The sequence below is a fragment of the Azospirillum argentinense genome (assembly GCF_000632475.1).
Taxonomy (GTDB): domain Bacteria; phylum Pseudomonadota; class Alphaproteobacteria; order Azospirillales; family Azospirillaceae; genus Azospirillum; species Azospirillum baldaniorum.
In genome coordinates, this window is sequence record NZ_CP007798.1 from 57,672 (window position 1) to 115,342 (window position 57,671).

General features: G+C 66.1%; 41 protein-coding genes, 1 tRNA gene and 4 pseudogenes (2 of these 46 cut by a window edge). 26 read left to right on the forward strand and 20 right to left on the reverse strand.

From position 1 onward, the window contains the following. Nucleotides 1–631 (forward strand): annotated as a pseudogene (locus ABAZ39_RS32395) (IS256 family transposase) (its annotated part extends 128 nt beyond the left edge of the window); the annotation flags it as partial. A gap of 308 nt (nucleotides 632–939) precedes the next feature. Next, nucleotides 940–1,968, forward strand: a pseudogene (locus tag ABAZ39_RS32400) (IS110 family RNA-guided transposase). 261 nt (nucleotides 1,969–2,229) lie between these two features. Here ABAZ39_RS32400 and ABAZ39_RS32405 read toward each other — a convergent pair. Together ABAZ39_RS32405 and ABAZ39_RS37315 are read right to left on the reverse strand one after the other, a co-directional pair. After that, a complete protein-coding gene (locus ABAZ39_RS32405) occupies nucleotides 2,230–2,940 on the reverse strand; it encodes a nucleotidyltransferase family protein (protein WP_247881823.1) in 711 nt (236 codons plus the stop codon). Between the two features lie 69 nt (nucleotides 2,941–3,009). Then, nucleotides 3,010–3,511: pseudogene (locus ABAZ39_RS37315) on the reverse strand (integrase core domain-containing protein); the annotation flags it as partial. 244 nt (nucleotides 3,512–3,755) lie between these two features. On the opposite strand from ABAZ39_RS37315, the gene ABAZ39_RS32410 reads away from it, so the two are divergent. The 5 genes and pseudogenes from ABAZ39_RS32410 to ABAZ39_RS32435 all read left to right on the forward strand — a co-directional run. Then, a complete protein-coding gene (locus tag ABAZ39_RS32410; protein WP_040138487.1) occupies nucleotides 3,756–4,925 on the forward strand; it encodes a DegT/DnrJ/EryC1/StrS family aminotransferase in 1,170 nt (389 codons plus the stop codon). A 61-nt stretch (nucleotides 4,926–4,986) separates the two neighbouring features. Continuing rightward, nucleotides 4,987–5,742 carry a crotonobetainyl-CoA--carnitine CoA-transferase gene (locus ABAZ39_RS32415; RefSeq protein ID WP_040138488.1) on the forward strand — a complete coding sequence of 252 codons (756 nt, stop codon included), beginning with the start codon at nucleotides 4,987–4,989 and terminating at the stop codon, nucleotides 5,740–5,742. Beyond that, entirely contained in the window at nucleotides 5,739–7,514 is a 1,776-nt protein-coding gene (locus tag ABAZ39_RS32425; protein ID WP_144243683.1) for a glycosyltransferase, read from the forward strand. Before ABAZ39_RS32415 ends, ABAZ39_RS32425 begins: the two co-directional genes overlap by 4 nt. Nucleotides 7,515–7,782: 268 nt before the next feature. Next, nucleotides 7,783–8,976 carry a tetratricopeptide repeat protein gene (locus ABAZ39_RS32430; protein WP_160174886.1) on the forward strand — a complete coding sequence of 398 codons (1,194 nt, stop codon included), beginning with the start codon at nucleotides 7,783–7,785 and terminating at the stop codon, nucleotides 8,974–8,976. 138 nt (nucleotides 8,977–9,114) lie between these two features. Beyond that, nucleotides 9,115–9,792 (forward strand): annotated as a pseudogene (locus tag ABAZ39_RS32435) (IS630 family transposase); the annotation flags it as partial. A 26-nt stretch (nucleotides 9,793–9,818) separates the two neighbouring features. Here ABAZ39_RS32435 and ABAZ39_RS35350 read toward each other — a convergent pair. The 5 genes from ABAZ39_RS35350 to ABAZ39_RS32455 form a co-directional block, all read right to left on the reverse strand. After that, nucleotides 9,819–10,151 carry a DMT family transporter gene (locus ABAZ39_RS35350; protein WP_081863508.1) on the reverse strand — a complete coding sequence of 111 codons (333 nt, stop codon included), beginning with the start codon at nucleotides 10,149–10,151 and terminating at the stop codon, nucleotides 9,819–9,821. A gap of 28 nt (nucleotides 10,152–10,179) precedes the next feature. Further along, nucleotides 10,180–12,411: a putative glycosyltransferase family protein gene (locus ABAZ39_RS32440; RefSeq protein WP_144243684.1), complete on the reverse strand. Its 2,232-nt coding sequence runs from the start codon at nucleotides 12,409–12,411 to the stop codon at nucleotides 10,180–10,182. 35 nt (nucleotides 12,412–12,446) lie between these two features. After that, nucleotides 12,447–13,592 carry a DegT/DnrJ/EryC1/StrS family aminotransferase gene (locus tag ABAZ39_RS32445; RefSeq protein WP_040138493.1) on the reverse strand — a complete coding sequence of 382 codons (1,146 nt, stop codon included), beginning with the start codon at nucleotides 13,590–13,592 and terminating at the stop codon, nucleotides 12,447–12,449. A gap of 118 nt (nucleotides 13,593–13,710) precedes the next feature. Beyond that, nucleotides 13,711–14,655: a WxcM-like domain-containing protein gene (locus ABAZ39_RS32450; RefSeq protein ID WP_040138494.1), complete on the reverse strand. Its 945-nt coding sequence runs from the start codon at nucleotides 14,653–14,655 to the stop codon at nucleotides 13,711–13,713. After that, nucleotides 14,652–15,605, reverse strand: coding sequence for a glycosyltransferase family 2 protein (locus ABAZ39_RS32455; RefSeq protein WP_247881821.1), 954 nt, complete (start codon nucleotides 15,603–15,605; stop codon nucleotides 14,652–14,654). Before ABAZ39_RS32455 ends, ABAZ39_RS32450 begins: the two co-directional genes overlap by 4 nt. Before the next feature lie 303 nt (nucleotides 15,606–15,908). On the opposite strand from ABAZ39_RS32455, the gene ABAZ39_RS32460 reads away from it, so the two are divergent. Beyond that, nucleotides 15,909–17,744: a hypothetical protein gene (locus ABAZ39_RS32460; protein WP_144243685.1), complete on the forward strand. Its 1,836-nt coding sequence runs from the start codon at nucleotides 15,909–15,911 to the stop codon at nucleotides 17,742–17,744. 380 nt (nucleotides 17,745–18,124) lie between these two features. On the opposite strand, the gene ABAZ39_RS32465 is transcribed toward ABAZ39_RS32460, so the two are convergent. Beyond that, entirely contained in the window at nucleotides 18,125–18,661 is a 537-nt protein-coding gene (locus ABAZ39_RS32465; protein ID WP_040138497.1) for a D-glycero-alpha-D-manno-heptose-1,7-bisphosphate 7-phosphatase, read from the reverse strand. 22 nt (nucleotides 18,662–18,683) lie between these two features. Beyond that, nucleotides 18,684–20,129 (reverse strand): bifunctional class I SAM-dependent methyltransferase/glycosyltransferase family 2 protein, encoded by a 1,446-nt coding sequence (locus ABAZ39_RS32470; protein WP_247881822.1) that lies wholly within the window; start codon nucleotides 20,127–20,129, stop codon nucleotides 18,684–18,686. 548 nt (nucleotides 20,130–20,677) lie between these two features. Between ABAZ39_RS32470 and ABAZ39_RS32475 the strand changes: the two genes are divergently transcribed. Together ABAZ39_RS32475 and ABAZ39_RS32480 are read left to right on the forward strand one after the other, a co-directional pair. Further along, nucleotides 20,678–21,490 carry an amino acid kinase family protein gene (locus ABAZ39_RS32475; RefSeq protein ID WP_040138499.1) on the forward strand — a complete coding sequence of 271 codons (813 nt, stop codon included), beginning with the start codon at nucleotides 20,678–20,680 and terminating at the stop codon, nucleotides 21,488–21,490. 13 nt (nucleotides 21,491–21,503) lie between these two features. Beyond that, a complete protein-coding gene (locus ABAZ39_RS32480; RefSeq protein ID WP_040138500.1) occupies nucleotides 21,504–22,337 on the forward strand; it encodes an amino acid kinase family protein in 834 nt (277 codons plus the stop codon). A gap of 82 nt (nucleotides 22,338–22,419) precedes the next feature. Here ABAZ39_RS32480 and ABAZ39_RS32485 read toward each other — a convergent pair whose 3' ends face one another. The 4 genes from ABAZ39_RS32485 to ABAZ39_RS32500 form a co-directional block, all read right to left on the reverse strand. Further along, complete coding sequence (locus tag ABAZ39_RS32485; RefSeq protein ID WP_040138501.1) at nucleotides 22,420–22,710, reverse strand: hypothetical protein; 291 nt, start codon at nucleotides 22,708–22,710, stop codon at nucleotides 22,420–22,422. 290 nt (nucleotides 22,711–23,000) lie between these two features. Continuing rightward, nucleotides 23,001–24,209 (reverse strand): glycosyltransferase family 4 protein, encoded by a 1,209-nt coding sequence (locus ABAZ39_RS32490; protein ID WP_040138502.1) that lies wholly within the window; start codon nucleotides 24,207–24,209, stop codon nucleotides 23,001–23,003. Nucleotides 24,210–24,285: 76 nt separating this feature from the next. Continuing rightward, complete coding sequence (locus ABAZ39_RS32495; RefSeq protein WP_051658840.1) at nucleotides 24,286–24,978, reverse strand: TVP38/TMEM64 family protein; 693 nt, start codon at nucleotides 24,976–24,978, stop codon at nucleotides 24,286–24,288. A 563-nt stretch (nucleotides 24,979–25,541) separates the two neighbouring features. After that, nucleotides 25,542–26,120 (reverse strand): NUDIX hydrolase, encoded by a 579-nt coding sequence (locus tag ABAZ39_RS32500; protein ID WP_040138503.1) that lies wholly within the window; start codon nucleotides 26,118–26,120, stop codon nucleotides 25,542–25,544. A 481-nt stretch (nucleotides 26,121–26,601) separates the two neighbouring features. On the opposite strand from ABAZ39_RS32500, the gene ABAZ39_RS35355 reads away from it, so the two are divergent. The 9 genes from ABAZ39_RS35355 (at nucleotide 26,602) to pgmG (ending at nucleotide 35,855) form a co-directional block, all read left to right on the forward strand. Continuing rightward, the gene (locus tag ABAZ39_RS35355; RefSeq protein ID WP_247881815.1) at nucleotides 26,602–27,168 is read left to right on the forward strand and encodes a tripartite tricarboxylate transporter TctB family protein; all 567 of its coding nucleotides are present in this window, start codon (nucleotides 26,602–26,604) and stop codon (nucleotides 27,166–27,168) included. After that, entirely contained in the window at nucleotides 27,168–28,670 is a 1,503-nt protein-coding gene (locus tag ABAZ39_RS32510; RefSeq protein WP_040138554.1) for a tripartite tricarboxylate transporter permease, read from the forward strand. The genes ABAZ39_RS35355 and ABAZ39_RS32510 overlap by 1 nt, the downstream gene beginning before the upstream one ends. A 79-nt stretch (nucleotides 28,671–28,749) precedes the next feature. Continuing rightward, nucleotides 28,750–29,418, forward strand: coding sequence for a 4-carboxy-4-hydroxy-2-oxoadipate aldolase/oxaloacetate decarboxylase (locus tag ABAZ39_RS32515; protein WP_040138505.1), 669 nt, complete (start codon nucleotides 28,750–28,752; stop codon nucleotides 29,416–29,418). Nucleotides 29,419–29,873: 455 nt separating this feature from the next. Continuing rightward, nucleotides 29,874–29,948 (forward strand) — tRNA-Gly (locus tag ABAZ39_RS32520). 193 nt (nucleotides 29,949–30,141) lie between these two features. Further along, entirely contained in the window at nucleotides 30,142–31,194 is a 1,053-nt protein-coding gene (pseB, locus tag ABAZ39_RS32525) for a UDP-N-acetylglucosamine 4,6-dehydratase (inverting) (protein WP_081863510.1), read from the forward strand. After that, the gene (pseC, locus tag ABAZ39_RS32530) at nucleotides 31,194–32,441 is read left to right on the forward strand and encodes a UDP-4-amino-4,6-dideoxy-N-acetyl-beta-L-altrosamine transaminase (protein ID WP_040138506.1); all 1,248 of its coding nucleotides are present in this window, start codon (nucleotides 31,194–31,196) and stop codon (nucleotides 32,439–32,441) included. Before pseB ends, pseC begins: the two co-directional genes overlap by 1 nt. A 101-nt stretch (nucleotides 32,442–32,542) precedes the next feature. Continuing rightward, nucleotides 32,543–32,839, forward strand: coding sequence for a hypothetical protein (locus ABAZ39_RS32535; RefSeq protein ID WP_040138507.1), 297 nt, complete (start codon nucleotides 32,543–32,545; stop codon nucleotides 32,837–32,839). Nucleotides 32,840–33,093: 254 nt separating this feature from the next. Further along, entirely contained in the window at nucleotides 33,094–34,419 is a 1,326-nt protein-coding gene (locus ABAZ39_RS32540; protein ID WP_040138508.1) for a UDP-glucose dehydrogenase family protein, read from the forward strand. Between the two features lie 32 nt (nucleotides 34,420–34,451). After that, a complete protein-coding gene (gene pgmG, locus ABAZ39_RS32545; RefSeq protein WP_040138509.1) occupies nucleotides 34,452–35,855 on the forward strand; it encodes a phosphoglucomutase/phosphomannomutase PgmG in 1,404 nt (467 codons plus the stop codon). 155 nt (nucleotides 35,856–36,010) lie between these two features. Here the strand turns inward: pgmG and ABAZ39_RS33650 are convergent, their stop codons facing one another. Together ABAZ39_RS33650 and ABAZ39_RS32555 are read right to left on the reverse strand one after the other, a co-directional pair. After that, nucleotides 36,011–36,910 (reverse strand): ParB/RepB/Spo0J family partition protein, encoded by a 900-nt coding sequence (locus tag ABAZ39_RS33650; RefSeq protein WP_051658841.1) that lies wholly within the window; start codon nucleotides 36,908–36,910, stop codon nucleotides 36,011–36,013. Continuing rightward, nucleotides 36,900–37,907 (reverse strand): AAA family ATPase, encoded by a 1,008-nt coding sequence (locus ABAZ39_RS32555; protein WP_040138557.1) that lies wholly within the window; start codon nucleotides 37,905–37,907, stop codon nucleotides 36,900–36,902. The genes ABAZ39_RS33650 and ABAZ39_RS32555 overlap by 11 nt, the downstream gene beginning before the upstream one ends. A 218-nt stretch (nucleotides 37,908–38,125) precedes the next feature. On the opposite strand from ABAZ39_RS32555, the gene ABAZ39_RS33655 reads away from it, so the two are divergent. Together ABAZ39_RS33655 and ABAZ39_RS32565 are read left to right on the forward strand one after the other, a co-directional pair. Beyond that, complete coding sequence (locus ABAZ39_RS33655; protein WP_051658842.1) at nucleotides 38,126–41,398, forward strand: carbohydrate-binding domain-containing protein; 3,273 nt, start codon at nucleotides 38,126–38,128, stop codon at nucleotides 41,396–41,398. Nucleotides 41,399–41,501: 103 nt separating this feature from the next. Continuing rightward, a complete protein-coding gene (locus tag ABAZ39_RS32565; protein WP_040138510.1) occupies nucleotides 41,502–42,620 on the forward strand; it encodes an NAD(P)/FAD-dependent oxidoreductase in 1,119 nt (372 codons plus the stop codon). A 136-nt stretch (nucleotides 42,621–42,756) separates the two neighbouring features. On the opposite strand, the gene ABAZ39_RS37620 is transcribed toward ABAZ39_RS32565, so the two are convergent. Together ABAZ39_RS37620 and ABAZ39_RS35975 are read right to left on the reverse strand one after the other, a co-directional pair. Next, nucleotides 42,757–45,600, reverse strand: a complete 2,844-nt coding sequence (locus ABAZ39_RS37620) for a DUF4347 domain-containing protein (protein ID WP_040138511.1) — start codon at nucleotides 45,598–45,600, stop codon at nucleotides 42,757–42,759. 301 nt (nucleotides 45,601–45,901) lie between these two features. Beyond that, the gene (locus ABAZ39_RS35975; RefSeq protein ID WP_144243687.1) at nucleotides 45,902–46,120 is read right to left on the reverse strand and encodes a hypothetical protein; all 219 of its coding nucleotides are present in this window, start codon (nucleotides 46,118–46,120) and stop codon (nucleotides 45,902–45,904) included. 390 nt (nucleotides 46,121–46,510) lie between these two features. On the opposite strand from ABAZ39_RS35975, the gene ABAZ39_RS32575 reads away from it, so the two are divergent. The 3 genes from ABAZ39_RS32575 to ABAZ39_RS32585 all read left to right on the forward strand — a co-directional run bounded on the left by ABAZ39_RS32575 (nucleotide 46,511) and on the right by ABAZ39_RS32585 (nucleotide 51,925). Further along, nucleotides 46,511–48,859: a peptidase domain-containing ABC transporter gene (locus ABAZ39_RS32575; protein WP_247881816.1), complete on the forward strand. Its 2,349-nt coding sequence runs from the start codon at nucleotides 46,511–46,513 to the stop codon at nucleotides 48,857–48,859. Beyond that, nucleotides 48,822–50,192: an HlyD family type I secretion periplasmic adaptor subunit gene (locus ABAZ39_RS32580; RefSeq protein WP_040138513.1), complete on the forward strand. Its 1,371-nt coding sequence runs from the start codon at nucleotides 48,822–48,824 to the stop codon at nucleotides 50,190–50,192. Before ABAZ39_RS32575 ends, ABAZ39_RS32580 begins: the two co-directional genes overlap by 38 nt. Before the next feature lie 68 nt (nucleotides 50,193–50,260). Beyond that, nucleotides 50,261–51,925 carry an SEL1-like repeat protein gene (locus tag ABAZ39_RS32585; protein ID WP_051658843.1) on the forward strand — a complete coding sequence of 555 codons (1,665 nt, stop codon included), beginning with the start codon at nucleotides 50,261–50,263 and terminating at the stop codon, nucleotides 51,923–51,925. 560 nt (nucleotides 51,926–52,485) lie between these two features. Here ABAZ39_RS32585 and ABAZ39_RS36395 read toward each other — a convergent pair. Next, complete coding sequence (locus ABAZ39_RS36395) at nucleotides 52,486–52,632, reverse strand: hypothetical protein (protein ID WP_160174887.1); 147 nt, start codon at nucleotides 52,630–52,632, stop codon at nucleotides 52,486–52,488. Between the two features lie 126 nt (nucleotides 52,633–52,758). Here ABAZ39_RS36395 and ABAZ39_RS32595 point away from each other — a divergent pair, with 126 nt between their 5' ends. Then, nucleotides 52,759–53,667 carry a recombinase family protein gene (locus ABAZ39_RS32595; RefSeq protein WP_040138515.1) on the forward strand — a complete coding sequence of 303 codons (909 nt, stop codon included), beginning with the start codon at nucleotides 52,759–52,761 and terminating at the stop codon, nucleotides 53,665–53,667. A 246-nt stretch (nucleotides 53,668–53,913) separates the two neighbouring features. Here the strand turns inward: ABAZ39_RS32595 and ABAZ39_RS35980 are convergent, their stop codons facing one another. Further along, complete coding sequence (locus ABAZ39_RS35980) at nucleotides 53,914–54,084, reverse strand: helix-turn-helix domain-containing protein (protein WP_144243688.1); 171 nt, start codon at nucleotides 54,082–54,084, stop codon at nucleotides 53,914–53,916. 35 nt (nucleotides 54,085–54,119) lie between these two features. Beyond that, nucleotides 54,120–57,113, reverse strand: coding sequence for a Tn3 family transposase (locus tag ABAZ39_RS32605; RefSeq protein WP_040137483.1), 2,994 nt, complete (start codon nucleotides 57,111–57,113; stop codon nucleotides 54,120–54,122). A 131-nt stretch (nucleotides 57,114–57,244) separates the two neighbouring features. Here ABAZ39_RS32605 and ABAZ39_RS32610 point away from each other — a divergent pair, with 131 nt between their 5' ends. After that, nucleotides 57,245–57,671 carry the 5' portion of a recombinase family protein gene (locus ABAZ39_RS32610; RefSeq protein WP_040137482.1) on the forward strand. It continues 164 nt past the right edge of the window, so only the first 427 of its 591 coding nucleotides appear in the window; the start codon lies at nucleotides 57,245–57,247; its stop codon lies beyond the right edge, outside the window.

Here is a 57,671-nt window from a genome sequence, read left to right on the forward strand (position 1 = left end):
CCAGGTCAGCGTGCGCGAGAGCGCGCAGAGCTGGCGTGAACTGCTGATCGACATCCAGGCCCGCGGCCTGGCGATCGCCCCCGAACTCGCCGTCGCCGACGGGGCGCCCGGCTTCTGGAAGGCGCTGGAGGAGGTCTTCCCGACCACCCGGCATCAGCGGTGCTGGCACCATAAGGCGGTCAATGCCCTCAACAAGGTGACCAAATCCATCCAGCCCGCGATCAAGCAGGACCTGCGCGAGATCTGGATGGCTCCGGACCGGGCCGTCGCGGAAACCGCCTTGGCGACGTTCGATAAGAAGTACGCGGCCAAATACGCCAAGGCGGTCGAGTGCCTGACCAAGGATCGCGAGGCACTGCTCGCCTTCTACGACTTCCCCGCCGAGCATTGGGATCACGTGCGGACAACCAATCCCATTGAAAGCGTGTTCGCCACCGTCCGCCACCGGACCATTCGCACCAAGGGGGCGCTCTCCCAGGAGACCGCCAAACTGATGGTCTTCAAGCTGATCACCGCCGCAAAGACTTGGCGCCGCCTGCAAGGGGAAAACCAGTTGCCCAAGGTGATCCAGGGCGTCACATTCCGAGACGGCATTGAGGTCACCGACACCGCGTCACAGAACGCCGCCTGACCAGACCGTCGTCACCCATTTTCCAACATAGCTCCGAAGATCCGCGATCACCTGCGCTAGGCCATCCGCGTCGGCTATCGCTCCGTGACCGGAACCGCGCGCCGACAGGGGCAATCCGCCTGGACGGCCATCCGCGATCTGGTTGGCGGAACCTTCGCCGTCGTCTGACTGCTCACCAGCCACCAACCCGGTGAGATGCCGTAATGGGCCTTCCGCCAAGCGCTAGCTAGGCGGGGCGGCTGCCCCCACTGTGATGGTGTGGAAACGGGGTCCGAGCGGATCGGCCCCAAGCATCAAGGGGGACAGCCATGGAGCACTTTGCCGGAATCGACGTCTCGTTGGAACTGAGCAGCGTGTGCGTGATGGATGCGACGGGCAAGATCATCCGCGGGGCCAAGGTGGCCAGCGAACCCGGAGCCCTGGTACGGTTCTTCGGTGAGCTTGGTTTTCCGGTGGTCCGCATCGGGCTGGAGGCAGGCCCCTTGTCGCAGTGGTTGCACGCCGGGCTGAGCGAAGCGGGTCTGGCAACGGTGCTGCTGGAGACCCGGCACGTGAAGGCAGCGCTGTCGGCGATGGTGGTGAAGACCGACCGCAAGGACGCCCGCGGCATCGCCCAGCTGCTGCGCATGGGCTGGTTCCGGCCGGTGCATTGCAAGTCGCCGCCGGCCCAGGAGGTGCGGGCGCCACTGGTCGGCCGTAAGTTGCTGCTGGGCAAGCTGCTCGATGTCGAGTTGTCCATCCGCGGCATCCTGCGTGGCTTCGGGCTCAAGATCGGGAAGGTCAGCCGAGGAGGCTTTGCCGCGCGTGTGCAGGAGCTGATCGCCGGCTAGGCCATGCTGGAGAGCGTGATCGGTGCCATGCTCACCGCGCGCGCGGGCTTGCTCAGCGAGTTCATGCGCCTGCATCGCAAGATGCTGGCCATCGTGCGCGAGGACGCGGTATGCCGACGGCTGATGACGGTGCCGGGCGTCGGGGCCGTGGTCGCGTTGACCTTCACCTCGGCGATCGACGATCCGACCCGCTTTTCCTCGTCCAAGGCGGTGGGGCCGCATTTTGGCCTGACGCCGAAGAAGTACCAATCCGGCGAGACCGACATCACCGGCGCCATCAGCAAGACCGGCGACGCCCTGGCGCGCGGCGCGCTGTATGAGGCCGCGCAAGTGATGCTCACCCGAACGAAGAGCTTCTCCACGCTCAAGCGCTGGGCGCTGGAGGTGGCCAAGCGCCGCGGCCTGATGCGCGCCAAGGTCGCTCTGGCGCGCAAGCTCGCGGTTGTCCTGCACCGCATGTGGGTGGACGGCACCGACTTCCGCTTCGGCAAGGAGGCCGCCGCGTAAGACCTGAACCGTTTCCGGCCGGGCTGATCAGCGGCCCAGCCGCCCGAGGTCCCGTCGCCGGGACGCGGGATCCGTAAAGCCGGGTGATTGCTGGTGAGCCCGCCTTCTCGGCGGGGATCACGCTCGCTGAGATCGGCTCGCGGGTTCCTTTCTGATCGCATGGGGTGGCGGCCGCGTGCCGACCACGGACGGAAGCATGAAACCGGCGACGTGATCCATTCGGGGGCTTGACGTCCAACGGCCCATTACGGAAGCAATCACCTATGTGATGCTGTGGCCGATGATCACGCTGACCGCAGCCGCAAGGCTTTCCGGAGTGCCGATGTCGATGAAGCGCGCTTGGATGACATGCGCGTTGAGCGTTCCGGAAGGAACCACCTCCAGCACGTCGCGCTCCAGCGAGATGGCGCCGGTCGCAGGGATGCGGTCGAGAAAGGTGGTGGACAGCAAATACATGCCGGCATTGATCGTGCCGCTGCCCGGAGCCTTTTCGACAAAGCGGCGAATCCGGCCATCCGGCCCAATCTCCACGCGGCCGAAGCGGGACGCATCCGGTACCTCCACGCACAGGATTGACGCCTCGGCTTCCGATCGGCGGTGCGCCTCGACGAACGCGCGCAGATCGGCGTCGGTGAAGGTATCGCCATTCATCACCAGCACGGTGTTCGAACGCAGTTCGTCCCGCGCGTGACGTAACGCTCCGGCGGTGCCGAGCGGCTGTGGTTCGGTTCGGCAGATCAGGTTAAGGTCGTTGTGCGACTCTTCCCGTTCCAGCCATGTGGTCACCTGATCGGCGAGGTGGCCAAGGCACAGCACCACGCGCCGCGCGCCGCTTGCCGAAAGCTGGTCCAGCAGATGGCCGAGGAACGCCCGTCCGGCGATGGGGGCCAGAACCTTCGGGGTGTCGCCCAGGACGCCGCGGATGCGTGTGCCCAGCCCGCCCGCGAGAACCACGACGTCGATATCTGACAAGACATCTTGAGACCACACTAGAGAGTCCTTCCGTTGACTGTAACCTAAGACCGGAGCTCCCTCCGGTCTTAGGTATAATCTCTGTGAGTTGTGATGCCCCAAGCGGGCAGTGATGGCAAGCTGGGCCGGGGCATTCTCGGCCCAGCTTGCGCTATGGCGACGATGGCGATTTTCAGCGGGCGTGGCACCGCTGAAACCGGAGTGCGCTCTAACGTGATTCTCCTCCTCCTTCCGGGAGGCCAGGCCGGTTGGGGCGTGAGACAGTGACGCGAATAGCGTCTCGTTCAGGCATTCATCCCGAAGCCGCCATTGGAGCTTTCCACGAAGCCGTTCTACATCGGCTTGCCGGAGGCGATGCAGTGCCACTCGACCTGATGCTCCTGGCTCCAGCGCAAGATCGCCAAGCTGGTCAGTTTCGTCCCGTTATCGCCGCCTCCCGCCGTGGCTTGCCGCCCCGGGCGATCAGGGCACCGAGTTCACGCCCGACGCGGGCACCCGACAGCGAGATGTCGGCCACCAGCGCCAGAATGCGGAAGCGCCGCCCATCGCTGAAGCTGTCGGCGACGAAGTCCCGCGACCAGTGCCTCTACCCATTCCTGGAAGAACTTTCCGGTCTCAGGTCACCGACCTTACGGGATCAAGCGCCTTTCGCAGAGGGCTGTCTTGTTGACCTGTGCGGTGAAATAGGTTTCCTTTCTCCACAGGGTTGAACCTCATTTACACCCCGTTAACAGCTTTGCCGCTACCTGAGACGAGCGTCCACCCATCCGGCAACCGATTTTTGCTGCGCCCCCTTGGTTTTGGAGATTGAACTTATGTTTTATGAACTGGCGGCTCCTTCCTGGGGCACAGAAGAAGCCGACGCCATGACTCGTGTCATCAATTCTGGCCGGCTAACCATGGGGCCGGAAGTCGCAGCTTTCGAGCAGGAGTTTGCCGCGTACTTTGGAATGAAGCATGCGATCATGGTGAATTCCGGTTCTTCGGCCAACTTGGCGGGTATTGCGGCTTTGTTCTACAAACAGGATAGACCGTTGCAGCGGGGGGACGAAGTTATCGTTCCGGCCATTTCCTGGGCCACCACGTATCACCCGCTGCAGCAGTACGGTTTGAAGCTGCGGTTTGTCGATGTCGAGCTCGATACGCTCAACATTGATCCGACAAAGCTGGAAGCCGCGCTGACTCCACGGACCCGCGCCATCGTCGCGGTGTCGATTCTTGGCAATCCAGCGGCGTTGGATGTCCTTCGCGCTTTCGCCGATGTCCATGGCCTGTACTTGTTCGAAGACAACTGTGAGTCCTTGGACGCTGAATTGAACGGCCGCAAGACCGGTACCTTCGGTTGCCTGAACACGTTCAGCTTTTTCTTCTCGCATCACATCTCAACCATGGAAGGCGGGATGATCCTGACCGACGACACGGAACTGGCGCATCTGTGCCGGTCGCTGCGTGCCCACGGCTGGACCCGCGACCTTCCCGCCGGCACGGGGCTGTACGAGCCCCGCTCCAATGATCATTTCGAAGCCTACCGCTTTATCCTGCCGGGCTACAATCTGCGCCCGCTGGAGTTGGAGGCCGCCGTGGGCCGAGTGCAGTTGCGCCGTCTGCCGAAGATGACCACGGCGCGACGCCGCAACCTCGCCCTGTTCCAATCCTTGTTCGATGGCGACGAGCGTTTCATCATTCAACGGGAAAACGGCCTGTCTTCCAGTTTTTCCTTCACCATCATCCTGAACCCGGCCCATCACCCTGATCGTGAACGGGTTTTTGCCGCGCTCAAGGACGCCGACATCGGCTTCCGCATCATCACCGGCGGCTGCTTCCTGCGGCACGACGTGATCAAGTATTATGATTACGATGTGGTCGGCGGGACGGAAAATGCCTTCATCGCCCATGACCTGGGCTTCTTTGTCGGCAACCATCCTTTCGACCTGACGCCGCAAATCACGCGCCTGCGGGAGGTCCTGGACAGCGCGTGCCGCTAAACCGATGGTCCGCTGATCCGGAAAGTTTGACCCCTGCACTCGAGCTGATGAGGATGCCGCCATGGCTGACCCGACTTCCCTTGACATTCTGACCTTTGGTCCGGCCGGCGAAACCGAACGTCGCCGCGACGTCGTTGGGCTGTTGCGGGACTGCCCCATCCCCGAAGGCGAGCTGTTGATGAACCTTGGGCTGTTCTTGACGCCCCAGACCCTGTCGCGGGTTCTGTTCATGGATTTTCTGTACCGTCAAGGGCTGGAGATGCAGGGGGCGGTCATGGAGTTTGGTTGCCGATGGGGGCAGAACTCGTCGCTGTTCTGTGCGCTGCGTGGGGTTTACGAGCCCTTCAACCGGTTGCGCAAGGTCGTGGCCTTCGACACCTTCGCCGGGTTCCCTTCGGTGCGCCCCGAAGACGGCGAGCAGATGAAGACTGGAGCTTACGCGACCACAGAGGGATACGAGGCCTATCTTGACCGGGTTCTCGCGCATCAGGAGCAGGAAAGCCCGCTCAGCCATCTGCGCAAGTATGAGATTGTGAAAGGCGATGTGATCGCCACCGTGCCGGAGTATTTGCAGAAGCATCCTGAAACGGTGATATCGCTGGCCTACTTCGATCTTGATCTTTATGAGCCGACTCTGGCCTGTCTGCAGGCGATCCGGGGCCATATCACCCGAGGGACGGTGCTCGGGTTCGACGAGGCCAACGATCCGGCGACCCCGGGGGAAACGGTGGCCATCCGCGAAGCGCTGGGCCTCGACCGGTACGCCTTGCGACGCTACCGCTACAACGCCCGCACCAGCTATCTGGTGATTGAGTGATTGAAGCCGCCGGTGATATCGCCGGTTTGATCGACCGGCGCCGCTACGGAGCGGCCCTCGCAGCCCTGGATGCCATGCCGGGGAAGGAGGATCTGTCCCGCCGCCGACTACGTCGGCAATGCTTGGCACGAATGGGGCTTTTCACCGAAGCGGCGGCGGCTGGGCATGCGGTCATGGCCGATCCGGCGGCGACGCCGGACGACATCTTCCGGCAGGCGCAGATCCTGGTCGAATGCGGGCGGTGGGGCGAAGCGGCGGAGGCGGCCGCAACCGGTCTCGCGGCATCGCCCGGCGAGGTGCGTTTCGTCGTGCCGTTGGCGCAGGCGGCCTTGGCGGATCCCAGGCTGCAGCCTCTCGTGACGCGGGCTTGCTCTGGTTCCGGTTCCAGTTCGGTGGGGCGAGTTCCGGAACGCGCGCCGGCGGTTGGCCGGTTGTTCGCGCCGCAAAGGCTACCCTTCTACAGCACCCTGGACGCCGCACATCCCGGCAGCGTCGGCATGCTGTCCAGCCTTGGGGCAGGCTGGGACGTGTGGATGCCGACGGCTCTTCCCGCCGATTGGCCGGCGGCGGTGACTCCGCTTTTGCGCTTGGCGGCACCACTGATGGACCGGCTGACCACATTGTCCCCATTGGTCGATCGAGCCGCCGCCGCCCGCTACGTCGGGCAGCGGGTGCTGACACTGCTGGCGGATGATGGCGGGGCGGTGCTGGATTTTCTGCCCAATGCCCCGATGACCCTGGGACAGCGGCATTGGGTGCTTTGGTACGACGTACTGCCGGTTCTGTTTCAGCCGTTCCTGCCCTTTGACGCGATGTGCGTGAACCCGCATCTTTGCCCCTACCATGCCATCATTGGGGCGTTCCTGGCATCGGACCGCTGCGCCGCCATCATCACCCATTACCGACTGAACGATAACCCATTGCTGCGGCTGTTCCCCGATCGCCGCATCGCCGCCAAGCTGGCCTTCGTCAACCCGCTGGAAACCGATGCGCCGTCGGGTGGGCGCGCGGACGGGTCGGCAGCACGCCCCGCGTCTGGCCGGCCTTTCCGTCTGCTGTTCACGTCAAGTTGGAATGCCCGCGATGACGACTTCTTTTATCGCGGTGGAATCGACGTGGTCACCGCCTTCCTGACCTTGGCGCGGGAGTTCGAGGACGTTGAACTGGTTCTGCGTTCGCCCTTACCGGCGACGCTGTCGCCGACGCTGCGCCAAGCGATCACCGGCCATCCCCGGATCATATGGCGGCCGGATCGCCTTCCCGCCGGGGAATTCCAAGACCTCATGGCCGGTTCCGACCTGTTCGTGATGCCGATGGGCGTGCTGTACCGCAATGGCTTGGTCCAGGCGATGAAGGCGGGGGTGGTTCCGGTCGTGTCGAACGCCATGGGCGTCGATGATCTGGTGACGGATGGAGTCACCGGTTGCGTTGTCCCGGGACGTGGCGGATTCTACACCGTTGGCGGGGAGGACGGGATTCTGCGGCAGGATTTCCATCCCCTGCTGCAGGCCACCGACGGTCCGGCCGATCCGGCTTTTCACGCAGCGCTGGTCGAGCGTCTGCGGATGCTGCTGCGCGACCGGTTGGAGGTCCGCCGAATGGGGAATGCGGCGCGGAGCGAGGCGCATCGACGCTGGAGCCACGCCGAGCATACAGAACGCTTTGCCAAGGTGATGACCGGGGCGATGGACAAGGCGGTGCGGGCTGCTGCTAGCTCCCGAGGGGACAAGAGGGCGGACAGCGCCGACGGCTGGCTGCAGATTTCCACGTGAGGCCGTCCTGCGGACGCCAGCGTTCGGTCACAGCGTGGAGAGCGCGGCCAAAGGTTGCGTGAGTCCTGTTCGCCTCGATCGAAGGCGTCTACAATCGCTGAAAGGCGGCCCCGCCCGGCGTCCCATCCTGCCCATGAAAGGAGCGGGCCATGGGCCGTACAGGCGACGTCCGCCGTAAAGCAGACGCTTGGCGGGGCGTGTTTGACAAAGAGCAATGGCTTCAGACTTGGCATTTCGGCGAATTTCTCTCAAAGCACACGGGACACTCATGGCATCCACCATTTCCCAGGATTCTGCCCCGGCCATTGATGTCGACGCCTGGCGAGTACGGATACGCGCTGAAACCTTTGGCTCGTACCATCTCGAAATGGGGATTGCTCTCCGCCGGGAAGGGGCATCCGAGAAGGCTTTGGAGAGCTTTGAGCGCGCGCTGGGGCAATGGCCCACCTCCAGTGCGGCGCATTTTGAGTTGATCACGACGCTCGACGAGATGGGGCGCAGAGTCGAGGCGGAGCAGGCGCGTCGGCGGGCCCTGGCCGTCAACCCGCGGTATGTGCGGGAAGGGCTGCTGGAACGCGCCCGCGCCCACCGGCTGGCGAATTCCGAGGACGCGTTGGCACTTTACCCACAGGTGGCGGAGGCGTGGCCGGAATGCGCCGAAGCCCAAGTCTTTTCAAGCTACTGGTATGAGTTGACCAACCGCCCCGTCCAAGCCGCGGCGGCATGGGACAAGGCAGTGCGGGCCCCCGGCGGTTTCGATGACGAAGCACGCTCGCTGGCGCAGTCCTACTATCACTTGGCCATCATGAGAATGGCGTCGCCGACGGCGGACACCAGCATTCCTTGCTTCGAGAGGGCCGTGGCGTTGGAGCCGGAGCGGTCGGAGTTTCTGATGCAGATGCTCCAGGCGTTGGCGTCCATCGGGCTTGCCGACCGAGCCGTCGCCATGGAACCGGCCGCGAAAGCGTTGTTTCCTGCCGACGCTGGCGTGGAGATGTCATTTGTCGCCAGCCACCTCATTGCGGGCGACTTTCGCAAAGCGATGGACAGGGGCGAACGCTGCGCCCGCATCGCGCCGGACAACGTGGATGGCGCCCTGTTTCATGGCTTGGCTTGCTTGGTGGCCGGCGACATCGAGGCATCCGCAGCTCTGCTGAACACGCCCCGCGTTGCCGCCGTACCTCGTGGCGCGACGTATCTCGGCTTGCTTCTGCACACCCAGGGCCATCTTGCAGAAGCCGAAGCGGCGCATGATCGCACCCGGCGCGACAATCCGCAGGACGTCTTCGCAATGGTCAATCTGGCGCTGCTGTACGAGGACACCGGCCGCCGTCAAGAAGCGGAAGACTTGCATCTCAAGGCAATCGCCGGTGCCCCGCGGCTCTTGCGGGCATTGGCCCAACTGCGCCCGGTCTGGGCGCGGGAACGGCTGCTTCGCCGGTATGACGTGGCCGGCATCTGATGCGCTCGGCCACAGCTGCTCCCTGCTGCCCAGTCAAAACAGCAGAACCTTCCGGCAACACATGTTTCCGCGGTGGGTGAACGGGCTCTCAACCCGCGCGGCAAAGCGTCCCTTGCTGACCTCACCGACCTTCAGCCCAAAGCCAACCGGCTCCAGCCGCATCGGCTGCGCACCTTCAAGCGCTCCAACGATCCGGCGTTCGCGGCCAAGGTGGAGGACATCGTCGGCCTCTATATGGACCCGCCCTGCCACGCGGTGGTTCTGTCCATCGACGAGAAGAGCCAGATCCAGGCGCTCGACCGCACTCAGCCTGGTTTACCGCTGAAGCCCGGCAAGTGCGGGACGATGACGCACGATTATAAGCGCAACGGTACCACCACGCTGTTCGCCGCGCTGAACACCCTGGACGGCACCGTGGTCGGGCGCTGCCTGCCCAAGCACACCCACAAGGAGTTCATCAAGTTCCTCAACGCCGTCGAGTGCGTGGTGCCGGTCGGCAAGGTGATCCACGCCATCGTCGACAACTACGCCACCCACAAGCATCCCAAGGTGTTGGAATGGTTGGCCAATCATCCACGATGGGTCTTCCACTTCACGCCGACCTCGGCATCCTGGATCAACGCCGTCGAAGGCTTCTTCTCCATCATCACCCGACGGAGCATCCGGCGCGGCGTGTTCAAGTCCGTGGCCGATCTCCAAGACGCCATCACACGCTACATCCGAGAGCATAACAGGGTATCTAAGCCCTTCGTCCGGACCAAGCCAGCCGAGGACATCCTCGATAAACTCAACCGTTTGCCTGCACCTTCTGAATGAGTCAGTGCACTAGGGATTTCTGCGCATCAATTCCAAGACAACAATACGACCCCGGTGACAATCACAGTAATGCCTGCCAGTTGCTGCACGCCCAGCGGTTCCTGGAAGACCAGATTGCCGAGCATCGCAACGGCCACATAAGACAGGGAGACACTTGGAAAGGCGATGGACACCGGCAGTCGCCGCAGAGCGATCAAGTAAAGAAGCGCTGAAGCGACATACAGCGATAAACCCATAAGTGTTGGGAGATGGAGTAATTGTCGGGCAAATGTTGCGCTTTCCGTCGCGCCCTTTTTAAGCAGGATCTGTCCTCCAACGCCAAGGAGGATAGATATCCCGAGTGCCACATAATGAAGCATGTGTACCTACGTATTCGTTGGGTTACGGCTAGGCAGCGGCGGTTCGTGCCATCGCCGGGCTAAGAACCGTTCGGGCGGAACGGCGTGCATGAGCATAGAGGCCAACGACCAGAAGCCACGCCACCAGCATTGCCAAAGAAATTCCTGCCCCCGATTGCATGAGAGGGGTTTGGTAGGAGGTGGAAAGCTTGTAGTGCCCAGCCGGCAGAACCCAGCCGCGCAGTGCTCCATCAACCCTCACGGGTTCCAAGCGGGCGCCGGTGCCGTTGATTTTCGCCGTCCATCCGGGAGCGAAGGTCTCGTTCTCCACCACAAGCATTCGTCGAGGCAGATTGATTTCGTGGACGATGCTGTTGCGCGCGAAAGACAGTGTCCGCAGAGTGACATCCACCGCTTCGGCGGTGCTATTCATGTTAAGGCCGTTGATTTCCCGCTGATCGCACGCAATTTGCGCGCAATCGAAGGCTAGAAAACCACTCGGCTGCATCATGAAGTTTTGCAGTGCCGTATTCCGCTCCACAGCGGCTTGGCTTTTGGACTGCGATCCCGTCAAATCTGTGATCATGAATTCACCGGTAAGATACCCGCGCCAGGACAGGTTATGCGGGTGCGGTGCCGGCAAACGGGCTGGGCGCTCCGTCAGGTGTTGCCGGAAAATGCTGGCGCTGTGCAGCTCATTGCCCAAACGGTCCGGAACCCCGTTCCACTGGTAAACATTGATGGGAAGCGGCGTTTTCCAGAAGGACGACATAGAGTCGAGAACGGGCCAAGCGCTGACCACGGCCAGCATCGGCACCATCAGAGAAAAGGCCAGCCGTTGCCGCGCAGGCATCCGCCGCATACGAACCAGCACGGCCAAAACAGCCAGCATCATGGTCAGGGTGGCGACCTGAAGCAGGAGGGCGAAGGCGAAGGCCGCTGCCGCGGCGTCCGGAATGGCAAGCGCAAGGTAGAGAATCCCTCCCACCAGAACCACGGCGGCGGCGGCAGCCAGGATGACCAAGTGCCGCAAGGACAGCGGTTCAGGTGAGCGGCGCAGGTTGTTGACACCGGACAAAGCCAGGAAAAGCACCGCCATGTAAAGAAGCGTCCGGTAATCGCCCGCCGGAAAGCGGGAATAGCTCAGCGGAGGAACGATAGCCATCAGCGTGGATGAGATGGGTTCCAAGGAACTGATACACATCACCGCCGCCACTGCGCCAACCACGAGGAAAGGGCAATGGCGGGTCAGATCGGATCGTCGCACGAACGGCAGGAAAACCGCGACAACCACAGGAATCTGCATTCCGATCATCGAGATGTCAGGTCCAAGCCCGACTGATGTGTAGAAGAGGCTCCCCAGCTGCGTCGGGTTCAGGTACCAGCGGAGGAGGGACTGGGTCATGTCGGCACGCACCAGTTCGCCGCTCAGCCGGAAGCCGGGCAGTAGGTAAATTGCGGCCATGCCGATGCCGATCGCGGTCAAACCGCCAAGCACCGCCGCGTCCAGAAAAGCTCCAATCCGTTGGCGGCGCACAATCGCCACAACGGTCTGAACCAGGACGAATACAAACAGGCAGAGCATACCGGCAATCATGCAGCCGGGGTAGCCGCCAACAATGAAAAGGTAAAGGAGTGGAGGGATAAGAAAATTTCGGTAAATAAGCCGAAAATTATAAGAAAAACCCTTGATGTAGAAAATAATTTCCGGACCTTCTCCCAGTAGAAAAGCCCAGAACAGCCATGGAAGAAGGGAGAATGAACGGATTATATCCGGATGCTCAGCGTTGGTGAAAAATCCACCGTAAAGATGATAACAAACTGCCGCCAAAAATCCCATAAAAGTTGATTTGAAGTGAGCTCGCGCAAGGCAATACATTCCAAGTGCGCCAGCATAGACGTGAATAATCTGGAATATGTTTGCTGCATGAAAATCATATGGAATGCCCGCAATGGGGAAAATCCAGAAAGGAGGATAGTATATTCCTGACTGGAGATTCATCGCCAATGGATAACCAAGGGCCTGATAAGGGACCCAATGTGGCCATTCACCGGCGGCTACCGACGACATCCAATACGCCACCACAGCGTAATAATGCATGACGAAATCATAGGTGAACGAGGTTAACCCCATCCAATGCTTGGGGAAAAGGACCACGTTCAGTCCGAGCAGAACGATGCACGCTGCGAGTCCGTGCCAAGCCGGATGCCCCGGCTTGGCGGTCGAATGGCCCGCATCCGCAGCAAGCTTGGAAGGACGAAGGAGGGAAGCGAACCTCACATTGGAACTCCAGCCGGGCCGATGACGATCGAACTTCACAAACTCGGCACGACGTCGCGCAGTGCCGCGACGACCGAGGCAACCGCCTCGTCGCCGAGTTGGGGATACATTGGCAGGCTGAGGACGAGACCGGCCATGCGCTCCGTCTGCGGGAGCCCGCCCGGCCCGTGGGGCAAGCGGCCCAGATAGGCAGGCTGGAGATGGACGGGGGCCGGATAATGGATGTTGGTCATGATGCCGCGCGCCTGCAGCGCCGTGCGCAGGGCATCGCGGCTTGGCGTCGTGACGACATATTGGTGGAAGACGGGAACGGTGTTCGGGCGCCGGCGCGGGCGTTCCAGCGACAGGCTGTCCAGCCCGCGGTCATAAGCCTCTGCGATGGCTTGGCGGCGGGCGTTGTGCGCGCCCAGCTTCTCCAGCTTCACGCGCAGGATGGCCGCCTGAAGTTCATCGAGGCGGCTGTTGTGCCCGGCGTCGTGGCTGATGTAGCGCTCTTTCCAACCGTATTCCCGCAGGTGGCGGAGCCGCTCCGCCAGGGCCGAGTTGTTTGTGATCAGGACGCCGCCGTCGCCGAGCGCGCCCAGATTCTTGGTGGGATAGAGGCTGAAGGCGGCGAGGGCGCCAAAGGTCCCGACGATCCGTCCATCGAACGTGGCGCCGTGGGCCTGGGAGCAGTCTTCCAGCACCGGCACGCCGAAGTGCGCCGCGATGTCCATGATGCGGTCCAGGGCGACGGGATGGCCATAAAGATGGACCGGGACGATCGCCTTGACGGGCAGCGACAGGCGGTCACCGCCGGCCAAGCGTCCGTTCAGCACCTCCTCCAGTTGGTCCGGTGCCATGCCGTGGCATTCGTCGACGTCGATCAGGACAGGCAAGGCGCCTGTCAGCTCTATGGCGGCGACCGTGGCGACCGCAGTGTGCGAGACGGTCACAACCGCGTCTCCCGGTCCCACGCCGAGGGCGCGCAGGCCGAGCACCAGCGCATCCGTGCCGTTGGCCACGCCGATGCCATGCGCGGCCCCGTTGAAGGCGGCGAACTCCTGCTCGAACGCGGAGACCTCACGTCCCAGGATGTACCATCCGCTTTCCAGAACACGGGTGATCGCCTGATCGATGGCGGCGCGCTGATCCAGGTAGGCGGCCTTGGGATCCGTCTGGGGAATGACCGTGTTCGTCATCGTTGAGCGATAACCCTCTTGTGAGAAGCCCTGCATAGACGGTGCGGAATGCGCCTTCCCAGGGTCCTCAGGTTTGCCAAAAGCGGATGGTGAATGGTACGGTGGGTAACCAGAACTCTCAGAGTCGCGTCGGCGGGGTCTTGGCGATGAGGGCCAGGAACTCGTCGTAGTCCCGGACGTAATCGTCCGGATCGTACGAATCGGACGCAAATACCAGCAGGACGGCGTCGGGCGAATATTTGTACTGCACGCCCCAGATCATCGGCGGCATGTAGACCGCAAGGTTGGGGGAGTCGAGCCGGATCTCCTCGCGCCGGATGCCGTCATCGACCATGACCGAGCAGGACCCGTGCGTGCAGATCAGGAACTGATGGCAGACCTTGTGCGCGTGCTGGCCGCGGACGTTGCGACCGGGCACGTCGAAGACCATGAAGAAGCGTCTGGGAACGAACGGCACCTGGTCGGTGAACTCGCCCACCGTCAGCTTGCCGCGCATGTCGCCCACCAAGGGGAAGGTGTGCACGGTCACGCCGGGCACTGAACACTCGCGCACTCCCACCTGCTGGGTCGTGTCGAAGGTGGCGGGGGTCTCGTGTACCGCGTTGGCGTAATTGACGATCGTCGCAGGGTTGCCGACGATGACCGCGTTGGCCGGGACGTCCCGCGTCACGACTGCCCCCGCCCCGACCATGGCGTTGGCTCCGATCCGTACGCCCGGCAGGATGGTGGCGTTGGCCCCGATCGAGGCGCCGCGCGCGACCACCGTTCGTGCGAAGCGTTCGGGATAGATCTTGCTGCGCGGGAACGGGTCGTTGGTGAAGGTGACGTTGGGGCCCACGAAGACCTCGTCCTCCAGGCGCACGCCGTCCCACAGCTGAACGCCGCACTTGATCGTCACGCGGTCGCCGACGACCACGTCGTTCTCAATGAACACGTGATCGCAGATGTTGCAGTCGCGGCCGATCCGGGCTCCCGGCAGCACATGGGCGAACGCCCAGATCCGGGTTCCGTCGCCGATGGATTCGGACTCGCACAAGCCCTGGGGATGAACGAAGACACTCATTGCGGGGGACCACCTAGGAAGTGCTCGCGTGACATTTCGATGTAGTTGGGTCGGCGCTTGGTGTTCTCGAAGGCTCTCCAGATGTACGAGCCGAGCAGGCCAAGGCCGAAGATGTTCAGGGCGCCAAAGAACATGATGCTCAACATGATTGGCGTGTAGCCAGAGACATCAATCAGACCGAGCGCCCAAAACAGAAGGATGACCCCTCCGATCAGGACTGATGCCACAACGCCGAGAAAACCGAAAACATTCAGCGTGATGATCGGCAAACTGGAGAAGGCGAACATGCTGTCGGTCATGTAGCGGAACTTGCGCCGAAAGGTCCATCCGCTTTTGCCAACCTTGCGGGCGCGGCGATGATAAGGGATTTCCCGGCGCTTGAAGCCGACCCAAAGCAGCAGCCCGACCAGGGTGCTGTTGGACTCCTCCAGCGCGAGCAGGCAATCCCGAACCTTCTGGTTGCATCCAAACATGTCCACGCCGCCTCGCGGCATCTCGTGCTGGATGAACCGGCAATAGACAGCCCAGAACAGGGAGGAGAACAGCGTGCTGAGCCCGGGGTCCTCACGCGAAGCCCGAACGCCCAGCGCCACGTCGACTTCTTCGTCGCGCAAGGTCAGGAACATGTCCCGCACGAGTTCCGGGGGCTCCTGGAGATCGGCGGCCATGACGGCGAACAACGGCCCCGTCGCTGCGGCCAAGCCGGTCCGGATCGCTGCAAAAGAGCCAAAATTGCGAGAAAGGCAGATGACGGTGGACCGAAACGCTGCCTGGGCCAGCCGGCTCGACAGTTCACCGTAGGAGTTGTCCGGGCTGCCGTCGACGACGAACACGGCTTCCAGTTGATAGTCAAGGTTTTGGTTCAGCCGATCAATCTCAATAATGAGTTCTGGAATTGATCCTTCGTTTTTATAGACCGGAATTATTAGAGAATACATGACGCAGCCCAAGGATCTTCCGTTAAATGATCTAGATTATGCGCTTTTAGAGCGCTTGGTGTCTATGAAACCGTAGGTCTTATGGCCTTGTAGCATGTGGAGAGGGGAAAGTACAGGCTCGGGGGACCGGGCTTGGCTTTGCTTCGGGGGCGGAGTTGGCGCGCCCTGTGGGTTTGTTGTGAGCTGGCCGTCCCGATGCATATCGGGGGGGTGTGCGCGAATGCGAATAGGGCAACTTTTCCCCATGACGCCGCGGTGAAGCTGGGATAAGCAGGCTCCATCCCGCTCCAGTCTGATCAAAACGGCTGCAAGACCATGGAACGCCTGTCCCGAATTCCTGTGGGGACCTTCTGGGTCCTGTCCTATGCCTTGGGTATCGTTGCTTATCTTTGGATCATGGCCAACGTTCCGCTCGTGGCGATCCCCGCCGCGGGCCATGACGATGCCCTGTTTGTACATTTGGCGACGAACGTGTTGAAGGGAGGATGGCTTGGCCCTTACAACAACCTCACCCTGGCAAAGGGGGCTTTCTATCCGTTGTGGATCGCCGGAACCTGGATTGTGGGATTGCCGCTCCTGGTGACACAGGGGTTTGCCTATGCGCTCGGGTGCCTGCTGCTCGCCCGCGGGCTGCACCCTTGGCTGCGTTCGGAGGCCATGACATTTCTCGTGTTTCTGGTCCTGCTCCTGAACCCGGCCGTGTACGGGTACGGGCAACTCCGGGTCATGCGCGAGGGTATCTATGTTCCCGAGACACTGCTGATCGCGGCGGGGGTGGCGTGGTGGTTCCGTTGGCGGGATCAGGGGCTCCTGCGCCGGGGAGCCTTGGCGGCCGCCGTCGGCGTGCTGCTGGCAGCCTTCTGGACCACCCGCGAGGAAGGCGTTTGGATACTGCCCTTCCTTGTCGCTTCCGTCGTCCTTGCTGCCGTGTTGGACTGGATCCGAGGGCGGTCCGACGCTGCCACTTTCCGATTGGAAATGCCCTGGCCGGGAGTGCTGCGCGCCTGCGTGCCTCACTTCGCGCGCACAGTTATGCTGGTGGGGGTAACGGCGGGTGTCGCTGTCCTGGGGGTGGGGCTGGTGACGTGGAAGAACCAGCAGCACTACGGCGTATCTGATACGGTGGAATTCAAGCAGCACGCCTTCCTGTCCGGATACGGTGCGCTGTCCCGCATCCGCCATCAAAGGGAGCACCCGCCTTACGTCGTCATCCCGCGCGAGGTCTTGCAGCGTGCCTATGAGGTGAGCCCGGCGGCGGCGGAATTGCGGCCTTACTTCGACAGCTTGGCGCCCGACGGGTTCACCCAGGTCGGGTGCGCGACCTACGGTGTCGTTCCGTGTGATGGCGAGGTCCGGGCGGGCTGGTTCATGTGGGCCCTACGCGACGCGGTCGCCCAGGCCGGACACTACCGATCGGCTTCCGAAACCCAGGCTTTCTACACCCGTCTGGCTGAGGAAATCGGGGCGGCCTGCGACGGCGCTCGCCTGGATTGCCTGCCGCCTCGCGTTACCATGGCGCCGCCGTTCCGGCTGTCGTTCGTCGGTGATACCGTTCGGACTTTCGGGCGCATGCTGGTCTTCATGGCGACGCTCGACGGCGTCACGGTTCCCCGCAATCCGATCTCGTGCGTGGCGGACGATTGCGGGCAACTGCCCTATTACGTCAGCTTCCTGGACATGGTCCACACGACACTCTTTGTGGTTCCTCCGGGAATGGCCGCGGATTTCCAGCGCCGCAGCGGGGAGGCCATCCAATGGCCCTTCCAGGCGCGCAGCGCCTGGGTCGCGGGCAAGCTGGAGGCGGTGACCGCCGGCTACCGTGCTGTCCTCCCCTGGCTTCTTACCGTGGCTGTTCTGGCCTATGCGGGGATGGGCGTCACGGCAATCCTGCGCCGGCGCGTCGAGCCCCTGTTCCTGGTTGCCAGCCTCGCCGCCCTGGTTGTCCTCGTCCGTGCCGCTCTGCTGGCCTACCTGGACGTCGTGGCGATTCCGAGCCTGAACTCACTCTATTTGTCCCCAGCCTACCCGGCCCTGCTCGTTTTCACCATGGCGGCGGTCCTGGGGGGCATCCGGCAGGCTTGGGCCACCCGCTCCGGCAGGGCAGACGCCGCGTCTCCTCGGGCGGCAGCTGAAAGCCTGGTGGGCGACTGAGTGGTGGCAGACTTCGAGGATGGGGCAGTGGCGGTCTTCCACCGCCCCTGACGCCCGAGCGTAACGGTTTCGAGGTCAGACCGCAGGCCAAGCGAACACGACCCACACCGCCGCGAGCCGCCCTGCAACCGCTTCATCATCAGCGGGGCGGCCGGCGGGTGGTCGGTGTCGTCGCCGCTGATCAGCATGCAGACGTCCGCTTCGATGTCGGAAAACGTGCGGCGCATTATGCTACTCCTGCTCCACAACGACTCGTGCTGGACCGCTACGCCAGTGGCCTTCCATGTCCACCATGTGGTCAACCTCGTCGCGTCGGGCGGCGGCCACGCTATCCGGCGCCCTGATCCGCGCGGAGCCTGACCGGCTTCCAGCGGTGCCGATCAGAGCAGGTGTGGCCGAAGGTCGGCCGGGCGTTTCACCATCAGGGTCGCGGCGCCGCCCGCTTCTCCGCTGTCCGACAGCAGCGCCCGCCGCCCGACGCCCGCCGCTCGCGCCGCCTCCATGTCGGTCGGCTGGTCGCCAAGGAACACCGACCGTCCCAGATCGAGATCGAGCCGCCGCGCCGCCTCCAGGATCATGCCGGGATTGGGCTTGCGCCAGAAGCTGTCGCGCGCATAGCCGGGAACCCGCGCGTCGGGGTGGTACGGGCAATGGAACACCCCGGCGATGTCGATCCCATGGCCGCGGAATTCCCCGCACATCCAGCCGGACAGCTCCAGGAACGCGGATTCGGTGAAATAGCCTCGCGCGATGCCGGATTGGTTGGTGATCACGGCGATGCGGAAGCCGCGGTCCGCCGCGAGGCGGGCCAGATCGAAGATCCCGTCCACGAAGGTGAAGCGGTCGCGCGCGCCGACATAGCCGTGGTCGATGTTGACTACCCCGTCGCGGTCGAGCAGCAAGGCCCGGTAAGGCATCCTTCCCCCCTGCCCGGCCCGCTCAGAACGCCTTCAGCTTCTTCCAGGCGAACAGCACCATGCGGAGCAGCAGCCAGCCATGGCTGAAGCGGCTGATCTGGGTTTCGCCGTAGCTGCGGTCGGCGTAGCGGATCGGCACCTCGACGATCTCCAGATTCAGCTTGGACGCGCCGAAGATCAGGTCGAAGTCGCCGAACGGGTCGAAGTCCCCGAAATAGTGGCGGTTGGCGACGATCTGGTCGTAGTCGCGCTTCCACAGCACCTTCGTTCCGCACAGCGTGTCGGTGAAGCGCGTGTTCAGCAGGAAGGAGAAGATGCGGGCGAAGGCGCGGTTGGCGATCCAGTTCAGGAAGCGCATCGCCTGGTCGGCCATCGGGTAGACCAGCCGCGTGCCGTTGATGAACTCGCCCTGGCCGGACGCGATGGCGCGGTAGAACTTCGGCAGCGACTCCGGCGGGACGGTCAGGTCGGCGTCGAGGATCATCAGGATGTCGCCGCGCGCCGCGGCGAATCCGGTGCGCACCGCGTCGCCCTTGCCCTTGCCGGGCTGCTTCATGACCTTGATGTCCCAGTCCGGATAGGCGGCCTGGACGCGCAGGCATTCCTCGTAGGTGTTGTCCTTGCTGTTGCCCTCGACGTAGATGACCTCCAGGTCCGGGCAGAAGCGCGGCAGGCGGCGGACGGCGTTCTCGATGTTGCCGCGCTCGTTCCGGCAGGGGACCAGCACCGTGCAGGAGGGCTGTTTCGCCGGAGCCTGGGCGGCCGGGCGCGCCACCACGTAGTTGCGCAGGCACAGCTTCCGGATGCCGGGCAGCGGGGCGACGCTGCGGTTGATCAGCGTGCCGAGGCCGAACAGCCGCCGTGGCACGAGCTGGCGCCATTCCCGCTTCACCGGCTGCCAGCCGGCCAGAGTCAGCAGCCCGGCGATGTCGGTGCTCGACAGCCAGTTGAGCTGGCCCTGGGGCATCTTCAGCCCGAGCGTCTCGGCAAGGCCCAGCACCGGTTCCCACAGGCGGGAGTGATAGCTGACGATGATGCGCGTCCGCGGCGTGGCGAAGCGGTGCAGGTGCCGCAGCGTCTCCTCGATGTCGTCCAGGAAGCCGACGGTGTCCGACAGCAGGATCACGTCGAAGCGGCCGTCGATCCGCGCCAGATCCCCCGGGTCCTCGGCGTTGCCGGTGTGGAACTCCAGCCCCGGATGGCGTTGCCGCGCCTGTTCGATCATCGCCGGGCTGATGTCGATCCCGGCCCCGCGCGACGGCTGCAGGAAGGCCAGCGTGTCGCCCGTGCCGCAGCCGATCTCCAGAACCGAAGCGTTTTCCGGAATGAGGAAGCGCAGATAGGCGCGGTCGGCCTCGTGGAAGGCGCGGTTGCGCTCGACCCAGCGGTCGCGTTCCGCGGCCAGACGGTCGAACAGCGTCCGCACGCTCTCCTGGCGGGGCGTCAGGGGCTGCTCATCGCCGGCCATGGCTTTCTCAAAAGCATCAACGGTCATCGATACGGTCCGCACCAGCGTTTCTGGAAGCGTTTCGGCTTCCGCAAGACGAGGCAAGCCAAGCCGGCCGCCGATCCGGCGGCGGGCCGGTGCCCGACGTTTGGCCCGGAGGGCAGGAATGGAAGCGGTTAGTACCACAAGACGGTGGGAACGCTAAGTCTTCGTCTGAGTCTCCATGGGTGCGGCCGGGAAAGGTCCCCGCCGCCGCCCCTCCCGCACGGCGGGCACCGCCATGGCGGGCGGCGGCGGGGGGCAAAGGGCCGCGGGATGGCGCGGCGTTGCACCAGACACTTTATAACGCTATGAAACAAAACGATAATTCTGGGTTTTTCCAATTGACACGCGAGCGGAAGGATATAGTCTTTCCCTCAACCATCGACATAAACACCGTCATAAGACTCGTTCTGTGTGGGAGTTGGGCGGCAGGAACACCATCCTGGATCGTGCCGCTTCCCGGTGCCTTTGCCCGGTGCCTTTGCCCGGTGCCTTTGCCTTGACGAACCGAAAGGGAACAGCCCCTCATGACCAGCACGACAGCGGAGCTTGAAGCGCTCCTCATGCAGCGGTCGCTGACCGACGCGCAGCTTCTGGAGGCGGCGGACGCCGCGGCGGACTTCCGCATCCTGCCGAACGCAACGGTGCTCAAGATCGGCGGGCAGAGCGTCATCGACCGCGGCCGCGCCGCCGTCTACCCGCTGGTCGACGAGATCGTCGTCGCCCGCAAGGAGCACAAGCTGCTGATCGGGACCGGCGCCGGCACCCGCGCCCGCCACATCTACTCGATCGCGGCGGGGCTGAACCTGCCGGCCGGCCTGCTCTCGCAGCTCGGCGGCTCGGTCGCCGACCAGAACGCCGCGATGCTCGGCCAGCTCCTCGCCAAGCACGGCATCTCCGCGGTGGATGGCGCCGGCCTGTCGTCGGTACCGTTGTTCCTGGCCGAAGTGAACGCCGTCGTCTTCAGCGGCATGCCGCCCTACAAGCTGTGGATGCGCCCTGCCGCCGAGGGCGTCATTCCGCCCTACCGCACCGACGCCGGCTGCTTCCTGGTGGCCGAGCAGTTCGGCTGCCGGGCGATGATCTACGTGAAGGACGAGAACGGGCTCTACACCGAAAACCCGAAGACCTCCAAAAACGCCACCTTCATCCCGAAGATCTCGGTGGACGAGATGAAGGCGAAGGGGCTGCAGGACTCGATCCTGGAATTCCCGGTGCTCGACCTGCTGAAGAACGCCCGCCATGTGCGCGAGGTGCAGGTCGTCAACGGCCTCGTCCCCGGCAACCTGACCCGCGCGCTCGCCGGCGAGCATGTCGGCACCATCATCACCGCGAGCTGAAGGACCGTCTTCCATGTCCGACACCACCAACAGCATCAAGCATGTGGCCTCGCCGCTCGCGCGCCAGACCCTTCTCGACGGCAGCCTGACCGCCCCGGTCGCCGGCGTCCGCCCGATCCGCCTGCTGCCCTGGCTCCAGGTCGTGAAGATCGGCGGACGATCGATCATGGACCGCGGTCACGAGGCGATCCTGCCCATCGTCGAGGAGATCCGCAGCATCCTGCCGGAGCACCGGCTGCTGATCCTGACCGGCGCCGGCATCCGCGCGCGCCATCTGTACAGCGTCGGGCTGGATCTCGGCCTGCCGGTCGGCTCGCTCGCTCCGCTCGCCGCGACCGAGGCCGGGCAGAACGGCCACATCCTGGCCGCGCTGCTGTCGCCGGACGGCGTGTCCTACGTCGAGCACGGGACCATCGCGAACCAGCTGGCGGTGCATCTGTCGGCCGCCCGCGCGGTGGTGGGCAGCGCCTTCCCGCCCTACCACCACCACGAGTTCCCCGGCTCGCGCATTCCGCAGCACCGGGCCGACACGGGCGCCTTCCTGCTGGCCGACGCGCTGGGCGCCGCCGGGCTGACCATCGTGGAGGACGTGGACGGCATCTGCAGCGCCGACCCGAACGGCCCCGAGGGCGGAACGGCGGAGCTGCTGCGCGAGACCACCGCCGCCGAGCTGGCCAAGCGGGGCGGCACGCTGCCGCTGGACGGCGCGCTGCTGGAGGTGATGGCGAACGCCCGCCACCTGGAGCGCGTGCAGGTTGTCAACGGGCTGGTTCCGGGCCGTCTGACCGCCGCGCTGCGCGGCGAGCATGTCGGCACCATCATTCGCACCGGCGCCCGACCGCTCTGAGCGGGTTCGGTCCGGCAGGAACGGCGAAGGCGTCCGGTGGCGGCACCGGACGCCTTTCGCGTGGGGAAACGCCGTCAGAAACTCAGTTGCTTGCCACCGGCTTGCGGACGGCCTTCTGGGCGTCGGCCTTCGCCACGGCCTTCACGGCGGGCGGCGCCATGTCCTCCGAGGACGCCTGCTGAAGCCGGCCCTGCGGGCTCGCCTTCGACGGGAAGGCCACGGGCAGCAGCATCGCGGCGAAGACGGCGACGGCGATCAGGGTCTTCACGGCTTCCCAGGCGAAACCGCTGCGGCGCGGGGTGTTGGAAACGTCGTCCGCCTCCAGGGCGGTCGCCGAGGCAGCCGGCATCGGCTGGACTGCGGTCATGGACATGGCAGGCACTCGTGTTCGGGTTCGCCGGATTGGTACCCACACCATCGCAAGGGTCATGCCATGCCCTACGCCCCGAACCGGCCATTTCCAGACCTTCGTTTGGAAATTATCTCAAAATCAAAACAGTGCCGGGGAGTCCGTCTCACCACCGTCTCCGCTGCGGGCGGGGCGCTTCGCAGGCGCAAAAAGCCCTTTTCGGCCCGCGCACCCGGCAAAATCCTCCCCCTGGGCGGCGGCTTCTGCCCAGTTGGCGGGAAAATATTGCCGCGCGGAGTGTGGGCTTTCCCGCCTCAGGCCATCGCGCGGATCAGCGCGATCTGGCGTTCCAGGCAATGGGACAGGTCGAAACGCTCCACCGCCGTCTCCCGCGCGGCGCGGGCCAGCGGAGCGAAGGAGTCCGGCTCCTCCAGCACCGCGATGGTCTTGGCGGCGATGTCCTCTGGGGAGAAGAAATCGGCCAGCAGCCCGTTCTCGCCGTGCCGGATGACTTCCCGAACCGGGGCGGTGTCGGAGCCGATCACCACACAGCCGAGCGCCATGGACTCCACCATCGACCAGGACAGGACGAAGGGGTACGTCAGGTAGACGTGCGCCCGCGACACCCGCAGGACCGACAGATACTGGTCGTAGGGAAGGTGCCCCAGGAAATGGACGCGCGCCGGATCCAGCGGCACCTCGGCTAGCATGGTTTCCCGCCAGCTCTTTCCACCGCCGGGGGGCGCCGAGCCATAGCTGACCTCGTCGCCGCCGGCGATCAGCACATGGGCCTTGGGCCGCGCCTCCAGGATGCGCGGCAGGGCGCGCATGAAGCTGGGGAAACCGCGGTAGGGCTCCAGGTTGCGCACGGCGTAGGTCAGCACCTCGTCCTGGCGCGTCAGCACCGTGCCGTCGGCCAGGGTGACGCGGATGCCCGGGTCGGGAAGGAGCTGCGCGGTGTCCACCCCGTCGTGGATGACCTCAATCTTGGAATGGAACGGCGCCGGGTGGGAGTCGCGCTGCCACTCGGTCGGGGCGATGCCGCGGTCGCAGGCCTCCAGGGCGAGCAGCAGCGGCGTGCTGCGCATCCGCAGCCGCAGCACCGTGTCGATGTTGACCGGAACCGACGGGTCGAAGCCGACGTCCAGCCCCTGGGCGCGGTAGAAGAACTCGCAGTAGTTCAGGTAGGGCGTGTTGGGGAAGGCGTCCTTGACGAACAGCGTCTCGCCCCAGCCCGGATGGCCGACGATGACGTCGGGCCGGAATCCCTCCTCGCGCAGGCCCATCAGCAGCCGGGCCACGGCCTGTCCGTGCAGCACCGCGTTCTCGGTGGACACCAGATAGGGGTGCGCGTTCTCCCGCGCCTTGCGGCTGGGCTGGTAGGAGAGGCGGCGGACGTTCGGGATCTCGCGGTCGGTGCGCTTGGTGATGAAGACGACGCGGTTCGCCGGATCGGCGGCCAGACGGGCGGCCAGATGCTTGTACTGGCCCGGCATGTTCTGGTGGATGAAGACGATGTTCATGATGACTCCACAAGGACCGCTGGTCGGACCGCCTTGATCAAACTTAGCCGTCAGGCTTGGCCATCAGACTTGGCCGTCAGGCGCGCCCGGCGCCGAACTTCTCGCGCAGCTTCGGCCCGACCTTCGGCAGCAGAACCGACAGGATCAGCAGGCTGAGCCCGATGACGGTCGGCGCGATCCAGTCCGGCTTGCCGGCCAGGGCATGGTCACCGGCGGCGCCGAACTGCACGAAGGCGACGGTCATCGGCAACTGCCCGACCAGCGACCCGAAGGCGTAGGCGCCGAGCCGCACCCGCGTCAGGCCGAGCGCGTAGTTCACCCCGCTGTGCGGCAGAACGGGAACCAGACGCAGCATGGCGACGGCGCGCCAGCCGCCGTTCTCCAGCCGGCGCAGGGCCTCACCCCAGCGCGCTCCATCCAGGGCCGGCACCAGCCCGTTGCAGACGTAGCGGGTCAGCAGGAAGCCGGTGGAGGCGCCGACCACACTGCCCGCCGCCGCCAGAACCCCGCCCCACCAGACACCGAAGACCAGCCCGGCGACCATCGCCATGACGGAGCGCGGGAAGAACAGCAGGCTGGCCAGGATGTGGAGGAGGAGGAACAGCAACGGTGCCGCGGGGTGGTGGCGCAGAACGTCCTGCAGCGCATCCATGCCAAAGGTCCCGTGCCACGCCCACCAGACCCCGGCGCCGCCGAGCAGGAGCAGGGCGAGCAGTCCCCGCCCCAAATTGCGGAGGGTGGACAGGGACGGCGGGCGGCGCTCGGCCATGGTGCGGGCCTTCTGCTCTTGGAACTGGGGTTCTTGGAAACAGGTTCCGATGGTTCGGCTTGCATATCACGGGCGTTGCCGCGCCGCGAGCGACGATCGCGCGACCGTCGGGCTCCCTTGGTCGAACGGAGTCAAGAAAAAGGCCGCAGCCAGGACGGCGCAGCCTTCAAGTCTAGGGAGGAAACGCCCAAAGGGCATCCAGGAAGCAATCTATGCTGCAGCGCAGCAAAAGTCAAGCCTCCGCTGTATACTCTCCATCGAAAATATTCCACCCCTTGCCGGCCCCCGCCCTTCCCTCTCGGGTCGCAGAGTCCGGAAAAAGAAAAGGCTGCAGCCGGTGAGGCGCAGCCTAGTTTTGGGAGGGAGGAAACCAAGAGAACTTGGTGAAGTCATTTATGGGCCGATTTGATTAACGGTGCGTAAACAGGGCATGTATTCCGAAGACATACTCATTTTTTGGCGAAGATCAGAAAGGCCAAGCTTCCGCTTGGTCGGGGAGACGACGGTTTGCTGCACAGCGGCCGGTGAAGCCATGTTTGTGAAGCCACGTCGGTGAAGTCATGTCACGGCTGCCGGTGGCTGAGCGCTGTCCGGATGTCGTTCTGCCACACCATGCTGACCAGGGCGACCTGGGTGAGCAGGGCGATCTCGCCGTGTCCGATGGCGCCCAGAAGCTCTTCCCGCGTCATGAACAGGATCTCCGTCTCCTCCAGATCGTCGGATAGGGGATCGGCCACCCGGCGGCAGCCGGTGGCGTGAAACATGTGGGACACGGCCCCGCCCTGGTTGGCGTTGACCGTGTAGCCGCCCAGCGCCGTCCAGCGGTCCGAAGCGAAGCCGGTCTCCTCCAGAAGCTCGCGCCGGGCGGCCTCCAGAGGGTCCTCGCCCGGCGACAGATGGCCGCCGGGGAAGGTCAGGTTCACCCGCCGCGGGCCGTGCCGGTACTGACGGTAGACAATGGCGCGCCCGTCCTCCGTCTCGGCGAAGATGCAGGCGAAGGACGGCATGTCGAACTGATAGTAGTCCCGGACGATCCGCCCGTCCGGCAGTTCCACCGTTTCGACATGGACCTTCAGGAACGGTTCCCCATCGAGCAGCTCCCGGCGTTCGAGCACGGTCCACGGGCGCAGGCGGCGCGTCATCCTTCGGTCTCCCTGGCGGCGGCGCAGCATGGGTAACGGCCCGCAGCCACCGGAGCAACGGCGCAATCGGAGCGGGGCGGGCTGGGCGTCCCCATGGGAGCGGGGGCATGGGTGGAGACGGCTATGCCCGCACACCCTGGCTTCCGCATGGTCACGATGGGCGTGCGTCCGGAGGCGTCCGTCAATCTTTCAGGGTCTTATTTGTTAACAACGCAAGCATAGGTGATATTTTTTTCCGGGACGTTGCCGCCAAAAAGGGTTTTATCGGCGCTCTTGCCCTCCATGGTGATGTTGATAGGATACAAAGACAACGGTGAATAACGATTGTGTCGCAAATTTTATCCTTATGCTTGTGGAGGCCGGTCGCGGTCGGAAGCCTTCTTTCCCCCGTCTCCCAGAAGCCGCCCATCGAAAGACGCCCATCGAAAGCCGGAAACCCATGCCGAGCCTGCCCCTCTCCGATCTTCGTCGGGCCACGTCCGTGGCCGCCCCAACCCGCGGCCCGTCCGCGGCATCACGAAGCGCCCCGCACGGCGTTCCCGAAGGCGCGCCCGCCGCCGCCGCCGCATCCGGCGAACGGGCGCCGACGCGGATTCGGGTGCGGGCGCCGCAGGATCTGGCCTCCGGCCTGCTGATCGCGGCCTTCGGTCTGAGCGCCCTGTGGATGGGGCGCGACTGGCCGACCGGCACGCTCGCCTCTGTGCAATCCGGCTTCTTCCCGCGGATGATCGGGACGCTAATGGTCCTGGCCGGCGCCGTGGTGGCCGGGCGAAGCCTGCTGGTCCACGGCCCCGCCCTGCCGTCCTGGAACTGGCGTCCGCTGGCCGGGGTGACGGCGGCGGTGTTGGCCTTCGCCGGGACGGTGGAAACGCTCGGGCTGGTGCCGGCGGTGCTGATCCTGGTCGCGCTGGGCAATCTGGCCGGCCAGCCGCTGCGTCCGGGGCCGCTGGCCTTGCTGGGCGGCGTCCTGGCGGCGGGCTGCGTCGCGCTGTTCGTCTGGGGGCTGGGCCTGCCCCTGCAAGTGTGGCCTCTGTGGGTGTCGCCGTGATGGATCTGATCGCCAATCTTCTGCTCGGCCTGTCGGTCTCGCTGTCCCCGGACAATCTGCTGCTCTGCTTCGGTGGGGCGCTGATCGGCACGCTGATCGGCGTCCTGCCCGGTCTGGGGCCGACCGCGACGGTGGCGATGCTGCTGCCGCTGACCTTCTACCTGCCGCCGGTCGGCGCGCTCATCATGCTGGCGGGCATCTTCTACGGCTCGCAGTATGGCGGGTCGGCGACGGCGATCCTGGTGAACCTGCCGGGCGAGTCCTCTTCGGTGGTCACCTGTCTGGACGGCCACGCCATGGCGCGGCAGGGCCGGGCCGGGGTGGCGCTCGCCACGGCGGCGCTCGCCTCGCTGTTCGCCGGCATCGCCACCACCTTCCTGATCGCCGTGGCCGGTCCGCCGTTGGCCGGTGTGGCGCTCGCCTTCGGGCCGGCGGAGTATGTGTCGCTGATGCTGCTGGGCCTGATCGGGGCGGTGACCCTGGCCCATGGGTCGGTCGTGAAGGCCATCGCGATGATCCTGCTGGGCCTGCTGCTGAGCATGGTCGGCACCGACGTCAATTCCGGCGACACGCGCTTCACCTTCGGCCTGCCGCAGCTCTATGACGGCATCGACTTCGTGCCGCTCGCCATGGGGCTGTTCGGGCTGGCCGAGATCATCATCAGCCTGGAGCAGACCGGCGGCGTCGGGCGGACAACCGCCCCCATCGCCAGCCTGTGGCCGAAGCGCGAGGACGTCCGCCAAGCCTGGCCGGCGACGGTGCGCGGCACGGTGATGGGGGCGCTTCTCGGCATCCTGCCCGGCGGCGGGGCCACGCTGGGCTCCTTCGCCGCCTATTCGCTGGAGAAGAAGGTGTCCCGCCACCCGGAGCGCTTCGGCCAGGGCGCCATCGAGGGGGTGGCCGCACCGGAGGCCGCCAACAACGCCGCCTCGCAGGCCTGCTTCATCCCGATGCTCAGCCTGGGCATCCCGCCCAACGCCATCATGGCCTTGATGATCGGCGCCATGACCATCCACGGCATCACGCCGGGGCCGCAGATCATGGTCAAGCAGCCGGAGCTGTTCTGGGGCATGATCGCCAGCATGCTGATCGGCAACGTGATCCTGGTGATCCTGAACCTGCCGATGATCGGGCTGTGGGTGCGGCTGCTGCGGGTGCCCTACGGCTATCTGTTTCCGGCCATCCTGGTCTTCTGCTGCATCGGCACCTACACGCTGAACAACAGCGCCTTCAACGTCCTGCTGATGGCCCTGTTCGGCGTCCTGGGCTACGTCCTGCGCAAGCTGGACTGCGAGCCGGCGCCCCTGATGCTGGGATTCGTGCTGGGCCCCCTGTTGGAGGAGAATCTGGGGCGCGCCCTGCTGCTGTCGGGCGGCGACCCCACCGTCTTCGCCACCCGCCCGATCAGCGGCGGCCTGCTGGCCGTCGCCGCCCTTCTGCTGCTCGTGATGGTGATGCCGGCGGTGCGCCGCCGCCGCGACGAAGCCTTCCAGGACGAGTGATTCCCGAACTTTCCGTTCTCCCCGCCCGCCTTCCCATCGGGGGGCAGGCGGCCATCACGCCGTGAAAGGTGCCTGTGCGATGACCGTCGTCAAAGAGTTCCCCCGCCCCGCCGCCGATCTGGTCGCCGCCTTCCGCGGCCAGTCCCCGGCCACGCTGCACGAAGCGATGGGCAAGAAGGGCGCGATGTCCTTTCCGATCAAGCCGCTCTACCAAGGCATGACGCTGTTCGGCACCGCGGTGACCGTGTCCGGCGGCCCCACCGACAATCTGATGATCCACGCCGCCATGGCGTTGACCCGTCCGGGTGACGTGCTGGTGGTCGATTTCAAGGGCATGACCGAGGCCGGCCCCTGGGGCGACGTGCTGACCGAGGCGGCCATCCAGCGCGGCCTGGCCGGGCTGGTGATCGACGGCTGCGTGCGCGACGCCGCGGCCATCCGCAACATGGGCTTTCCGGTCTTTTGCCGGGGGACCAGCATGAAGGGCACCACCAAGACCCAGCCCACGGGCGACGTGAACACCCCCATCGTCTGCGGCGGCGTGATGGTCATGCCGGGCGACATCGTGGTCGGCGACGACGACGGGGTGGTCGTGGTGCCCCAGGCCGAGGCCGCCGCCACGCTCGCCAAGGCGGCGGAGCGCGAGCGGATGGAGGAGGGCCTGCGCGAACAGCTCCGCGCCGGACGGACGACGGTGGAGGCGCTGAAGCTGGAACCCTGTCTGGAGGCCGGCGGCATCGCCCTGTAAGCGCGCTGTCGCAAGCACGCCATCACAAAAAAAGCGGGTGGGAAAAGCGGGCGGGCCGAAAAGCCCGCCTGATCATCGCCTACGGTGGTATTACCGGTCTTCGGCAAGAGAAGGGCGATAGGCAAAAAAAAGCCGCGTCCGGACACGAGGTCGGCGCGGCAGACTAATGCTCTTGGAGCATCATGATGTTTTTGGTTTCCTCCCCAGACCTCAAGGCCTTTGTTTTGTGAAGGGAAATTTCCACAGTCGGTGCAGGGAAGTCAACAGCATTGAGCGGGTTATAACTTTAAGCCTAATGTTCTCTTTCGATGCATCGGAATGGCCGAAGGGGAGCCGCCGTGAACGGCATCGTGGAAAAGAAGGCCGCCCTGAAAAAATCGGAGCGGACGCCGAACAGAGGGCTTGCTTTCCGCCGATCGGGTGCGGTATCTCCCTGCCTCCTTCGTTGGAGCGGCGCGGGCGTAGCTCAGGGGTAGAGCACAACCTTGCCAAGGTTGGGGTCGAGGGTTCGAATCCCTTCGCCCGCTCCAGTATCGCGAAGGCCTCTTCCAGACATCGCAGCGCAGGAAGCATCGGGGCCAAGGCCCGTAACGGTGCCGCCGGGCCGTTTCCGCGCGCGGAGCCCGCGGATTCCTTGCCGGAATGTTAACCCACTGCTAGGGGTCTCGGGCTAAGCTCGGCCGAACGGCTTAGAAGAACCACGAAGCGCGGGCACCCCCGACCATGCAGCAGCCTGACCGTCCGAACACATCGCCGAGCGAGGCCCTGCATCCCGGCTTCAATATGCTGAAGGGCCGGTCGATCCTGGTGACGGGGGGAAGCGGGTCCTTCGGCAAACGCTTCGTGGAGACGGTGCTCCGCCACGCCAGCCCGCGCCGGGTCATCGTCTTCTCCCGCGACGAGTTCAAGCAGTACGAGATGCAGCAGCAGCTCGGCCCCGAATGGGCCTCCACGCTGCGCTTCTTCATCGGCGACGTGCGCGACCGCGAGCGGCTGGAGCTGGCCATGCGCGAGGTGGACGTGTGCGTGCACGCCGCTGCGCTGAAGCATGTGCCGGCCGCCGAATACAACCCCATGGAATGCATCCACACCAACGTCTACGGGGCGGAAAACGTGGTGCGGGCGGCGCTGAACACCGGCGTGCAGCGGGTGATCGCGCTGTCCACCGACAAGGCGGCCAACCCGGTCAACCTCTACGGCGCCAGCAAGCTGGCCTCGGACAAGATCTTCATCGCCGCCAACAACCTGTCCGGCTCGCTCGGCACGCGTTTCTCGGTGGTGCGCTACGGCAACGTGGTGGGGTCCCGCGGGTCGGTGATCCCTCTGTTCCGCCGGATGATCGCGGAAGGGGTGGACGCCCTGCCGGTCACCGACGAGCGGATGACCCGCTTCTGGATCACGCTTCAGCATGGGGTGGACTTCGTCGTGTCCTGCATCGCCATGATGCAGGGCGGGGAGATCTTCGTGCCCAAGATTCCCAGCATGCGCATCACCGATCTGGCCCGCGCCATGGCGCCCCACCTGCCGCACAAGCCGGTCGGCATCCGCCCCGGCGAGAAGCTGCACGAGGTGATGATCACCGAGGACGATTCCCGTCAGACCTTCGAGCTGCCGGACCGTTTCGTCATCGAGCCGGCCTTCGCCTTCTGGACGCACGAGCCCTACCGGCGGCTGGGCGCCAAGCCGGTGACCGACGGTTTCCGCTACGCGAGCGACACCAACACCGACTGGCTGGACGGCGCGCGGCTGATGCGGCTGCTCACGGAAGCGCCGTGATGGACGAACCGGCGCCCCGGCCGCCGCTGCCCTTCCTGCCCTATGGGCGCCAGGACATCGACCAGAGCGACATCGACGCGGTGACCACCGTCCTGCGCGGCGACTGGCTGACCCAGGGGCCGGCGGTGGAGGCCTTCGAGCGGGCTCTGGGCGAACGCACCGGGGCGGCCCACGCGGTGTCCTGCGCCAACGGCACCGCTGCCCTGCATCTGGCCGCGCTCGCGCTGGGGCTCGGTCCGGGCGACGCGGTGGTGGTGCCCGCCGTCACCTTCCTCGCCACCGCCAACGCCGCCCGCTATGTCGGGGCGGAGGTCGCCTTCGCCGACGTCGATCCCGACACCGGCCTGATGGGGCCGGAGCAGGCGGTGGCGGCCATGGAGCGGGCCGGGCGGGCCGGCTGGCGGGTGCGCGCCCTGGCGCCCGTGCATTTCGCCGGGCAGACCGCGGACATGGCCGGGCTCGGCGCGCTCGCGGTCCGCCACGGGCTGGCAGTGATCGAGGATGCCTGTCACGCCATCGGCAGCGTGGACATGACGCCGGACGGGCGTGCCCTGCCGGTCGGTTCCGGCGCCTTCGGCACGCTGACCGCCTTCTCCTTCCACCCCGTGAAGACCGTCGCGGCGGGCGAGGGTGGCGCCGTGACCACCAACGACGCGGATCTCGCCGCCCGCCTGCGCCGCTTCCGCAACCACGGCATGGAGCGGGACCCGGCGGGATTCGAGGACCATGAGGGCGCTTTTGCCGCGGATGGGACCGCCAACCCCTGGTACTACGAGATGGCGGAGCCGGGCTTCAACTACCGCCTGACCGACATCCAGTCGGCGCTCGCCCTCAGCCAGCTTGCGCGGCTGGACGCCTTCGCGGAGCGGCGGCGCCGTCTGATGGACCTCTATGCGGAGCGGCTGGCCCCGCTCGCCCCGTTGGTCCGGCCCGCGGCCCGCGTTTCCTGGTGCCGCCCGGCCTGGCACCTGTGCGCCGTTTGCATCGACTTCGCCGCCGCCGGGCGGACGCGGGCGCAGGTCATGGCCGATCTGCGGGCGCGGGGCATCGGCACCCAGGTCCACTACATCCCCGTCCACCGCCAGCCCTACTGGCGCAAGCGCTACGGCGTCCTCGCCCTGCCCGGCGCCGACGCCCATTACGCCCAAACCCTGTCGCTTCCCCTGTTCCCGGCAATGGCGGAGGCCGATGTGGACCGGGTCGCCGCGGCCCTGGCCGGGGCGCTGGGCCTGCCCGCCCCGGCGTGACAACCCTGCGTCGCCGCTGGGCGGCGCCACCGCTGGACAGTTTTCTCCCTTCCAAAAATGCGCTATGCCAAGCGTCATCTGGAATGCTTCGGAGCAGGGTCATGGCCGAGGGTACTGTGGACTATTACGCGATGGTCGAAGAGGCTTGGCAACTGAGCGACACCGCGCGCGACTATGTGAAGAACGCGGGACGCGAGGTTGACAATGCGGAGTTGTGGGAGAAGGTCTTCGCCTCCTCGTCCCTGATCGACCTGGAGCGCACCCGCGCCGAGGGCGGTCAGCCGCTGCAGAAGATCTTCTTCAAGAACCCCTACGGCCTGCAGTACCGGGCCGACCACAAGGACTGGATACCGTTCCGTCACGGTGCCCTGGATCCCGCCTATCTCCAGGCGATCTGAGGCGTCTGGAGTTTCCAGACGGTTCTGCGGGGGCGCGCCCCACGAAACAGGACGGCGCGTCCGCCTCCGGCGAAACGGATCGGAATCGGTTTCCGGCCTTGAACGAAGGCGCGCGGTCCACGCGACAGCCTGCCGCAGGGTGGTGTTTCCATCACGGCTGTCCTGATAAGGCAAGGCAACCATGGAAGGCGGGCACCGGTCGGCTCCATGCCGAAACGGGCGGTCTTAATGGACGTTGACAACAAGGGTTCCTCATGCGCATCGCAATGATCGGTACGGGCTATGTCGGGCTGGTGTCCGGCGCCTGCTTTTCGGAATTCGGCGTCCACGTCACCTGCGTCGACAAGGACGCCGGCAAGATCGAGCGCCTGAAGCGCGGCGAAATTCCGATCTACGAGCCGGGCCTGGATGAACTGGTCGCGCGCAACGTCGCCGCCGGACGCCTCTCCTTCACGCTCGACCTGAAGGAAGCCATGGCTGGCGTGGACGCCGTGTTCATCGCGGTGGGCACCCCGACCCGGCGCGGCGACGGCCACGCCGATCTCTCCTACGTCTACGCCGCCGCCGAGGAGGTCGCCGCCAACCTCGACCACTACACGGTGGTGGTGAACAAGTCGACCGTGCCGGTCGGAACGGGCCGCGAGGTCCAGGCGATCATCCGCCGCGCCAACCCCGACGCCGATTTCGACGTGGCGAGCAACCCGGAGTTCCTGCGCGAGGGCTCGGCCATCGGCGACTTCATGCGCCCCGACCGTGTGGTGATCGGCACCAGCTCGGAGCGCGCCGCCGAGGTGATGCGCCGCCTCTACCGCCCGCTCTACCTGATCGAGACGCCGATCGTCCTGACCTCGCTCGAGACGGCGGAACTGACTAAGTACGCCGCCAACACCTTCCTGGCCGCCAAGATCACCTTCATCAACGAGATCGCCGACCTGTGCGAGAAGGTGGGCGCCAACGTCCACGACGTGGCCCGCGGCATCGGGCTGGATGGACGCATCGGCAAGAAGTTCCTGCACCCCGGTCCGGGCTACGGCGGCTCCTGCTTCCCCAAGGACACGCTGGCCCTGGTGCGCACCGCCCAGCAGGTCGGCAGCCCGCTGCGCATCATCGAGACGGTGGTCGACATCAACGACAAGCGCAAGAAGCAGATGGCCGAGCGCATCGTCGCCGCCTGTGGCGGGTCGGTGGCCGGCAAGACCATCGGCGTTCTGGGCGTCACCTTCAAGCCCAACACCGACGACATGCGCGACGCCCCGTCGCTGGACATCATTCCGGCGCTCCAGGCCGCCGGCGCCACCGTGCGCGCCTTCGACCCCGCCGGCATGCACGAGGCCGAGAAGCTGCTGCCCGGCGTGGTCTGGACCCAGGACGCCTACGGCGCGCTGGAGGGGGCCGACTGCCTCACCATCCTGACGGAATGGAACGAGTTCCGCGCGCTGGATCTGAAGCGGATCAAGACCCTGCTGACGCAGCCGGTCATGGTGGACCTGCGCAACATCTACAATCCCGAGGACATGGCCGCCGCCGGCTTCGTCTACAGCTCCATCGGGCGGCCCGCAATGCCGTCCCAGAACGTCTGAAGCGATCCGGTACAAGGAGGTCAGTCGAGACCATGAGCGAAGCCCACACCTTCCACCCGACCGTGCTGCGCGAGTACGACATCCGCGGCATCGTCGGCAGCACCCTGACCGCGGCGGACGCCCGCGCGGTCGGCCGGGCCTTCGGCACCGTGGTCGCCCGTGGCGGCGGGAAGACCGTGTGCGTCGGCTACGACGGCCGGCTCTCCTCGCCGGAGCTGGAAGCCGCCCTGGTGGATGGGCTGGTCGCCTGCGGCCTGCATGTGCTGCGCATCGGGCTCGGCCCCACCCCGATGCTGTATTTCGCCACCCGCGACCGCGAGGCGGCAGCCGGCATCATGATCACCGGCTCCCACAACCCGCCGGACTACAACGGCATCAAGATGATGCTGGGCAAGGGGCCGGTCTACGGCCAGCAGATCCTCGACATCGGCATCATCGCGTCGAAGGCCGACTACGTCTCCGGTGAGGGCTCGTCGGAGCAGGTCGACGTCAAGGACGCCTACGTGGAGCGTCTGCTGCGCGACTATGACGGCACCCGCGACCTGACCGTCGCCTGGGACGCCGGCAACGGTGCCTCCGGCGAGATCCTCCGCCGCCTGACCGCGAAGCTGCCGGGCAAGCACATCCTGCTGTTCGACGAGATCGACGGCAACTTCCCCAACCACCATCCGGACCCGACGGTCGAGAAGAACCTCGTCGACCTGAAGAAGGCGGTGGCGGAGAACGGCTGCGACATCGGCATCGGCTTCGACGGCGACGGCGACCGCATCGGCGCCATCGACCATCGGGGCCGCGTGGTGTGGGGCGACCAGCTCGTGGCGATCTACGCCGCCGACGTGCTGAAGAGCCACCCCGGCGCGACGATCATCGCTGACGTGAAGGCCAGCCAGACGCTGTTCGACGAGATTGCCCGGCTCGGCGGCACCCCGCTGATGTGGAAGACCGGCCATTCGTTGCTGAAGGCGAAGATGGCGGAACTCGGCTCTCCGCTGGCCGGCGAGATGTCGGGTCACATCTTCTTCGCCGACAAGTGGTACGGCTTCGACGACGCGCTGTACTGCGCGGTGCGGCTGATCGGGCTGGTCAGCAAGCTGAACCAGCCGCTGTCGGACCTCCGCGACCGCCTGCCGCCGGTGGTGAACACGCCGGAGACCCGCTTCCAGGTGAGCGAGGAGCGCAAGTTCCAGGTCGTCCAGGAGGTCAAGGGCCGGCTGAAGAATGAGGGCGCCGACGTCAACGACATCGACGGCGTGCGCGTGAAGACGGCGGACGGCTGGTGGCTGCTGCGCGCTTCCAACACCCAGGACGTGCTGGTGGCCCGTGCGGAGTCCGGCACGCCCGAAGGGCTGGAGCGGTTGAAGGGCATGGTCGTGGCCCAACTGGAAGCCTCCGGCCTCCAGGCCCCTTCCTTCGAGGACGGCGGCAGCGCCCACTGATTGGACGGACCCACTGATCGGACGAACTGAAAAGGCCCTTCCCTGCGGATGCGGGGAAGGGCCTTTTCTTTGCCTGGGGTCCGAAAAGAAGCCGGTGAGAATTCTCACCGCTTCGCACCGGGAAAGCCACCGGTGAGAATTCTCACCGATGCCGATCAGCCGTTCTCACTGTCTCCATTCTCACCGGCTCCATTCTCACCGTTCAGGATCGCGTCGATGGAACGGCGCAGGTCGCGCAGCACCTCGCGGTCCACATCCTCCAGCCGCTTCGGCTTCTCCTGGAAAGCGTGCAGGGCCTCCCGGGTGCGCAGGATGTTGCGGGAGACGCGCAGGCTGAAGGCGCTCAGAACCGCTTCCGGTTCGTCCCGCGTGCCCGTTGGGGCAGCGCCGGGCGCGCGGGGTTCCGGCAGGGGCTGGTCGTTGGTCAGGCTGTCCAGAAGGCGCATCTGCGCGTCCGCGTCGTCGAGCGCGGCGATCTGGTAAAGCTTGTAGCGGGCAATCTTCTTCTCGGCCCCCTCATAGCGTTCCCGCACCGCCGGGGCGATCCTGGTCAGCCCGAGGGTCCGGGTGATCTCGGCCTTGTCGCGCCCCATGATCTGGCCGAGATCGGCGTGGGAATAGCCGTGCTTCTCCACCAGGGCCACGAAGGCGTCAGCCTCTTCGAAGGGCGTCAGGTCGGCGCGCAGGACGTTCTCCACGACCGCCACCTCGGCGGTGTCGATGCCGTCCGGCACCAGGATGCAGGGGACCGTCTGCTGGCCGAGCGCGCGGACCGCCCGCAGGCGCCGCTCCCCGAAGACGAGCTGGAAGCGGCTCGGCCCCAGCTCGCGGACGCCGATCGGCTGCTGCAGGCCGTATTTGCGGATGGAGTCCGTCAGGGCGGCCAGCTCCGCCTCGTCGAAGCGGCGGCGCGGCTGATCGGGGTTGGCCTCGATCCAGTCCACGTCGGGGTAGACGAGCCGCACCCCCTGTTCCGGCTCCGCGAAGACGGCGAGCGCGCCGCGGCTCATGGCGTTCAGCCGGGCGAGGTTCCCGGTTCCGAGCTTACGCGACATTGGCCACCTCCACGCGCTTGCGCCGCTCCACGACGATGGCGTCGGCGAGCGCCCGGTAGGAGGACGCCCCCGGCGCGTCCGGCACTGCCTCCAAGGCGGCGCGTCCGGCAAGGGCGGCGTCGCCGTAGATGGTCGCCCGCGGCACCGGCGGGAAGATGCGCAGCGTGCCGCCCAGCGCGCTGTGGAGCTGCTCCAGGGTCACCTGATGCTGGTTCAGCCGGGCGTTGTGCATGGTCGGCAGAATGCCCAGGACGGCGAGGCTGGGGTGGCAGCGCCGCTTCAGCTTGTTGATCGTCTTCAGCAGATGGTTCACGCCGATGGAGGACAGATACTCGGTCTGGCAGGGGATGACGATGAGGTCCGACGCCACCAGCCCGTTGGCGGTGCATTGGCCCAGGTTCGGCGGGCAGTCGATGAAGATGAAGTCGTAGGCCGACCGCGCGTCCTGAAGCCGCTCCCGCAGGGCCATGGGGCCGCTGGGGTCGGCGGTCAGCTCCACCTCGACCGATGCCAGCTCGATGCTCGACGGGGCGATTTCCAGCCCGATGTCGCCGACCGGAACCACGATGTCCTCGACGGCGACCTCCTCGCGCAGCACGTGGGCGAGCGACTTGCGCCGGCCCTCCTCATACTCGATCAGGTCGATGCCGAGATGCGCCGTGGCGTTGGCCTGCGGGTCGGCGTCGATGATGAGCACGCGGTAGCCCTCGCGTGCCAGGATGCTGGCGGTGTTGACCGTGCAGGTGGTCTTGCCGACCCCGCCCTTCTGGTTGGCGAGGCAGATGACCAGCGCCGGCCCATGCTTGCCGTCCACCACCGCCGTCTCCTTCAGCAGGAAACGGACGACCGCGTCGGGGATCTTCTCGCTGTTGCTTTCCCAGCGGGAGATCTTGGACCGGTCGTAGCGCCGCTCCAGCCGCTCGTTCAGCCAAGCCGCGAAATCCGGCTGTGAAAGTTTGCGCTCCTCGCGCAGGAGCCTCATGTCTTCGCCACGCACGTCAACCTCCACAGCGAATGCGCTTGCCGTGTTCAACCGATACGACGGAGCCTCGAATCGGTCAAGGTTGACGGTCGCCCCCATTGCATCAACAGCCGGCATCAACAGGGCCGGCATCAACAGGGAAGGCGTGTTCCGGCCGGCGGGGCCTGTTGTCACACATCCTATCGATAGTGGTATGCCACTTTTGAGTGCTTCCTTAGCCTCCAGGGTCCGGCATGTCCACGTCCCCGCAACGAACCATCGACATCCCGATCGTCGTGAACGCCTGGGGAGCTGCGGCGGGCGGGACGGCACCGCATTTCCGGCTGCTGGTCGACGGTGTGATGATCGGCGAGGCGTGGGTTGGCGCAACCTCCAGCACGCCCTACACCTTCACCGCCAGGGTCGATCCGGACCAAGCGCACCGGATCTCCATCTGGTACGACAACGACGGGATGGTGAACGGGGTGGACCGCAACCTGTTCGTCGGTTCCATCGTCGTGGACGGGCAGGAAATCGCTTCCACCGACCCGCGCGTCACCTACGACAAGGGGGCGGTGGACGGGAAGGACGTGGTCGCCGGCCAAGTGGGGCTCTATTGGGGTGGCCTGCTGTCCTTCGGTCTGGGGGAGGAGATGTTCGGCGGTCCGCTGGTCCGCCCCCCGCCGAAGCCGGAGGAGGTCATCACCCGGCCCATCCCCATCACCGTCGAGGCGGCGCGCGGCGCCTCCGTCACGGGGCCGGTGCGCTTCCAGGTCCTGGTGGACGGCAAGCTGGCCGGGGAGGCCGAAGCCACCTCCACCACCGCCGAACGCTTCACCTTTTCCATCACCATCGACCCGTCCATCGCCCACACGGTGCAGATCCTGCCCGTCGGCGGGGCGCAGGCCGGCGATCTGGCGCTCGGCGCCGTGACGGTGAACGGCCAGCCTTTCGCCGCTCCCGCGCCGGCCGGGGATGGGTCCGCCACCCTGGCGGTCGCCACTCCGGTCTTCCAGGGCACCGCGTCGGAAGCCGCGGCCCCGCAGGGCGACGCCTTCTACGTGGCGAAGAACGGGAACGATTCCTGGTCCGGCCGGCTGGCCGAGCCGAACGCCGACGGCACCGACGGCCCCTTCGCCAGCCTGGAGCGCGCGCAGGCGGCCATGCGCGCCAGCACCATCAAGACCACCTACGTCCGCGAGGGCGCCTACAACCTGACGAACGCGCTCGGGCTCGGTGCTGCGGACAGCGGCGTCCGCATCCTGGGCTATCCGGGCGAGCAGGCGGTCCTCAGCGGCGGCGAGCGGGTCACCGGCTTCACCTACGAAGGCAACGGCGTCTGGTCGGCGCCCCTGTCCGCGGCACCGGGGCTGGACGTCACCGTCAACGGCGTGCGCTACCGGCTGGCTTCCAAGGCGGCCTACGACCCGCAGGACCCGACCTCCGGCTGGTTCGTCGCGGACGCGAGCACCTCTGGCGCCAGCAAGAACGCGCTGCGCTACCGCGTTGGCGACGTCACCGCCGCCGATCTGGTGCCGGGCAGCCGGGTCCAGGTCTTCGACACCGAACGGCTCCAGGACGCGATCCTGACCGTCGCCAGCATCGACACGGTGACGCGCACCCTGACCTTCACCGCCGATGCGCCCTTCACCATACGCGACGGCTCCACCTTCAAGCTGCTGGGCAACAGCGCCCACGTCGATCAGGTGGGGGAGTTCGCCTACCGCGCGTCGGACGGGCGGCTGGTCATCAAGGCGGACGCGGGCTTCGACGGGACCGGGGTGGAGGTCGCCCGGCTCGGCACGCTGCTGCGGCTGAACGGCGCCAACGGGGTGACGATCCAGGGGCTGACCTTCATCAACACGACGACGGACGGCAATGCGCTCGATGTCGTCGGCGGCGACCTGAACGCCATCGCCGGCAACAGCTTCGTGAATGTCGGGACGGGGATCCGCCTGACCCAGGGGTCGGACCGCAATCTGGTCAGCGGCAACTATCTGGACCATCTGGGTATCAACGGCATCGCCATGAGCGGCCAGTCGATCGGCAACACGATCACCGGCAACCGCATCCAGCACATCGGCGAGGTGCGCAAGTATGCCGGCGGCATCATGGCGTCGGGGGTCGGCGACACGGTGATCTCCCACAACGACATCGACCACAGCTCGCGCTATGGCATCTCGGTCAAGAACTGGGACAGCGCGACCATCAGCCTGAACAACGCCATCCTCTACAACCGCATCCGCAACACGGGATTGGAGACGGCGGATTCCGGCGGCATCGAGCTGCTCGGCCGGTCGAACCTGCACACCGGCACGCGGATCGAGGGGAACTGGATCGAGCACACCGGCGGTATCGCCACCACCAGCACCGGCCAGTGGCTGCTCAATTACAAAGGATACGGCATCTATCTGGACGACCTGACCAGCGGCGTGACCGTGCAGGGCAACTTCCTGCGCGACACGTCCTGGGCCGCCGTCATGATCCATGGCGGCTACGACAACCTCGTCACCAACAACGTCAGCGTGCTCGGGGCCAACGGCGAGAGCTTCATCCGCATCGAATGGGTGCCCCTGGCCGGTGCGGCGGGCATCCCGGCGAACAACACGGTCACCGGCAACCTCGTGTCGGGCGCGGTGCCGCTCGGCGGCTACGTGACGATCCTGTCGGCGGGGCAGAACGCCATCGACAGCAACTTCCTGCATCAGGTCGGTGGGTACGGGGCGGGCGACCGGATCGGCGACCCGCTGTTCGCCGACGCCTACAACCACGACTACAGCCTGTTGCCGCTGTCCCCGGCGCTCGTCGCCGGAATCCAGGATCTCGCCTGGCTGCTGATGGGCATCGCGCCCCCCGGCGGGCCGGTTCCCCCGCAGGAAGGCGGCGGAAGCACCCCCTTGCCCCCCTCCGTTCCCCAGACCAACGAGCCTCCCGTTCCGGCGCCCCTGCCCGACACGCCATCCGACACGCCCCCCGCCGCCCAGCCGCCCCACGTTCTCTTCACCCGGTACGTGGACGGGGTGCAGCAGACGGTGCCGGCCTATGCCTACGAAGGGCCGGTCTCCAACCTGGAATGGACCTTTCTGGGCGACGCCCGCGACGAGGTCGTCGGGGGCTCGGATGGCAACGACTTCATCAACCTGATGGGCGGCAACGACGCGGCGTTCGGTGGAGCGGGCGACGACGTGCTGGACGGCGGCTCGGGCTCCAACTGGCTGGTCGGTGGAACCGGCAAGGACACCTTCTTCGTCGATGGCCGCGGGGGCGAGCCCACCTGGTCCACCGTCACCGATCTGGAGCGGGGCGAGTGGGCGATCATCTGGGGCTTCAGGGAAGGCCTCTCCAAGCTCAGGTGGGAAGCGATGAGCGGCGCCGAAGGGTCCAAAGGCGCCACGATCCACTGCGATCTCGATGCCAACGGCACCATCGACGCCAGCATGACCTTCACCGGCCGGTCGGTCGGAGAGCTGACCGTGGCCGCCGGCATGAGCGGGAACGTTCCGTACATCTCCATCATCATGCTCTGAGCGGGCATCGTGCTCTGAACGGGAAATCCCGCTTCATCCCTCCGGCGTGCGGCTTCTATGATCCTGCATCGAGGGCAGGACGAAGCGGGGCCGGAAGAAAAGCATGGAGCGGGTGGACTGCGTGGTGGTCGGAGCCGGGGTGATCGGGCTGGCGGTGGCCCGGCGTCTGGCCCGCGCCGGGCGGGAGGTGATCATCCTGGAGGCGGCGGAGGCCATCGGCACCGGCACCAGCTCGCGCAACTCCGAGGTCATCCACGCCGGCATCTACTACCCGACGGGCAGCCTGCGCGCGCGGTTGTGCGTGGCCGGGCGGGATGCCCTTTACGCCTATTGCGCGGAGCACGGAGTCGGGCATCGCCGCATCGGCAAGCTGATCGTCGCCACCGAGGATGGCCAGCGATCTCGGCTGGAGGCCATCCGCGCCCAGGCCGCCGTCAACGGCGTGGAGGATCTCGTCGAGCTTCCGGCGGCCGCGGTGACGGCGCTGGAGCCCGCCCTGCGCTGCGTCGGGGCGCTGTTGTCGCCGTCCACGGGGATCATCGACAGCCACGGCCTGATGCTGGCCCTGCTGGGCGACGCCGAGGAGGCGGGCGCCATGCTGGCCGTCCTGAGCCCGCTGGAGCGTGCCCATCGCACCGGGAACGGCTTCGACCTGGAGGTCGGCGGGGCGGAGCCGATGCGCATCGCCTGCGGCACGCTGATCAACGCCGCCGGTCTGGGGGCCTGGGCCGTGGCGCGCGGGCTGGAAGGTTTCCCGGCGGAGCATGTGCCGCCGCGGGTGCTGGCCAAGGGGAACTATTACGCGCTGGGGCAAGGGCGTTCGCCCTTCGCCCGGCTGGTCTACCCGGTGCCGGTGGACGGCGGGCTCGGCGTCCACCTGACGCTGGACCTTGCCGGGCAGGCCCGTTTCGGGCCGGATGTGGAATGGCTGGCGCCCGCGGATCATGGCGAACCCGACTACAGGGTCGACCCCCGGCGGGCCGACGCCTTCTACGGCGAGGTCCGCCGCTATTGGCCGGGACTGCCCGACGGGGCCCTGGTGCCCGCCTACGCCGGCGTTCGCCCCAAGCTGAGCGGGCCGGGGCAACCGCAAGCCGATTTCCTGATCCAGGGACCGGACAGTCACGGCGTTGCCGGGCTGGTCAATCTGTTCGGCATGGAATCGCCGGGGCTGACGTCCTGCCTCGCCATCGCCGATCTGGTGGCGGAACGTCTTTCCTGAATGCGCCTTTCCTGAATGCGTCAAGCGGGCAGCCTGATGTGTCAGGCTGCCCGCTCGGCCGTCCGGGTTCGTCGACCGGAATGCCCAACCGGGCGCCGCAGGGCGCCCGGCCGGGTCCGGGGATGGAGGTTTCCGCTCAGGTCAGGGTGATGGCGAGATAGGGGCTGTCCCCCGAGGTCCAGGTGCTGGTCATCAGCGACGAGACGGAGACCCCGGTGAAGGTCATCGCGGTGTCGATGGTGCCGTTGCCGTCGATGTCGCAGTAGGCCGTGGCCCCCTTGGCGCCGTCGGCGCCCGACATGTTGTCCCAGGTCAGCTTGGAGACGCCCTCCTTGAAGCCCCAGATGACCGCCCACTCGCCCTTCTCCAGGTCGGAGACCGTGGACCAGGTGGCCTCCGGGTTGCGGCCGTCGACGAAGAAGGCGTCCTGACCGCTTCCACCGGTCAGCCAGTTGGAGCCCGAGCCGCCGTCCAGCACGTCGTCCCCGGCGCCTCCGTTGATCGCGTCGTTGCCGGCGCCCATGTTGATGAAGTCGTTGCCGGCGGTGCCGTTGATCGCTTCGTTGCCGGAGCCGCCGATGAACTGCCACTGCAGGGACGTGACCGGACCCGTGTAGGCCTCCGCCGCCACCCGGCTGCTTTCGCCGTCCACCGTGACGTCGAACATGGTGGTGGCCGGAGGTTCGGTGGTGGGCGGCTGGGTGACCGGAGGTTCGGTAACCGGCGGCTCGGTGACCGGGGGTTCGGTGGTGGGCGGCGTGACCGTGGCATTGGCCAAGGTGATGGTGCTGCCGCTGACCTGGAACTGGCTCGCCGCGAAGCTGCCGTCGAAGCGCAGGGTCACGTCGGCGCCCGCGTTGGCGTCGTTGCCGATGCGCAGCAGGGTGACGCCATTCACCGTTTCGGCCTGGACCTGCCCGGCGGTGAGCTGGCTGCCGTCGCCGGCGGTGACCGTGCCCGTCATCGCCGTGCCGACGATGCTGAAGACGTCGCCGACCGTGGCCCCGATCACCCCGCCCGTGAAGCCGTTGGCCTGGGCGGTCGTCATCGTCACCGTGTGGCGGACGCTGCCGACCAGTTCCAGATTCTCCACGCCGGCCAGGGTCATGCCGGAAATGTCGATCTGCGGCGTCGCCGTGGTGATCTTGCCTTCCGGATCGGTCACGTTGTCGGAGCTGATCCGCAGCGTGTCGTTGCCGTCGCCGCCGTCGAAGGACACCGTGCCCGCATCGCCCTGGGAGGCGACGATGAAGGTGTCGTTGCCGGCCCCGCCCAGGATCACGTCGGCCTCGGACGAGTTGCCGTGCTCGCCGCTGTAGAAGGTGTCGTCGCCGTCACCGCCGATCATCGTATCGGTGTCCCAGTCGCCGATCAGCGTGTCGTTGCCGGCGCCGCCGTCCAGGCTGTCCTTGCCGCCACCACCGGCCAGCAGGTCGTTGCCGTCCTCGCCGTACAGCACGTCGTCGTCGCCGCGGCCGAAGGCCCGGTCATCGCCGGCGCCACCGTAAATGGTGTCGTTGCCGGCGCCGCTCTCCAGCGTGTCGTTGCCGGCGCCGCCGATCTCGACGTCGTCGCCGCCATGACCCCAGAACCAGACGCCGTCGTCGTTGGCGACCATGCGGTCGGCGAACTCGCTGCCGATCCAGCGCTCGACGTTGGTGAAGGTGTCGCCGGCGGCGTCGCCCGTGCTGTTCGCCGGGTTGCGCAGATCCAGGACGACGCCCGCGGTCGAGTTCGCGTAGGTCACCTCGTCGAAGCCGTCGCCGCCGTCGAACACGTCGGCCCCGGCGCCGCCCTCCATGGTGTCGTGGCCGATGCCGCCGATCAGCGTGTCGTTGCCGTCGCCGCCGTACAGCAGATCGTTGCCCTGGCCGCCGTCCATGCTGTCGTCGCCGGCGCCCCCGTAGATGGTGTCGGTGTCCCCTTCACCGAACAGGGTGTCGTTGCCGGCCCCGCCGTCGAGCATGTCGTCGCCCCAGCCGCCGTAGATCAGGTCGTTGCCGTCCTCGCCGTAGAGCACGTCGTTGTCGGCGCGGCTGTAAATCTGGTCGTCGCCGGCGCCGCCATAGACGGTGTCGTTGCCGTCGCCGCTCTCCATCGTGTCGTTGCCGGCGCCGCCGATCTCCACATCATCGCCCGCATGGCCCCAGAACCACACCGGGTCGTTTCCGGCCACCATGGTGTCGGCGAAGTTGGAGCCAATCCAGCGCTCGATGCCGGTGAAGGTGTCGCCGGCGGCGTCGCCCGTGCTGTTCGCCGGGTTGCCGATGTCGATGATCATGCCGGAGGTGGCGTTCTCGTAGGTGACGACGTCGAAGCCGTCGCCGCCGTCGAACACGTCGGCCCCGGCGCCACCATCCATGGTGTCGTGGCCAAGGCCGCCGATCAGCGTGTCATTGCCGCCGTTGCCGATCAGAACGTCGTTGCCAGCGCCTCCGTCGATGTTGTCCGCAGCGTCGTCGCTGGTCAGCGTATCGTTGCCCGGCGTCGCGGTGCCGGTGACGGCCAGCACGTGAGTCCAGCCATCAACCCCGGCGAAGGGGGAGGGAACGGACATGGGAGCGGCCGCGCTTTGCAGGTCGAGCGTCCAGGAGGCGCCCTGCGTGGCGGGACCGACCGGACCGGAGGCTGCGGCGACGGTGGCGCCGGTGGCGGCGGCCAGACGGTCGAGCAGGAGGCGCCCCGCCGCGCCGGAACCGGCATGGCAGGCGTGGATGTGGATTTCGGTGCCGTGCGCGTCAGGCCAGGCGCGGTCGAGCAGCGACTGCGCGTCCAGGGGCCGGGCTCCCAGCCGGACCCGTCCCGGCTCGCCATGGGCAACCAGATGCACGGCGGCTGGACGCGCGGCAAGGGCGGTTGCCAGCACGGCGTGAACATCGTCGGTGGCGGAGACGAGCGCGACCTGAACGTCGGGACGGCGGCGGCTGAGCAGCCCGTCGAGGTCCTCAAGCCCAGCGTCCGCGATGATGACTTCGTTCAAGGGAAACTCTCCGTAAAATTTTGTTGTGATCGTTGGGATGCCCGACCGCCTGTCTCGCGTATATGGCAAGGCGTGCGACACCCTATGACATGAATTTCCAGGGTAGACTTCTGCAATCTCCTAATAAGGGATAACTCATGCTCCTCATATAAGGTGACGTAGATACTTATATTCATTTCATCCGGGGATTTTCATTGGAGATACGACGGGAAAACAACTTAGTTCTATTGAAGAGATTCGATGCGAGAGGGTAAGAGCCAGTATTCAGACATACCCCTTTTGCGCGCCGCCGTTTTCTCCATCAGCCGAAAGGATTGTTTTCAATAAACATTTTCACTAATTGCAAATGAAATGCGCAGGCTTCCGTTGTTCTTTGAGGAAGGCCTCCGTCTGGAATTTTTCTTGCGATCGAAGCGAGCCGCACCGGCTTTCTTCCCAAGGTTGCCCGGTGTGACGGTGTGGACGGCCACGGTTCCCGGCCTGGACCGGCCATGACGCGGGCCCTGGCGTTCGCCATCATGTCCCCTTGATTCCACCGCCACCGTCGCACCGGACGCACGATCGGTTCGTGCATCAGCGCGCCGTGCGGATCAGAAGTCTGCGAGGGCAATGGGCCGCGCTTGGTGTCGCGGCCGCCCGGGGATGGCCGTGCCCGCCGATCGAGGGCGTGCTGGGCAGGCGGACGAGGGAGCCTGCGCGCGCCGCGGCGCCAAGCTTTCCAGACGCTTATGGGACCGCGTGAGCGTCGTGTCCCGCCGAAGGCTTTGGCATTTCCGGAAAAGTCATGCGAGCTTTTCCGGATCCGCGTTTCTTCCGCGCTTTGTGTGGTCAGCGTAGGACATCAGACCGCACACGGCCTTTTCTCGCGTCCTGTTAAAGGTCTGTTGACCATGCGCAAGGAGTAATCTCGATGCGCAGATTGCTTCGCCCTCTCTGGTCACAGACATTTTCTTGTACCCTTTCGAGAGGATACACTACAGTCCGACCGCCAGCCGAGCCTTGGAAACAAAGAGCCGTGATGCACAGCCAAACTGCCAGAAACGCGCAAGAGCCGTCAACGTCGGCCATGCACACCAACCTGCATGGCCTCGTCATTGTGGCGCGCCATCACGGTCTGCATCTGTCGATCGAACAGCTGCTGCGTGATCATGCGATCGGTGCGGAAGAGGTCGGTCCCGGCCTGCTGACCAAGATCGCCAGGGAAAACGGCCTCCAGGCCCGCCCGACGAAACTCCGATGGAAACACTTGGCCAACCTGGGCAAGGCGCTGCCGGCGTTGCTGCGCATGCGCGACGGGCGGGCCATGTTGCTCATCGGGTTCCGCAAGGCCGACGATGGATCAGCTCCGGCGGCGTTGCTGCAGGATCCGCTGAGCCTCGAAGAGGCCTGCGTCGCGGTCGACGAGGTGCGGCTGAACTCCGTCTGGGACGGCGACGCCATCCTCTTCAAGCGCTCCTACGCGCTGAACGACGATGAGCAGCCGTTCGGCTTCCGGTGGGTCATCAACCAGATCCTGAGGGAGCGGCGGATCTTCCGGGACGTGAGCATCGCCGCGCTGATGCTCAGCATCCTCGTCATCATGCCGCCGCTCATCTTCATGGTCATCGTGGACCGTGTGCTGGTTCACCAGCGCCTGTCCACCCTGGCCGTGCTGCTGGGGGGGATCGCGATCCTCCTCGTCTTCGACACATTGTTCGCCTATCTGCGGCGCTACCTGATCGCCGTCGGCACGGCCCGGATCGACGCCCGCATCAGCTTGTTCATCTTTGACCGGATGATCAATCTGCCGATCGATTTCTTCGAGCGCACACCGACCGGTGTGATCAATCACCGTCTCAACGAAGTCTGGCGCATCCGCAACTTCCTGACGAACCAGTTGTTCGGCACCGTGCTGGACTCGCTGACGCTCGTCATCCTGATCCCGGTGATGTTCACGCTCAGCCCCTATCTGTCGCTCATGGTGCTCAGCTTGGCGGCCCTGATGTTCCTGGTCGTGTTCCTGTACATCGCGCCGCTGGCGCGCGCCTACAAGAAGGTGATCGCGGCCGAGCAGCGCAAGAACTCCTTCATGATCGAGATCCTGCATGGGATACGAACCGTGAAGTCGCTGGCCCTGGAAGGCCGCAAGCGCCAGGAGTGGGATGTCCGGGTCGCGGACGCCGTGCGTGCGTCCACGAACATGAACATTCTGGCCAACCATCCGCAGACCATCCTGCAACCGCTGGAAAAGAGCGTCTACGTCGGCTCCCTGGCGCTTGGCGCTTACCTCGCCATCGGAGAGAACGCTCTGGTCCAGGCCGGCACGATCGTGGCCTTCAGCATGATCGCGCAGCGCGCGGTCGCCCCCTTCGTCCAGATCGCGGGCATCATGCAGCAGGTCCAGGAAGTCCGGGGGGCGGTCGGCCAGGTTTCGGAAGTGGTCAACCAGAAGCCGGAGCGGCCGCGCGACGCGCACGGCGTCCGTCCGGAGATCAAGGGTGAGATCACCTTCTCCGACGTCCGTTTCCGCTATCCCGGCTCGCAGAACCACGCGCTCGACAATATTACCTTCACCATTCAGAAGGGCTCCGTCGTCGGCATCATGGGCCGAAGCGGTTCGGGCAAGACGACCATCACGCGCCTGCTCCAGGGTCTGCACCAGCAGTATGAGGGCCTGATCAAGATCGACGGCGTCGATCTCCGCGAGATCGATCTGAGCCATCTGCGCTCCAGCCTTGGCGTGGTGCTGCAGGACAACTTCCTGTTCAACGGCACGATCCGCGAGAACATCATGGCGGCGCGCCAGAGCGCCTCGCTCGACGAAGTGATCCGCGCCGCCCGGATGGCCGGTGCGGAGGAGTTCATCGAGCGCCTGCCCCGCGGCTATGACACGATGATCGAGGAAGGGTCGGCAAACCTGTCCGGCGGCCAGCGTCAGCGCATCGCCATCGCCCGCGCCCTGCTCGTCGATCCCTCCGTCCTTATCCTGGACGAAGCGACGAGCGCCCTCGACCCCGACAGCGAGGCGATCATCAACAACAACCTGAACCGCATCGGGCAGGGCCGCACGATGATCGTCATCTCCCACCGGCTGGCTTCGCTGGTGAACTGCGATCAGATCCTCGTTCTTGAACGGGGAGCCCTGTACGATGCCGGCAAGCACGACGAATTGCTGAACCGCTGCGACGTCTACCGGCACCTTTGGTTCCAGCAGAACCGCCACCTCGCTCCAGGACCGATCCATGACCGTGCTTCTCTTGCGCCGACCGCAACCAACTGATCTGGACGCCGAGCGGGCAATCAACGACTTCCAGGGCGAAACGGCGGAGCTGATCGGCAGGCCGTATCCCTGGAAGGCGCGGATGACGGTCTGGGTCCTGGCGGGCATGCTGGGCAGCCTGCTCGTCCTGGGCGGCACGGTCGGCGTCGACCGCGTGGTGATGGCGCAGGGGCGCGTCGTCTCCAAGTCGCCGACCATCGTCGTGCAGCCGCTTGAAACATCGATCATCCGCAGCATCGACGTCCATGTCGGGCAGACGGTGCGCCGCGGCGATGTGCTGGCGACGCTCGACCCGACCTTCACGACGGCCGACGTCGCCCAGGTTCAAGCCAAGATTCAGAGCCTGGAGGCGGAGATCGCCCGCCTGCAGGCGGAAGCCGACGGCAAGCCGTTCATGCTGGCCGACGCGGATACCGGCAACGCCGACGCGGTGCTCCAGGCGTCGATCTGGAAGTATCGCCAGGCGGAGTACAAGGCGAAGCTGGCGAACTTCGACCAGCGCATCGAAACCGCGCAGGCCACGATCACGCGCAGCCGTGAGGATGCCCGCTATTACCAGTCCCGGCGTGAAATCCTCACCAAGGTGGAGACGATGCGCCAGGAGCTGGAGCGCAACCAGGTGGGCAGCCGCCTGAACTCGCTCCAGGCGGCGGACACGCGGATCGAGGTCGAGCGGAACCTTGCCCTCAGCGACGCCACCATCCGAACGGCCTCCCACGACATGGGGGCCCTGCGCGCGGAACGCGACGCCTATGTCCAGCAATGGCGCAGCGAGACGCTGACCAATCTGGTGACCCGCCGGACCGAGCTCAGCCAAGCCGCCGAAGAGATGGCCAAGGCCCAGAAGCGCCGCGATCTGGTCGCTCTGCGGGCTGTCGAGGACGCGGTGGTGCTGGACATCGGCCACTTCTCCGTCGGCTCGGTGGTCGAAGGTGCCCGCCAGCTCATCACCCTGATGCCGGTCAACGCCAAGCTCGAAGTCGAGGCGGAGATCAACACGGCCGACCAGGGCTCGGTCAAGCTGGGCGACGAGGTGCAGGTCAAGTTCGAGGCGTACCGTTACCTCAAATACGGCATGGGCAAGGGCGTGGTGCGGACGATCAGCGAAGACGCCTTCACCCAGCGGGACGACGGCTCGCAACAGGCCAAGCAGCCCTTCTACCGGTCGCGCATTGAATTGACCGAGGTGGCCCTGCGCGATGTGCCGGAAAACTTCCGTCTGATCCCCGGCATGCCGGTCGTCGCCGACATCATGGTGGGAAAGCGCACCATCCTGTCCTATCTGATGGAAGGTGTGATGAAGAACGTTTCGGAAGGCGCCCGGGAGCCATAAAACGGGACGGCAAGCGGTGCCGTCATGGGGCGGCACCGGCATCCACAAAGCACGAAGGTGGGTATTCCATGCGGCAGGTGCTGGGCGCCGCCAAAAGGCTGTTCGGACGGAACAAACCAGAAGACGTCTACGAGCGCGGCCTGAAGGCTTACGAGCGTGGACAGCACAAGTCAGCCTTCGACCTCTGGCTGGCTGCGGCGCGCGACGGTCATGTGGAAGCGCAATACCGCATCGGTCGTCTCTACGATCTGGGCGAAGGCGTCCTGCGCAACGCCGTGGACGCCGTCGGCTGGTACGTGCAGGCCGCTGAACAGGGCAACAGGGACGCCCAGGTCCGACTGGCGGAAATGTATTATTATGGCTCCGGCGGCGCCAAAGGCGCCATCCCGAGCGACGCCGTCCTCGAGATGCTTTTCCCCAACGGCCTCAAGATCGAGCAGAATTACGAGGAGGCGCTGCGCTGGGCTCGGGCCGCCGCCGAACAGGGCGCGGTCGTTGCGCAGGCCATGCTCGGCTACATGTATGCGTCCGGCTTCGGCATCACGCCGGATTACCAGGAAGCCGAAATCTGGTACCGCCGCGCCGCCGAGCAGGGCAGCGCCCCGGCGCAGTTGGGCCTGGGCACGCTGCTGGCCGGCGGTTATGGCGGGGCTCCCGACCCTGAAACCGCCCATGGCTGGTTCCAGAAGGCCGCCGAGCAGGGCAACGCCATGGCTTGGTACTATCTGGGCAGCCAGTACACGGCCGGGCTGGGCGTCGAGCAGGACAGCGAGAAAGCCATGGAGTGCTACCGCAAGGCCGCCGAGGCGGGGACGGCGGCGGCGCAACGCGCTCTGGGGATGCTCTACGCCCGCGGCCTCGGCGTGCCGCGGAGCATCGAACAGGCCGAAACCTGGCTGCGCAAGGCCGCGGTCCAGGGCGATGCCGAAGCCATGATCCTTCTGGGCGAACTGCACAGCCGCGGCGACGGCGTGCAGCCCAACCTGTTCGAGGCCGCGATCTGGTACCGGGGGGCCGCCGAACTCGGCAACCGCCGCGCCCAGCACATCATTGCCCAGATGTATCTGAATGGCCAGGGCGTCCCGAAGGACGATCTGGAGGCCGCCCGCTGGTATGAGCGCGCCGCCGGCCAGGGAGACCCGCAGGCGCAGCTGCGCATCGGTGCCTTCTATGCCGAAGGCCGCGGCGTCGACCGCGATTACGGCCGGGCGCTCGACTGGTTCCGCCGCGCCGCCGAGCAGGGCAACCCGGACGCGGGCTACAACATCGCCCTCCTGCACAACCTGGGCCTCGGCGTTCCGCGCAGCACGGTGGACGCGATCGACTGGTACCGCCGCGCCGCCGAGCAGGGCAGCATGTTGGCGCAGTTCCGCCTTGGCGCCATCTACGCCGCTGGCGATGGTGTGCCTCAGGACTATACGGAAGGCGTCAAATGGTCCCTCATGGCGGCTGAGCAGGGCCATGCCCTCGCGCAGGTCAATCTGGGGCGCTTTTGCATGCAGGGGCTCGGCATGGCTCCGGACTACGAGCAAGCCGAACGTTGGTTTACCGCCGCCGTCCAGCAGAACGAAGCCGGTGCCATGACCGCGCTTGGCGAATTGTTTGGGATTTGGCGTCCTGAAAAGGATGCTGAACGGGCGGAATATTGGCTGAACCGCGGGGCCGATGCGGGAGACGCACGGGCGAAGCCACTCCTCGCAAAGCTCCGGGAGCAGCAGCAGAAAACGGCGTGAGGCCCTCCATGCCAACAGCACCGCCGACGCGCCGATAGCAAGGCTGGGCGAGGGTGGGGTTGACTCGGTGGCTTGAACGCGCCGGCGACTTTTGCCCAGACCTGGAACGCCTTGAGGCGGGCTGCCTCACCAAGGCGTTCCCACGACTCTCGCGTGGATCGTTCTCGCCCCCGCCCTCGCTTGCCGATGCCTTGCGCAAAATCCCACTCAGCGACCAACGGGCCGATCATCACCCGCGGTTTCCCACCGCGCCGCGATGGTAGGGCTTGGCTGCTTCCTCCAACGGCTCAGCCATCCTGTTTCCAGCGAAGCCAAGAAAGAGCACTCCTGGATTGCAGGAAATGATACTGATCGCTCAGATTGGTTCTGAGCCAGGGGGCTTCTCTTCGGTGCCTGTTCGAGACGGATGCCGCGGGACAATGCCCCTTTCGCCTTGTCGTTATCGGGTGGATCAGTTTAGAAGCCGGCTTTCCGCGGCTTCCGCCACGGCCCGACCGGCGTTTTGCAGACCAGATCCGTTTAGAAGAGAGTGGATCGGTTTAGAACCGGACCGCTGCTGCTCAGATCGGCCGCTCCAGGCGCGCCAGGGCGCTCAACTTCAGCCGGATCGCCAAGCCATTCGGCCAATGTCCGCAGCCTGGTTTCGCGGCCCACGGTCCGGCGCCCTGATCCAGGTCGCAGATCTCCTCCGGGACGCTCTTGATCATGGGAAGGCCGCCCGCGTGGTCGCTGTAAAGGAATTGGCGCGCCCCGAAACGGTCGTTTATTTTCATCCTCTAAAATTTTACAAAGGGGGTGTCCGGAGGTCTTTTTTTCCGGCTTGGGAGAAGGGAATGGCCCTCATCGGCTACGCGCGCGTCTCGACCGACGAGCAGACCACCGCCGGCCAGCTGGACGCGCTGCGCGCCGCCGGCTGCGCCGAGATCTTCGAGGAGAAGGCGTCAGGCGCGTCCCGGGCCCGGCCGGAGCTGGCGCGGGCGCTCGCCCGCATCGCCCGCGGCGACACGCTTGTCATCTGGAAGCTCGACCGGCTTGGCCGCTCGTTGGCCCACCTGCTGGAAGTGATCGAGGACCTGCGCGGCCGCGGCTGCCACTTCCGCTGCCTGACCAGCCCGATCGACACCGCCAGCCCGCACGGCACGCTGGTGCTGCAGATGCTCGGCGCCGTGGCCGAGTACGAACGCTCGCTGATCCGCGAACGCACGCGGGCCGGGCTGGCGGCGGCCAAGGCGCGGGGCCGGGTCGGGGGCAATCCCAAGCTGAAGCAGGGCGACAGGGCGACGGCGCAGCGCCTCGCCGACCGGCAGCGCCAGCTCTACCTGCTGGAACTGACCCGCACGGCCGAGGAGTGGCTGCCCACCGTGCGGCGCCTCCGGCCGTCCCGCTCGTGGGCGGCGGTGACCCGCGCCGTCAACGCCAAGCTGCCGCCGGGCCGGCACTGGACCTCAGAGCGGTTGCGCCGGGCCGTCCACGCCTTCGTCGCCGAGGGGCTGGCCGACCCGGCGCTGCTCGACAAGGTGCCATCCGTGCGCGGAGACGACCGGTTGATGGTGCTGGTGGCCGGCATCGCCCGCGCGAACCCCAAGCTGTCGCTGCGGGCCATCGGCGCCCAGCTGGAGGCGATGCGGGAAACCACGCCACGGGGCGGGCGCACCTGGGCGGCGGCCTCGGTCAAGAGCTTGCTGGATCGTGCTCGGGTTCAAGGCCTATTGGACCGTGAGCAGCGAGCGGCGGTGAAATAGCTTCACACGTTGGACAGTGACCCTGATCGGGAGTGCTTTCATGACCCCTATGCAGTGCAAGGCTGCCCGCTAGAGGCTTGGCTGGTCCATCGAGGAGTTGGCCCATCGAGCCTTGCGCATTTTTTCCGGGATGGATAACCTTGCTATCCTCGTCCATGGCGTATCGCTCTCTCGTGGAGCTTCTGGCAGGCTTCGTCACCCGCCTCGATACGCCGCCTTCTTCAGACCGTCATCACCCACTTTCCCTCATAGCTCGGCGCCCGAGCGGCCCGTCCACAAGCCGTAATCGGGCGGCGGGTCGCCCAGGCTATCCCTCAGGCGGCGCTGCTGGCTTGCGTCGAGCAGCGGTCTGGCGCCGGGGTTGAACTGGCGCTGGTCGCCCAGCCCCGCAACCCCGGCCTCGTTATAGCGTCCCACGAGGGGCCATCGCAGAACCTGCTCAAAATCGTACGCTAGGCGGCGACCCTCTGGAACGAAGCGGGAATTCGCCGGAGTGGTCGGAACGCTGCCGAGGAATCCACGTCGCCGTCAGCCCAGACATAGTCTCCGGTGAGCGCGATGTGCTCCCAGCCGAGTGGCGCCACGTGTGCCAACAGGTCAGCGGGAATGTCTTCGCCGGCTGCGCGGAGCGCGTCCACGGCGCGACCCAGATAAACGGTGTTCCAGAGCACGATGGCGGCGACCACCAGGTTGAGCCCCGAGGCCCGATGGCTCTGGTTCTCGAACGTCCGGTCACGTAGTTCGCCCAGACGATGGAAGAAGACGGCCCGCTTGAGCGAATGCTCCGCCTCCCCCTTGTTCAGGCCAGCATGGGAGCGACGGCGAAGGTCCGGGTCCTTCAGCCAGTCCAAGGTTGCCAGTGTGCGTTCGATGCGGCCGACCTCGCGCAACGCTTTGGCGAGCTGGTTCTGCCGTGGGTAGGCCGCGAGGCGGCGCAAGAGGGCGGACGGCGCCGCCGTCCCGGTGCGCACGGACGTGGCCAGCCACAGCAGGTCATCCCAGGATTCCTCGACGAAGTGCAGGCGCACCGGGCCGCCGATCAATGGCGTCAGCAATCCATAATCGGCCATGCGGTCAATCACATACAACCGACGCTCCTTGAGATTGCGGACGCGAGGGGCGAAGCGGAACCCCAGAAGATGGCAGAGTCCCGACACATGATCGGTCGCGCCGGCCGTATCGGTGTAGTGCTCGCGGATGGACAGCGCGCTGCCGTGCATCAGAAGGCCGTCCAGCACATGGGCCGCCTCGCCCGCCGTGGCCGAGATCACCTTCGTGTGGAAGGGAGAGAACCGATCTGAGACATGGGTGTAGAACAGCACGCCGGGGTCGTCGCCATAGCGGGCGTTCACGTCGGAGCGCGCCTCGCCACGGCCGCCCGCCCGGAAGAACTGCCCATCCGACGACGAGGTCTCGCCCGGCCCCCAGTGGTGGGCCATCGGGTGGGCGTGGTGGGCGTTCACCACGGTGGCCAGGGCAGCGGCGTAGGTTTCGTCGCGCACATGCCACTCCGCCGCCCAGATCAGCCGGGCATGGTTCAAGCCGCGCGACGCCTCGGCCATGCGCGACAGCCCCAGATTGGTGCCGTCCGCCAGCACCGTGCCGAGCACCGCGGCGCGGTCGAAGGCCGGCTCGCCGGTGCGCACATGGGTGAAGCTGCTGGTGAATCCGGTCCAGTGGTCGACCTCGGCCAGGATCTCAGTGATCCGTATGCGCGGCAGGAGCGCGGACAGCCGTTTGGCGAGAATGCCCGCAGCCTCGGGCACGGCGCGGGACAGCGGGGAAATGGTTAGGCGGCCCTCCTCCAGCGTGACGTCCGGCAATCGGTTGGCTTCGGCCAAAGCGGCAACCTCGCGCAACCGGTCGTCCAGGAGTTTCGTCCGTTCCGTGGCATAGTCCGGCCACGACACCGGGATGGGGAGATCGAGGCTCCCGGTGCTGCGCAGGTCCTCGAACGTTGGCCGGGGCAGCAGAAAGTCGGTGAACCGTCGATAGGCGCGGGCGCCCTCGATCCAGACATCGCCGGCACGCAGCCGTTCGCGCAGATGCGCGAACACGGCCATTTCATAGGCGCGGCGATCGAGGTTTTTACCCTGTGGCAGCACGAGGGGGCGCCAACGGCGCTGGAGAAAGGAGACCGGCGCGTCCTTCGCTAGGGTCGGCCGGCCTTCCGACACATACAGTGCCTTGATGGCGTCGACCGCCTTGAGCAGCGGATCGGACTTGCGGTACGAGCGGAAGGCAAAGGTTTGCAGGAAGGTCGGGGCAAACCGCCGGGCGGACGCATGCCGCTCCACCACCTCGGGCAGGCTGTTGCCTTCATCGGCGGTCTCGGCGATGCCGACGGCGTGATCGACGCTCTTCTCATAGGCTTTCCACCCCACGGCCGCCTCGATGGCGGCAAACGGATCGGTCCCGTTCCGTCGGGCGGCGACGAGAGCCCGGCCGCTCACCGCGTGCATCCAGACCAGGCTTTCCTGCTCCTTGGCCCGGTCGGTCAGCCGTTCCGTGCGCTTGCGCTCGGCACGCCGGAACAGGGCTCCCATCAGCCGGTCGAACATCTCCACGGCGGCGTCGCTGAGCCGGGCCTCCTGCTCGATGACGAAGGCGGTCAGGACGGCAAGACGGCGTTCCGGGCCCAGGCGCGACAGGTGCTGCGCATCCATGATTCCCGCTTCGCCGGCGATGATGGCATAGCGGACTTGATGAATGCGCCGCGCCCGATCCGCTTCGATGCCGATGGCCCGCACCGTTGCCAAGCGCTCCGCCAGACGGACCAGGTTCGCTGCGGAAGGCGCCTCCGACCACTCGCGCAGTTGCGTCAAGCCGGTGCGGCCCTCCGGTTCCGTCACCTTCAAGAGCGCCAGGAGGCGCTCGGTCTGTCGATCCTCCAACCCGCGGATCAGACTGGCATAAGCGGCGGCTCGAGCCCTGGCACGGACGGCGAGGCCGAGGCGCTCCACCACGGTGGCGACCGGCAGCAGGACGCGGCGCGCCCGCAGCTCTTCCACTACAGCCAAGGCGATGGCATCGCCCCGGTCGGTGCCGCGAGCCACCTCCGATGCCACACGCCACATGGCCCGATAGTCGGCCAAGCCGAAGGGCGACAGCCCGAAGGCCGCTTGCAGTTCGGCCAAATGCTCGCGCCGGGTTTCCTCCCGCCGGGCGTAGTCGACGAACAATGCCGGATCGGCCCCGACCTGTCCGGCGATGTGAGCGAGCATGGCGGTCGGTGGTTCCTCGCCAATTCCCAGGGCCCGTCCAGGATGGCGCAGGTAGGCCAGCTGCATCGCGAAGCCGAGCCGGTTCCAGGGACGGCGCCGACGACGCACGTGCGCCAGATCGTCCGGCGAGAGGGTGTACAGGCGCGTGATGGCGGTCGGCTCCGACGGTGGATCGAACAGAGCGGCTCGCGTCTGAGGGGATAGAAGCTGGCGGCGGGGCATGGGATGGGCATTGCGCAAACGGCCGTCTGCGCACCGGTCTGGAGGGGAACGGTAGAACAAAGGCTTGCTGGTTGCACAATCCTGTTGCCAAACTCGTATCCAAGGCAACGGGTTTATGCAAGGATGGTGCGATGCTGCTTGGCTACGCGCGCGTGTCGAAAGCGGAAGGGCAGGACGCATCGGCCCAGGTGGACGCCCTGCGGGCGGCTGGCTGCATGCGTGTCTTCCAGGAGGCGGGATCGGGCGGCCGCTGGGACCGGCCCGAGTTGCATCGGCTGCTCGACCAGCTGCGTCCCGGTGACGTGGTTGTCGTCTGGAAGCTCGACCGGCTGTCCAGGTCGCTGAAGGACCTGCTGTTGATCCTGGAGCGGATCGAGCTGGCGCAAGCCGGATTCCGCTCGCTCACCGAGGCCGTCGACACCACCGGCCCGGCCGGCCGCATGATGATGCAGATGCTGGGCGCCTTCGCCGAATTCGAGCGCGCCATGATCCGCGAGCGCACCCGGGCGGGATTGGAAGCCGCCAAAAATCAGGGGCGGCGCGGCGGCCGACGCCCAA

What these genes read in the sequence shown, in the direction of transcription:
- ABAZ39_RS36395 (WP_160174887.1), bottom strand. Translation starts at nt 52,632, where the DNA reads ATGATCAAGAGCGTCCCGGAGGAGATCTGCGACCTGGATCAGGGCGCC.
- ABAZ39_RS32565 (WP_040138510.1), top strand. Translation starts at nt 41,502, where the DNA reads ATGGAGCGGGTGGACTGCGTGGTGGTCGGAGCCGGGGTGATCGGGCTG.
- ABAZ39_RS32540 (WP_040138508.1), top strand. Translation starts at nt 33,094, where the DNA reads ATGCGCATCGCAATGATCGGTACGGGCTATGTCGGGCTGGTGTCCGGC.
- ABAZ39_RS32410 (WP_040138487.1), top strand. Translation starts at nt 3,756, where the DNA reads ATGTTTTATGAACTGGCGGCTCCTTCCTGGGGCACAGAAGAAGCCGAC.
- ABAZ39_RS32450 (WP_040138494.1), bottom strand. Translation starts at nt 14,655, where the DNA reads ATGAGTGTCTTCGTTCATCCCCAGGGCTTGTGCGAGTCCGAATCCATC.
- ABAZ39_RS32535 (WP_040138507.1), top strand. Translation starts at nt 32,543, where the DNA reads ATGGCCGAGGGTACTGTGGACTATTACGCGATGGTCGAAGAGGCTTGG.
- ABAZ39_RS32515 (WP_040138505.1), top strand. Translation starts at nt 28,750, where the DNA reads ATGACCGTCGTCAAAGAGTTCCCCCGCCCCGCCGCCGATCTGGTCGCC.
- ABAZ39_RS32445 (WP_040138493.1), bottom strand. Translation starts at nt 13,592, where the DNA reads ATGACGAACACGGTCATTCCCCAGACGGATCCCAAGGCCGCCTACCTG.
- ABAZ39_RS32500 (WP_040138503.1), bottom strand. Translation starts at nt 26,120, where the DNA reads ATGACGCGCCGCCTGCGCCCGTGGACCGTGCTCGAACGCCGGGAGCTG.
- ABAZ39_RS32485 (WP_040138501.1), bottom strand. Translation starts at nt 22,710, where the DNA reads ATGTCCATGACCGCAGTCCAGCCGATGCCGGCTGCCTCGGCGACCGCC.
- ABAZ39_RS32575 (WP_247881816.1), top strand. Translation starts at nt 46,511, where the DNA reads ATGCGCAGATTGCTTCGCCCTCTCTGGTCACAGACATTTTCTTGTACC.
- ABAZ39_RS32465 (WP_040138497.1), bottom strand. Translation starts at nt 18,661, where the DNA reads ATGCCTTACCGGGCCTTGCTGCTCGACCGCGACGGGGTAGTCAACATC.
- ABAZ39_RS32475 (WP_040138499.1), top strand. Translation starts at nt 20,678, where the DNA reads ATGACCAGCACGACAGCGGAGCTTGAAGCGCTCCTCATGCAGCGGTCG.
- pseB (WP_081863510.1), top strand. Translation starts at nt 30,142, where the DNA reads ATGCAGCAGCCTGACCGTCCGAACACATCGCCGAGCGAGGCCCTGCAT.
- ABAZ39_RS32585 (WP_051658843.1), top strand. Translation starts at nt 50,261, where the DNA reads ATGCGGCAGGTGCTGGGCGCCGCCAAAAGGCTGTTCGGACGGAACAAA.
- ABAZ39_RS32580 (WP_040138513.1), top strand. Translation starts at nt 48,822, where the DNA reads ATGACCGTGCTTCTCTTGCGCCGACCGCAACCAACTGATCTGGACGCC.
- ABAZ39_RS33650 (WP_051658841.1), bottom strand. Translation starts at nt 36,910, where the DNA reads ATGTCGCGTAAGCTCGGAACCGGGAACCTCGCCCGGCTGAACGCCATG.
- ABAZ39_RS32595 (WP_040138515.1), top strand. Translation starts at nt 52,759, where the DNA reads ATGGCCCTCATCGGCTACGCGCGCGTCTCGACCGACGAGCAGACCACC.
- ABAZ39_RS32430 (WP_160174886.1), top strand. Translation starts at nt 7,783, where the DNA reads ATGGCATCCACCATTTCCCAGGATTCTGCCCCGGCCATTGATGTCGAC.
- ABAZ39_RS35350 (WP_081863508.1), bottom strand. Translation starts at nt 10,151, where the DNA reads ATGCTTCATTATGTGGCACTCGGGATATCTATCCTCCTTGGCGTTGGA.
- ABAZ39_RS32460 (WP_144243685.1), top strand. Translation starts at nt 15,909, where the DNA reads ATGGAACGCCTGTCCCGAATTCCTGTGGGGACCTTCTGGGTCCTGTCC.
- ABAZ39_RS32510 (WP_040138554.1), top strand. Translation starts at nt 27,168, where the DNA reads ATGGATCTGATCGCCAATCTTCTGCTCGGCCTGTCGGTCTCGCTGTCC.
- pseC (WP_040138506.1), top strand. Translation starts at nt 31,194, where the DNA reads ATGGACGAACCGGCGCCCCGGCCGCCGCTGCCCTTCCTGCCCTATGGG.
- ABAZ39_RS33655 (WP_051658842.1), top strand. Translation starts at nt 38,126, where the DNA reads ATGTCCACGTCCCCGCAACGAACCATCGACATCCCGATCGTCGTGAAC.
- ABAZ39_RS32495 (WP_051658840.1), bottom strand. Translation starts at nt 24,978, where the DNA reads ATGGCCGAGCGCCGCCCGCCGTCCCTGTCCACCCTCCGCAATTTGGGG.
- pgmG (WP_040138509.1), top strand. Translation starts at nt 34,452, where the DNA reads ATGAGCGAAGCCCACACCTTCCACCCGACCGTGCTGCGCGAGTACGAC.
- ABAZ39_RS32415 (WP_040138488.1), top strand. Translation starts at nt 4,987, where the DNA reads ATGGCTGACCCGACTTCCCTTGACATTCTGACCTTTGGTCCGGCCGGC.
- ABAZ39_RS35975 (WP_144243687.1), bottom strand. Translation starts at nt 46,120, where the DNA reads ATGATGGCGAACGCCAGGGCCCGCGTCATGGCCGGTCCAGGCCGGGAA.
- ABAZ39_RS32490 (WP_040138502.1), bottom strand. Translation starts at nt 24,209, where the DNA reads ATGAACATCGTCTTCATCCACCAGAACATGCCGGGCCAGTACAAGCAT.
- ABAZ39_RS32470 (WP_247881822.1), bottom strand. Translation starts at nt 20,129, where the DNA reads ATGGCCGGCGATGAGCAGCCCCTGACGCCCCGCCAGGAGAGCGTGCGG.
- ABAZ39_RS32605 (WP_040137483.1), bottom strand. Translation starts at nt 57,113, where the DNA reads ATGCCCCGCCGCCAGCTTCTATCCCCTCAGACGCGAGCCGCTCTGTTC.
- ABAZ39_RS32480 (WP_040138500.1), top strand. Translation starts at nt 21,504, where the DNA reads ATGTCCGACACCACCAACAGCATCAAGCATGTGGCCTCGCCGCTCGCG.